The organism is Paenibacillus sp. YAF4_2, from assembly GCF_052113225.1.
Classification (GTDB): domain Bacteria; phylum Bacillota; class Bacilli; order Paenibacillales; family Paenibacillaceae; genus Pristimantibacillus.
Window position 1 is genome coordinate 1 of sequence record NZ_JBFRCT010000006.1, and the last position, 57,671, is coordinate 57,671.

44 protein-coding genes, 16 tRNA genes, 1 rRNA gene and 1 pseudogene (1 of these 62 running past the window's edge) are annotated in these 57,671 nt (G+C 47.3%); 59 read left to right on the plus strand and 3 right to left on the minus strand.

What is annotated here, in order from left to right:
* The 28 genes and pseudogenes from AB4Y93_RS15170 to AB4Y93_RS15305 all read left to right on the plus strand — a co-directional run.
* Positions 1–107, plus strand: a 23S ribosomal RNA gene (locus AB4Y93_RS15170); the annotation flags it as partial.
* Between the two features lie 84 nt (positions 108–191).
* A tRNA-Asn gene (locus AB4Y93_RS15175) sits at positions 192–267 on the plus strand.
* 4 nt (positions 268–271) lie between these two features.
* A tRNA-Ser gene (locus AB4Y93_RS15180) sits at positions 272–362 on the plus strand.
* Positions 363–405: 43 nt separating this feature from the next.
* A tRNA-Glu gene (locus tag AB4Y93_RS15185) sits at positions 406–480 on the plus strand.
* An 80-nt stretch (positions 481–560) separates the two neighbouring features.
* A tRNA-Val gene (locus AB4Y93_RS15190) sits at positions 561–636 on the plus strand.
* A gap of 16 nt (positions 637–652) precedes the next feature.
* Positions 653–729 (plus strand) — tRNA-Met (locus tag AB4Y93_RS15195).
* A 36-nt stretch (positions 730–765) separates the two neighbouring features.
* Positions 766–842, plus strand: a tRNA-Asp gene (locus AB4Y93_RS15200).
* A 15-nt stretch (positions 843–857) separates the two neighbouring features.
* Positions 858–933: transfer RNA gene (locus AB4Y93_RS15205), tRNA-Phe, on the plus strand.
* 27 nt (positions 934–960) lie between these two features.
* Positions 961–1,036, plus strand: a tRNA-Thr gene (locus AB4Y93_RS15210).
* Positions 1,037–1,044: 8 nt separating this feature from the next.
* Positions 1,045–1,128, plus strand: a tRNA-Tyr gene (locus tag AB4Y93_RS15215).
* A 3-nt stretch (positions 1,129–1,131) separates the two neighbouring features.
* Positions 1,132–1,205 (plus strand) — tRNA-Trp (locus AB4Y93_RS15220).
* Positions 1,206–1,229: 24 nt separating this feature from the next.
* Positions 1,230–1,305: transfer RNA gene (locus tag AB4Y93_RS15225), tRNA-His, on the plus strand.
* Positions 1,306–1,338: 33 nt separating this feature from the next.
* Positions 1,339–1,414, plus strand: a tRNA-Gln gene (locus AB4Y93_RS15230).
* 5 nt (positions 1,415–1,419) lie between these two features.
* Positions 1,420–1,494: transfer RNA gene (locus AB4Y93_RS15235), tRNA-Gly, on the plus strand.
* Positions 1,495–1,508: 14 nt separating this feature from the next.
* Positions 1,509–1,582 (plus strand) — tRNA-Cys (locus AB4Y93_RS15240).
* Positions 1,583–1,600: 18 nt separating this feature from the next.
* Positions 1,601–1,677: transfer RNA gene (locus AB4Y93_RS15245), tRNA-Arg, on the plus strand.
* Between the two features lie 12 nt (positions 1,678–1,689).
* Positions 1,690–1,771: transfer RNA gene (locus tag AB4Y93_RS15250), tRNA-Leu, on the plus strand.
* A 160-nt stretch (positions 1,772–1,931) separates the two neighbouring features.
* On the plus strand, positions 1,932–3,398 hold the full coding sequence (locus AB4Y93_RS15255) for a spore germination protein (RefSeq protein WP_441893339.1): 1,467 nt from the start codon (positions 1,932–1,934) through the stop codon (positions 3,396–3,398).
* Between the two features lie 11 nt (positions 3,399–3,409).
* Positions 3,410–3,748: a Ger(x)C family spore germination protein gene (locus AB4Y93_RS15260; protein WP_441893341.1), complete on the plus strand. Its 339-nt coding sequence runs from the start codon at positions 3,410–3,412 to the stop codon at positions 3,746–3,748.
* The gene (locus tag AB4Y93_RS15265) at positions 3,673–4,611 is read left to right on the plus strand and encodes a Ger(x)C family spore germination protein (RefSeq protein ID WP_441893343.1); all 939 of its coding nucleotides are present in this window, start codon (positions 3,673–3,675) and stop codon (positions 4,609–4,611) included. The genes AB4Y93_RS15260 and AB4Y93_RS15265 overlap by 76 nt, the downstream gene beginning before the upstream one ends.
* Before the next feature lie 2 nt (positions 4,612–4,613).
* Positions 4,614–4,847, plus strand: coding sequence for a hypothetical protein (locus AB4Y93_RS15270; RefSeq protein WP_441893345.1), 234 nt, complete (start codon positions 4,614–4,616; stop codon positions 4,845–4,847).
* Between the two features lie 69 nt (positions 4,848–4,916).
* Positions 4,917–5,764 (plus strand): annotated as a pseudogene (locus tag AB4Y93_RS15275) (GerAB/ArcD/ProY family transporter).
* A gap of 388 nt (positions 5,765–6,152) precedes the next feature.
* Positions 6,153–6,452, plus strand: coding sequence for a LiaF transmembrane domain-containing protein (locus tag AB4Y93_RS15280; protein ID WP_167281750.1), 300 nt, complete (start codon positions 6,153–6,155; stop codon positions 6,450–6,452).
* Positions 6,453–6,475: 23 nt separating this feature from the next.
* On the plus strand, positions 6,476–7,162 hold the full coding sequence (locus AB4Y93_RS15285; protein ID WP_441893347.1) for a PspA/IM30 family protein: 687 nt from the start codon (positions 6,476–6,478) through the stop codon (positions 7,160–7,162).
* A complete protein-coding gene (locus AB4Y93_RS15290) occupies positions 7,150–7,626 on the plus strand; it encodes a PspC domain-containing protein (protein ID WP_441893349.1) in 477 nt (158 codons plus the stop codon). Before AB4Y93_RS15285 ends, AB4Y93_RS15290 begins: the two co-directional genes overlap by 13 nt.
* A 2-nt stretch (positions 7,627–7,628) precedes the next feature.
* The gene (locus tag AB4Y93_RS15295) at positions 7,629–8,324 is read left to right on the plus strand and encodes a PspA/IM30 family protein (protein WP_441893351.1); all 696 of its coding nucleotides are present in this window, start codon (positions 7,629–7,631) and stop codon (positions 8,322–8,324) included.
* Between the two features lie 88 nt (positions 8,325–8,412).
* On the plus strand, positions 8,413–9,420 hold the full coding sequence (locus AB4Y93_RS15300; protein WP_441893353.1) for a sensor histidine kinase: 1,008 nt from the start codon (positions 8,413–8,415) through the stop codon (positions 9,418–9,420).
* A 25-nt stretch (positions 9,421–9,445) separates the two neighbouring features.
* The gene (locus AB4Y93_RS15305) at positions 9,446–10,114 is read left to right on the plus strand and encodes a response regulator (protein WP_441893355.1); all 669 of its coding nucleotides are present in this window, start codon (positions 9,446–9,448) and stop codon (positions 10,112–10,114) included.
* Positions 10,115–10,188: 74 nt separating this feature from the next.
* Here the strand turns inward: AB4Y93_RS15305 and AB4Y93_RS15310 are convergent, their stop codons facing one another.
* Entirely contained in the window at positions 10,189–10,854 is a 666-nt protein-coding gene (locus AB4Y93_RS15310; protein WP_441893357.1) for a hypothetical protein, read from the minus strand.
* Between the two features lie 81 nt (positions 10,855–10,935).
* Positions 10,936–11,319 (minus strand): hypothetical protein, encoded by a 384-nt coding sequence (locus tag AB4Y93_RS15315; RefSeq protein WP_441893359.1) that lies wholly within the window; start codon positions 11,317–11,319, stop codon positions 10,936–10,938.
* Between the two features lie 115 nt (positions 11,320–11,434).
* Here AB4Y93_RS15315 and AB4Y93_RS15320 point away from each other — a divergent pair, with 115 nt between their 5' ends.
* From AB4Y93_RS15320 to AB4Y93_RS15360, 9 genes are all read left to right on the plus strand, one after another.
* Positions 11,435–12,184, plus strand: a complete 750-nt coding sequence (locus tag AB4Y93_RS15320) for a YwmB family TATA-box binding protein (protein WP_441893361.1) — start codon at positions 11,435–11,437, stop codon at positions 12,182–12,184.
* 123 nt (positions 12,185–12,307) lie between these two features.
* Positions 12,308–13,852: a glucose-6-phosphate dehydrogenase gene (zwf, locus tag AB4Y93_RS15325; RefSeq protein ID WP_441893363.1), complete on the plus strand. Its 1,545-nt coding sequence runs from the start codon at positions 12,308–12,310 to the stop codon at positions 13,850–13,852.
* Positions 13,853–13,882: 30 nt separating this feature from the next.
* Positions 13,883–14,506 carry a cyclase family protein gene (locus AB4Y93_RS15330; protein WP_441893365.1) on the plus strand — a complete coding sequence of 208 codons (624 nt, stop codon included), beginning with the start codon at positions 13,883–13,885 and terminating at the stop codon, positions 14,504–14,506.
* Between the two features lie 39 nt (positions 14,507–14,545).
* Positions 14,546–16,132 (plus strand): peptide chain release factor 3, encoded by a 1,587-nt coding sequence (locus AB4Y93_RS15335; protein WP_441893367.1) that lies wholly within the window; start codon positions 14,546–14,548, stop codon positions 16,130–16,132.
* A gap of 216 nt (positions 16,133–16,348) precedes the next feature.
* On the plus strand, positions 16,349–17,350 hold the full coding sequence (locus tag AB4Y93_RS15340) for a LacI family DNA-binding transcriptional regulator (RefSeq protein WP_441893923.1): 1,002 nt from the start codon (positions 16,349–16,351) through the stop codon (positions 17,348–17,350).
* Positions 17,351–17,378: 28 nt separating this feature from the next.
* Complete coding sequence (locus tag AB4Y93_RS15345) at positions 17,379–18,548, plus strand: Gfo/Idh/MocA family protein (protein WP_441893369.1); 1,170 nt, start codon at positions 17,379–17,381, stop codon at positions 18,546–18,548.
* Between the two features lie 30 nt (positions 18,549–18,578).
* Positions 18,579–19,274: a ThuA domain-containing protein gene (locus AB4Y93_RS15350; RefSeq protein ID WP_441893371.1), complete on the plus strand. Its 696-nt coding sequence runs from the start codon at positions 18,579–18,581 to the stop codon at positions 19,272–19,274.
* On the plus strand, positions 19,267–20,367 hold the full coding sequence (locus tag AB4Y93_RS15355) for a Gfo/Idh/MocA family protein (protein WP_441893373.1): 1,101 nt from the start codon (positions 19,267–19,269) through the stop codon (positions 20,365–20,367). Before AB4Y93_RS15350 ends, AB4Y93_RS15355 begins: the two co-directional genes overlap by 8 nt.
* 145 nt (positions 20,368–20,512) lie before the next feature.
* Complete coding sequence (locus AB4Y93_RS15360) at positions 20,513–21,715, plus strand: alpha-D-ribose 1-methylphosphonate 5-triphosphate diphosphatase (RefSeq protein ID WP_441893375.1); 1,203 nt, start codon at positions 20,513–20,515, stop codon at positions 21,713–21,715.
* Between the two features lie 3 nt (positions 21,716–21,718).
* Here AB4Y93_RS15360 and sspI read toward each other — a convergent pair whose 3' ends face one another.
* Positions 21,719–21,946: a small acid-soluble spore protein SspI gene (gene sspI / locus AB4Y93_RS15365; protein ID WP_441893377.1), complete on the minus strand. Its 228-nt coding sequence runs from the start codon at positions 21,944–21,946 to the stop codon at positions 21,719–21,721.
* A gap of 163 nt (positions 21,947–22,109) precedes the next feature.
* Here sspI and AB4Y93_RS15370 point away from each other — a divergent pair, with 163 nt between their 5' ends.
* The 22 genes from AB4Y93_RS15370 to AB4Y93_RS15475 form a co-directional block, all read left to right on the plus strand.
* Positions 22,110–22,775 (plus strand): potassium channel family protein, encoded by a 666-nt coding sequence (locus tag AB4Y93_RS15370; RefSeq protein ID WP_167281785.1) that lies wholly within the window; start codon positions 22,110–22,112, stop codon positions 22,773–22,775.
* A gap of 8 nt (positions 22,776–22,783) precedes the next feature.
* Entirely contained in the window at positions 22,784–23,578 is a 795-nt protein-coding gene (locus AB4Y93_RS15375; protein WP_441893379.1) for a TrmH family RNA methyltransferase, read from the plus strand.
* 293 nt (positions 23,579–23,871) lie between these two features.
* Positions 23,872–24,846 carry a LacI family DNA-binding transcriptional regulator gene (locus tag AB4Y93_RS15380; RefSeq protein ID WP_441893381.1) on the plus strand — a complete coding sequence of 325 codons (975 nt, stop codon included), beginning with the start codon at positions 23,872–23,874 and terminating at the stop codon, positions 24,844–24,846.
* Positions 24,847–25,043: 197 nt separating this feature from the next.
* Positions 25,044–25,952 (plus strand): ABC transporter permease, encoded by a 909-nt coding sequence (locus AB4Y93_RS15385; protein ID WP_441893383.1) that lies wholly within the window; start codon positions 25,044–25,046, stop codon positions 25,950–25,952.
* 12 nt (positions 25,953–25,964) lie between these two features.
* Positions 25,965–26,870 carry a carbohydrate ABC transporter permease gene (locus tag AB4Y93_RS15390; RefSeq protein WP_441893385.1) on the plus strand — a complete coding sequence of 302 codons (906 nt, stop codon included), beginning with the start codon at positions 25,965–25,967 and terminating at the stop codon, positions 26,868–26,870.
* A gap of 122 nt (positions 26,871–26,992) precedes the next feature.
* On the plus strand, positions 26,993–28,612 hold the full coding sequence (locus AB4Y93_RS15395) for an ABC transporter substrate-binding protein (RefSeq protein WP_441893387.1): 1,620 nt from the start codon (positions 26,993–26,995) through the stop codon (positions 28,610–28,612).
* 113 nt (positions 28,613–28,725) lie between these two features.
* Positions 28,726–30,228, plus strand: a complete 1,503-nt coding sequence (locus AB4Y93_RS15400; protein ID WP_441893389.1) for a glycoside hydrolase family 32 protein — start codon at positions 28,726–28,728, stop codon at positions 30,226–30,228.
* A gap of 13 nt (positions 30,229–30,241) precedes the next feature.
* Positions 30,242–31,117, plus strand: coding sequence for an ROK family protein (locus AB4Y93_RS15405; RefSeq protein ID WP_441893391.1), 876 nt, complete (start codon positions 30,242–30,244; stop codon positions 31,115–31,117).
* Positions 31,118–31,268: 151 nt separating this feature from the next.
* Positions 31,269–37,409 (plus strand): GH32 C-terminal domain-containing protein, encoded by a 6,141-nt coding sequence (locus AB4Y93_RS15410; protein ID WP_441893925.1) that lies wholly within the window; start codon positions 31,269–31,271, stop codon positions 37,407–37,409.
* Positions 37,410–38,002: 593 nt separating this feature from the next.
* Positions 38,003–38,854, plus strand: coding sequence for an AraC family transcriptional regulator (locus AB4Y93_RS15415; RefSeq protein WP_441893393.1), 852 nt, complete (start codon positions 38,003–38,005; stop codon positions 38,852–38,854).
* Positions 38,855–38,917: 63 nt separating this feature from the next.
* Positions 38,918–40,729 carry a cache domain-containing sensor histidine kinase gene (locus AB4Y93_RS15420; RefSeq protein WP_441893395.1) on the plus strand — a complete coding sequence of 604 codons (1,812 nt, stop codon included), beginning with the start codon at positions 38,918–38,920 and terminating at the stop codon, positions 40,727–40,729.
* Between the two features lie 2 nt (positions 40,730–40,731).
* Entirely contained in the window at positions 40,732–42,381 is a 1,650-nt protein-coding gene (locus AB4Y93_RS15425; protein ID WP_441893927.1) for a response regulator, read from the plus strand.
* Positions 42,382–42,491: 110 nt separating this feature from the next.
* The gene (locus tag AB4Y93_RS15430; RefSeq protein WP_441893397.1) at positions 42,492–44,090 is read left to right on the plus strand and encodes an extracellular solute-binding protein; all 1,599 of its coding nucleotides are present in this window, start codon (positions 42,492–42,494) and stop codon (positions 44,088–44,090) included.
* A gap of 33 nt (positions 44,091–44,123) precedes the next feature.
* On the plus strand, positions 44,124–45,086 hold the full coding sequence (locus AB4Y93_RS15435; protein WP_441893399.1) for an ABC transporter permease: 963 nt from the start codon (positions 44,124–44,126) through the stop codon (positions 45,084–45,086).
* Between the two features lie 14 nt (positions 45,087–45,100).
* The gene (locus tag AB4Y93_RS15440) at positions 45,101–45,988 is read left to right on the plus strand and encodes a carbohydrate ABC transporter permease (RefSeq protein ID WP_441893401.1); all 888 of its coding nucleotides are present in this window, start codon (positions 45,101–45,103) and stop codon (positions 45,986–45,988) included.
* A gap of 35 nt (positions 45,989–46,023) precedes the next feature.
* Complete coding sequence (locus AB4Y93_RS15445) at positions 46,024–48,039, plus strand: alpha-L-arabinofuranosidase C-terminal domain-containing protein (RefSeq protein ID WP_441893403.1); 2,016 nt, start codon at positions 46,024–46,026, stop codon at positions 48,037–48,039.
* 10 nt (positions 48,040–48,049) lie between these two features.
* Positions 48,050–49,813: a glycoside hydrolase family 2 protein gene (locus AB4Y93_RS15450; protein ID WP_441893405.1), complete on the plus strand. Its 1,764-nt coding sequence runs from the start codon at positions 48,050–48,052 to the stop codon at positions 49,811–49,813.
* A gap of 375 nt (positions 49,814–50,188) precedes the next feature.
* Complete coding sequence (locus AB4Y93_RS15455) at positions 50,189–51,871, plus strand: extracellular solute-binding protein (protein WP_441893407.1); 1,683 nt, start codon at positions 50,189–50,191, stop codon at positions 51,869–51,871.
* Positions 51,872–51,995: 124 nt separating this feature from the next.
* Positions 51,996–52,853, plus strand: coding sequence for an ABC transporter permease (locus tag AB4Y93_RS15460; protein WP_441893929.1), 858 nt, complete (start codon positions 51,996–51,998; stop codon positions 52,851–52,853).
* A 15-nt stretch (positions 52,854–52,868) separates the two neighbouring features.
* Positions 52,869–53,753, plus strand: a complete 885-nt coding sequence (locus tag AB4Y93_RS15465) for a carbohydrate ABC transporter permease (protein ID WP_441893409.1) — start codon at positions 52,869–52,871, stop codon at positions 53,751–53,753.
* Between the two features lie 6 nt (positions 53,754–53,759).
* Positions 53,760–56,852 (plus strand): glycosyl hydrolase, encoded by a 3,093-nt coding sequence (locus tag AB4Y93_RS15470; RefSeq protein ID WP_441893411.1) that lies wholly within the window; start codon positions 53,760–53,762, stop codon positions 56,850–56,852.
* A gap of 169 nt (positions 56,853–57,021) precedes the next feature.
* A protein-coding gene (locus tag AB4Y93_RS15475) for a sensor histidine kinase (protein ID WP_441893413.1) crosses the window boundary here: on the plus strand, positions 57,022–57,671 show its beginning. Its footprint extends 1,090 nt past the window's final position; 650 of the gene's 1,740 nt are visible here — the first part of the coding sequence; it begins with the start codon at positions 57,022–57,024; the stop codon falls past the right edge of the window.

The window sequence follows — 57,671 nt, forward strand, 5'->3', positions numbered from 1 at the left end:
TTAGTAATTAGTAAGACCCCTTGAAGACGACGAGGTTGATAGGTTCGGGGTGGAAGCACAGCAATGTGTGGAGCTGACGAATACTAATCGGTCGAGGGCTTATCCTAAAAACGTTTATGATTCATTCATAAACATCGCTTAAGAATTTTCACTTTCGCATCCAGTTTTCAAGGCGCAAGCTTTGATTATATTCCCTGATAGCTCAGTTGGTAGAGCACTCGACTGTTAATCGAGTTGTCACAGGTTCGAGTCCTGTTCGGGGAGCCAATATAGAGAGGTGTCCGAGTGGTCGAAGGAGCACGATTGGAAATCGTGTAGGCTCTAACCGGGTCTCGAGGGTTCGAATCCCTTCCTCTCTGCCATATAACTTTTCTTACGGAGTAGATCTTACTTCGCAGATCGCAAGGCCCGTTGGTCAAGGGGTTAAGACACCTCCCTTTCACGGAGGTAACAGGGGTTCGAATCCCCTACGGGTCACCATCTTTACAAAAAAAAGATTAAAAAAATCTTGCAAAGCAGACTTCGATATGATATATTATAAAAGTCGCTCGAGAGAATATGGAGGCTTAGCTCAGCTGGGAGAGCATCTGCCTTACAAGCAGAGGGTCGGGGGTTCGATCCCCTCAGCCTCCACCATATAATATTTTGATGACGCGGGGTGGAGCAGCTCGGTAGCTCGTCGGGCTCATAACCCGAAGGCCGCAGGTTCAAATCCTGCCCCCGCAACCAAAACTTTATCTTCGGTTCTTACCGAGAACACGATGTGGAGCTGTGGTGTAGAGGCCTAACATGCCTGCCTGTCACGCAGGAGACCGCGGGTTCGAATCCCGTCAGCTCCGCCATTTCATCAAACATCAGGCTCGGTAGCTCAGTTGGTAGAGCAGAGGACTGAAAATCCTCGTGTCGGCGGTTCGATTCCGTCCCGAGCCACCATGTTAGATGGGTTAAAAATTTTAATATGCCGGTGTAGCTCAGTTGGTAGAGCAACTGACTTGTAATCAGTAGGTCGTGGGTTCGACTCCTATCGCCGGCACCATAGCTTGTGGAGGGCTAGTGAAGTGGCTAAACACGGCAGACTGTAAATCTGCTCCTTCGGGTTCGGTGGTTCGAATCCATCGCCCTCCACCATTTAGGGGCATAGTTTAAAGGTAGAACAAAGGTCTCCAAAACCTTTGGTGTGGGTTCAATTCCTGCTGCCCCTGCCAGATTTGAATAAAGTAGTGAGTATGGCGGTCGTGGCGAAGGGGTTAACGCACCGGTCTGTGGCTCCGGCATTCGTGGGTTCAAGTCCCATCGATCGCCCCATTTTCACTCTTTGCTCAAAAAAGATGTTTGTGTTGGGGATTAGCCAAGTGGTAAGGCAACGGACTTTGACTCCGTCATTCCAAAGGTTCGAATCCTTTATCCCCAGCCATTTATGCGGAAGTGGCTCAGCGGTAGAGCATCGCCTTGCCAAGGCGAGGGTCGCGGGTTCGATTCCCGTCTTCCGCTCCAAAAGTTTTTAGGATGGCGCCATAGCCAAGTGGTAAGGCAGAGCTCTGCAAAAGCTTTACCCCCAGTTCGAGTCTGGGTGGCGCCTCCACAATTATCTCGAAAAGATGTGCCCTTAGCTCAGCTGGATAGAGCGTTTGACTACGAATCAAAAGGTCAGGAGTTCGAATCTCTTAGGGCACGCCATATTTACCAAATGCCGGTGTGGCGGAATGGCAGACGCGCGCGACTCAAAATCGTGAGGGAAACCGTGGAGGTTCGAGTCCTCTCACCGGCACCATACTTTAAATTTACAACGCTGATTGCAGATTCTTGCAGTCAGCGTTTTTGCTTTGTATTGAAGTGCTTAAGATCTTAAGCACTTTTTTGTTTTGTTTATCGACTAGGTTCTTTGACCATACTGAAAGGTATCTGAAAATGCGAAGAGGTCGGTAGACAGCATGAAGCAGCCATTTGATATTCTGGCGATAAAAAAGATGCTTTCAAAAAGCGCGGATGTTGTTTGTCGTGAATTTAGGATAGGCAAAGATGGCGTAAACATAGATGCAATTTTGTTTTATACGGATGGACTAGTAGATACGAAGGCGATTCAAGATTTTATTCTTGAGACGCTGATGATTGAAGTTGATAAAACTGATTTAATCTCAAACAGGTTAAAAGACTATATAACTGCTGGAGATATCACAACTGTTGATGATACGGAGATGCTGTATCATCATCTATTTTCTGGACATGCGATTTTGCTGTTGAATCGTGGGTCATTATGTTACTCCATTGGTATGTATGCGGCTAAGGGAAGAGAAGTAGCAGATTCTATTGGAGAAACGGTTATCCGTGGACCTAAAGAAGCTTTTACAGAGACGATCCGGATAAATACGGCGCTAATAAGACGTAAAATCAAAAACCCCAATCTGTGGCTGGAGAACAGACAGATCGGGAATGTCACTAAAACAGATGTTTCAATTATGTATATCAATGGGATTGTAACAGATTCGATCGTGCAGGAAGTAAAGGACAGACTGGATCAAATCGATATTGATGGCATTTTGGAAAGCCAATATATCGAAGAATTGATTCAAGACGATATTTATACTCCTTTTCCTACGATGTACAACACGGAACGGCCGGATGTGATCGCAGCTGAACTGTTGGAAGGGAAGATTGCGATCCTGGTGGATGGGACTCCACATGTTCTTATCGTACCGGCCTTATTTATCTCATTCCTGCATTCGGCGGAGGATTACTATCAGCGTGCGGATATTAGTTCGCTGCTGCGGATCCTGCGATTTGTCGGCATATTCATCGCGCTGCTCGGACCTTCGCTATATATTGCGATTACTACGTTTCATCAGGAAATGCTTCCAACTCCCTTGCTCATTAGTCTAGCGGCTCAGAGAGAGGGGATTCCTTTTCCAGCTTTGATTGAAGCGCTAATGATGGAGATTACGTTCGAGGTGCTGCGTGAGGCCGGGATTCGTATGCCTAGGCCTATAGGACAAGCCATCTCGATTGTAGGGACACTCGTTATTGGCCAAGCTGCTGTTGAGGCGGGGATTGTATCAGCAGCGATGGTTATCGTTGTGTCGATTACAGCCATTTCCAGTTTTGTTGTGCCTTCCATCAATATGTCGATTTCAATACGAATGATTCGTTTCATCATTATGGGACTAGCTGCCTCATTTGGACTTTACGGAATTGTGATCGGTATTCTTGCTCTTATTTTGCATTTGTGCAGCTTGCGATCGTTTGGAATTCCTTACATGACTCCATTAGGTCCCTATAATGCAGATAGCAAGAGGGATACGATATTCCGTTTACCGTTTTGGGTAATGAAAACACGTCCACGATTAATTAGCCAGAAGAATATAACGCGTAACAAAACCAAGCCTCCGGGCCCAAATCGGTAGGTGAAGGAATAATGAAACAGAGAACATTAGCAGTTCTGCTTCTATTGCCTTTACTTCTGGCTATAACAGGTTGTTGGAATCGGAGAGAACTGAATGACCTGGCCATCGCGGTGGGTCTTGGCTTCGATAAGGTTGGTGATCAGTACCTGGTATCTGTGCAGGTTGTAGATCCGGGAGAAGTCGCTTCAAATAAAACCTCTGGTGCAAGGACACCAGTAACGTTGTATCAGGCAAAAGGACAAACCATCTTCGAGGCGATGCGTAAGATTACAACGTGTCACCCAGGAAAATTTATAATTCCCATCTTCGTATTCTTGTCATTCAAGAAGATCTGGCAAGAGAGGGAGTAAATGATGTTCTTGATTATGTTTCACGTAATCATGAGCATCGTACAGACTTTTATATTGTCGTTGCAAGGAAGACGAGTGCGGCCAGCACACTCAAAGTTCTCACTCATCTGGAGGCCATTCCGGCGAACCAAATGTATTATTCTTTAAGTGCTTCGCAAAAAGCTTGGGGGCATACATCTACCATGACGCTTGATATGCTTATTAGAGACATTGTCAGCGAAGGTAAGAGTCCTGTTTTGACCGGTATTCGATATAGGGGGCCACAAGAAGTAGGCAAGAGCAAGCAAAATGTTGAAGAAATCTCATCACCTGCAATACTTGTATACACAGGGCTTGGAGTTTTCAGGAAAGATAAGCTGATTGGATGGCTGTCAGAGGAAGACAGCAGAAACTATTCGTTTATCCACGATGATATTGACAGCACAGTTCTTGTTATTCCTTGTCCATCGGGAGGGAAATTATCTCTTGAGGTGATCCGGTTTAAAACGAAGATAAAGTCAAGCTTAACTGGTGATAATCCAGCTATTAAGCTGACTTCTCGAACAGAGGTCAATATCGGGGAAGTGAAATGTCGGATTGATTTGACGAAGCTGGATACGATTAATGAGCTTCAAACCATTGCCAGTGAGCAGCTTCAGACAAATATGGAGAAGACGATAAAAAAGGTACAGCAGACATATGGAGTCGATATTTTTGGTTTTGGAGATGCGTTCCATCGTTCGTACCCAAAATATTGGCATAAGGTTACCGAGCAATGGGAGACTTTTTTTCCAAGCCTTCCTGTAACCGTGAAGGTAGATCTTCAAATCCGAGAAATAGGTACGTTGAATAACTCATTTATGGAGCAGAAGCAAAGGGAGTAACTATGTGGAGCATTATTGGTATTCTCATCGTCACCGCAGCTATTATTGCCTATGAGATTCCGAAGCTGATCAAGAGAAGGTCAATCCGTGATGGAGTTGTATTCGGAATCCTGATTGTAATGGGCTGTACAGCTGCCGTACTCGGAAGCTTGCATGTGGATTTGCCGAATCCTATAACAGGTATTAATGCTGTGTTTAAACCGCTTGGCAGTATGATTTATGAATCATTCAAATGAGGGATGCCGGACATGCTGGAAAAAGGAAAAATAAGTGCACGCCAATTTACCATATTGGTATTTCTCTTTATGATTGGCACGTCCATCCTAATCGTTCCCTCAATGGTTGTTAGTCTTGCTAAGCAGGATGGCTGGATTTCAGTATTAATTGGGATTGTCATAAGCTTGCTTTCCATATTATTGTATTATGCTCTAGCAGCTCGATACCCGGATAAAACTCTAGCGGAGTATTGTGAGCTTATATTAGGAAAATGGCTGGGAAAGCTGGTTTCTCTCTTTCTTATGTCGTATATCTTTATATTAACGGCTCTCTTGCTCCGCGTTGTGGGCAACTTTATGACGATGGAGATTATGCCGGAGACGCCTATTGAAGTTATTCACATTCTTATTGTAGCTGTGGTAATCTATGCGGTCAGGCAGGGACTTGAAACCTTTAGCCGCACTTCTGAGATTATGCTGCCGGTCATCCTAGTCCTGTTTCTTTTATTCGCCGTTTTACTGCTGAAAGAAATAGATGTGGAACGGATTCAACCTGTTATGGAGTGGGCATGAAGCCAGTACTCCTTGCCTCTTTTTATTTTTTTAGTCTGCAGGAGCTTATGGTCTTCCTGATGCTTGTTCCCTATGTGAATCGTAAGGACAGGGTTAAACAAAGCTGGATGATGGGGTCTCTGCTGGGGGGAATGGTTCTGTTAGTTTCTATTCTCCTGTGTATTCTAGTTTTGGGCAGTGATTTTACTGCACGTAACATGTATCCGACCTATACCCTGGCGAAGCAGATCAATGTCGCAAATTTTTTGCAAAAGGTGGAGTCCGTCATTGCTGTTATATGGTTGATTACGATTTTTTTCAAAATTACAATCAGCTATTATGCAGCTATTCTAGGTACTGCACAATCGCTTGGCTTAAAGGATTAGCGCACGCTGACGCTGCCACTTGGAATCATTCTGGTGGTGCTGTCGATTGTTGTGTACAAAAATATTGTAGACTATATCGAATTTACGCCGAGGGTATGGTCGGTTTATGCAATGGTTTCAATGGTTGTTATTCCTTTGCTACTTCTGCTTGTTGATCTTATTCGGTCCAAGTTGAAAGCAAGCACTTAGCGCGGGTTCCCTCGATGGAATCGGCGCTTTTTTTGTCTAATTGGCCTTGGGGCGGAAGCGCGACTCGACTAAGGTCTAGCATAGATACCGTCGGTAGTCCGTTTTAGAAAGTGTGAATTCGATCTACAATAGGTACATAAGCAAGAAGCGCTTCACAGTAACGTAAAGGAAGCGATTCGGAGAGGCGGTGGAAGAAGCAATGGATGGGAAAAAGGCGTTAGGCTTAGTGCTTGCTGTTGCAGGCGGTATCATGGTACTTAAATTCTTTGGGATTCACCTTGGGTTTTTATTCGGTACCCTGTTCGCGATTGTATTAATTGGACTTGGGGTAGTTGCTTGGAGAAGCAATAGAAAAATAATCGGTGGAATCGTTGGTGCTATCGGTATTATCATGCTCCTGCCAGCATTGTCCAAATTGATTATGCTTGGAATCGCGGTTGTACTGATTCTGTTCGGTATCTCCATGGTAAAGAAAAATAACAATCATCGAAATTTCTAATATAAAAGTTGGGAGGGCCATACATGAGCATTATGCGGCGAGTGCGCGACATAACGGTCGCCACCTTAAATGAAAGATTAGAGAAAGCAGAAGATCCTGTTCGCTTGATTGATCAGTTCCTCTGGTCAACACGTGAAGATATTATTCAAGCGGAGAAGCTGCATCAGCAGTACTTAGGACATAGCAATCATCTGAAAGCGCAATGGCTGCAAGCTGAACACCAAAAGGAAAAGCGAGAGCAGCAAGCACTTACAGCACTAAAGGCTGGTGAAGAGCAGCTTGCACGAATGGCGCTTCATGAGAAAGCAACCAGTGAGGAACGTTCCGTGCAATACCGCGATCTGTATGAGCAAAGTCGGCAAAATACGATGGAGCTGGAAGATCAGCTTCGCGAAATGCGAAGTGAGTACCAACTGGTATATGACAAACGCGAGTATTACGCAGCGAGAATGGAGTCACTTAGACTTCAGCAGCGTATGAATGCAAGGTTCACAGAAGGTAGCCAGGCGGGCGGCATACAGCCAGGTACGATGTTCAGAAGGCTGGAAGATCGTATCGGTGATATGGAGATGGAAGCGAAGAGCCTGCATGATCTGCGCAGAATGGGCAAAGAGTTCATTACTGAAGCAGGTAACCAGGTGCAATCCATTATTGACCGCGAGCTGCAGCAATTAAAGAAGAAGCTTGAGAAGGAAGGATGGTCGTCTTGAAAAAACTGTACCGATCCCGCCGCGACAAGAAGCTGTTTGGCCTCTGCGGTGGACTAGCGGAAATGATCAACGTAGACGTGACGCTTATCCGTATCCTGCTTATCGTTGTAACGATCTTTACGAGCGGCTTCGCTATTCCGGTCTACCTCATTGCAGGCTTTATCGTACCGAAGGAACCTGGCTTCTATAACGGAGGTTTCGGACCTGGACCTGGATTTGGCGGCGGGTATGGCAGCAGTAATGGCAATAACTATGGCGGCAACAATTACGATTCATCCTACGGTGGTCCATACAAAAACCCTCCGCAAGGACAATGGGACAGCTATTCACAGTCCAGCAACAGCCAGCAATCTTCTTCATCGCAATTCGATAGCATGATGGACGATCTCGAAAAAAAAGCACTACGTAAAGAAATCGAAGAATTACGTGCCAAATTGGCCAAACATGAGAAGGGAGAGATTTAACAATGGGAATTTTTAAAAGAATGAAAGACATGACGAAGGCTTCTGTAAACGAGGTATTGGATAAAATGGAAGATCCGGTTGTTATGCTTAATCAATACTTGCGTGACATGGAATCGGAAATTCATCAAGCAGAAGTAACGGTAGCGAAACAAATGGCGAACGAACGCCGTCTGAAACAACGTCTGGAAGAAGCAGTTCGCGCTATTTCCGATCGCGAATCCAAAGCAGAAGCAGCGCTTCGTGCCGATCAAGAAGATTTCGCCCGCAAGCTGCTGGAGGAGAAGCTTTACTTCGAACAAAAAGTAGGTGAGTACACAGAGCTTCACGCTCAAGCAAAAGTACAGGCGGAAGAGCTGATGCAGCAACTGCACGGTATGAAAGAGGAGTTCTACCAGCTTCGCAATAAGCGTAATGAGCTGGCTTCCCGTGCTCAAATCGCTAAAGCTCAGAAGCAAATGGCACAGATTTCCTCGAACCATTCAATTGACAGTGGTACAGCATCTAGAGGCTTCCACCGTATGGAAGAGAAAATTATGCAGCTTGAAGCTGAAGCGGATGTTCTTCGCACCCCTTATGCTTACAATGGCAATGGCAGCACGACAGGTACATTTAACGCCATCGATATGGAGAAAAAGCTGAAGGTTGATGAACAGCTTGAGGCGTTAAAAAATAAGATGAGTAAACCGGTAGAACAATAATTAAGCTAACAGCATGACAAAGCGGAAGAGCGGACCGGGTAGCCGGTCTGCTCTTCCATGCGTGCGTACTTAAAAGGAGTGGACTTAGGTGGCCCAAGGGCAGTCAAATGAGCCCCATCATACGGATAGACCGAATCAAGAGGCAAGGCGCAAACATGTGACGGAGACGATTCTCTGGCTCATTATTATTGTCAGTCTCGTCATCATTGTGCTGCAGGCAATCGGTTATGTACAGCTCTATACCTTTAGAGGGAAATGGGCCATTCTAGGGCTCACCGTTATTGGTGCAGCAATAGCAGCTGCGGCTGTAGTCGGTTTTCTGCAAAATTCAAAGCTGAAGCAGGCTGTAGAGCGTTTAAGTGAGCAGCAGCGCAGGCGCAGCTACCGGGTAACGCTGAATTCTGCAGAAGAATCCGAAGGAAATCATGCGAACGAGCAAACGGAAAGCGAAGCTATATGGACGGAGAAGGTCAAGTTCTCAGCAGTCATTGAAGAGCGGCAGCGGCTAGCCAGAGAGCTACATGATGCCGTAAGTCAGCAGTTATTCGCCATATCCATGACAGCAACAGCTGTCAGCCGTACGATCGAGCGTGACTGGGAGAGAGCCCGCAGGCAGGTTCAACTGATTGAAGAGATGGCCTCCGTTGCCCAATCTGAGATGAGGGCCTTGCTGCTTCATTTACGGCCTGTTCATTTGGATGGCAAGAATCTGGCGGCAGCTCTAACCGCACTTGTGGACGAGCTTAAGCAGAAGGTTCCCATGACGATTGATCTGGATGTCGACGATACGATTACGCTCAAGCCAGAGGCGGAAGACCATTTGTTCAGGATTGCACAGGAGGCTTTATCCAACACGCTGCGGCATTCCAAGGCTGATCGGATGCAAATTAATTTGCATCGGAAAGGCCATGAAGTACGTATGTTAATTAAAGACAGCGGGATTGGATTTGATCTGGAAGCGAAAAAACAGACCTCTTATGGATTACTCACGATGGAAGAGCGTGTAAATGAGCTTGGCGGCTATTTACATATGGTTTCTAAGCCAGGGGAAGGAACAGCTATCGATATTAGTGTTCCGATCGAAGGTGGCAAGTGAATGCAAAAGAAAGCGGTGAATATAGGTGGAACCGATCGAGCAGCTAAATGAACAAATTAAAGTTTTATTAGTGGATGATCATGAAATGGTACGAATCGGTCTTGCTGCCGTGCTTGATACGGAGGAAGGCATTGAGGTTGTAGGAGAAGCCAGCAACGGTTATGACGGCATTCGGCTGGCACAGGCCTATAAGCCTGACATCGTACTCATGGACCTTGTAATGGACGGTATGGATGGTGTGGAGACGACACAAAAACTGCTTGAGCTTTATCCTGAGTGCAAAGTCATAGTATTAACGAGTTTTATTGATGACAGCAAGCTATATCCGGTTATTGAAGCCGGGGCATTCAGCTACTTGCTGAAGACAGCTAGGGCAACGGAGATTGCTGATGCCATCCGTGCAGCAGCAAGGGGGCAATCCGTGCTGGAGTCTCAGGTTGCAGCTAAGATGATGAATCGACTTCGCAAACCGAAGCAGCCTGTACAAGCTGCACTCCATGATGATTTGACGGAGCGGGAGATGGACGTATTAAAGCGGGTCGCCCAAGGTATGTCTAATCAGGAGATAGCGGACGAGTTATATATTGGTGTGAAGACAGTGAAATTTCACATTACGAATATTTTCAATAAGCTTGACGTTGACGACCGTACGCAAGCAGCGATCTACGCGCATAAGCAGGGGATTGCAGAGTAATGACATTTATTCATTTCGATGAGGGGCTGCCTGAAGTTTATCTTTAGGAGAGCCCCTTTTTTTGCTAAAATAAGTTAAAGAAGGCGATTTAACAACATACCGCTTGTTGGAAAAGGCCAGTATATTTTCATGGAGCTATAATAACAACTGTACGGCTGCAGAAGTGGGATATCCCCGCGCAGCAAGTCCAGCGCCTTGACTGACAGCGGCTCTTCCAATGCTTTATGGAGACCGGTCATCCAGCCTCTTGGACCAATTAACAATGGAATAGAGGATTCAACTGGAAAGGAATTTGGAAAATCAATATGCCAGTTCTCTGATTCTTTCGTTAGACCAAACTGTTTTGCATCAGAATGCTGCATGGCCTCCTCGATAGCTGACCACAGCTCAGGTTTTAGATAAGCTTCGAGGTCCTTATAACGGATGTGCAGTCCGTTAATTGTAGCGACTACGCGCTGCAGCAGCTCTTCCAAGACAACCAGAGAAGGATTATGTTTGATCAAACGAGAAGAAGTTCTTATGGTGAGCTGGGCTTGTCTACTATGCAGCAGCCACTCTGCCGCACTTTCAGCAGCTTTACGATAAGGCAGGTTCCAGTCGAAGCTGTCATAGAAACCAGGTTCAGGAGGCAGTCGTGTCGGCTCCTCTTCACGGAATGGGGCGCTGCCGTAAGATCGAATTGGAGAAACGATGGATAATCGTTCTGTGCGTTTGGCGTACGACAACGGTGTAATGTACATTTTGGCTGCCTCCTTTATCTATAATGCTGATCATCTCCAGCATATTACGTCTTGTCTGCAAAGGCTGGCGAATGATGTCTATTAGAAGATAAGAAATAAAAAGGCGATAAGCGCCAAATCAATGGCAATCACATCACGGAACGGAAAGTACGGACGTGGTTCATAATAGTAAGGATCGAACGGGTAAGATTGCGTCTGAACCGGCTGCTCAGACGGCTTACTGGATTTGGACGGTGATTTTGATTTCCCGCTTTTTTTATTCTTTTTCGAAGATTTTGGCGGTTCGGCTTCCGCTTCTGATTCAACAACAGCTGATTTATTAGGATCCTCATTGAGTGTCAGCTTCCCTTTGCTGCATTTGCTCAGTATACCGATATGCCTCGATCCATCCTTCATCACGACATAAACAGGCATCCCGCAATATTGCGAGATCAGGTCCTCCTCTAAGGGATAGATTTGATCCATGATTCATTCCTCCTTGTCTATAACTGAAGTAGGCTTTGCAACCAGTGTATTCACCTACAGGCGAATAGGTATGGTTATATACCTAGCGGTAATAAATGGTTGAGAGGAGAGCTTCATGATGTCAACAAATCGATTCGTTCGTAAGACAGCTGATCAGGCAGCATCACGCAGAGCACGGTTTGGCGTTATTATTGCTGCTGTTGTGCTATTATCCGGGGTTATATGGGCGGCGGTGAACAAGGATCAAATTCGTGTCCAGAAGAACGATAGTATTCTGACCCATGATATTGCTTTGCTCTGGCAATGGACGGACAAGCTGTATAACAAGGGGGCAGCAAATACGGAATGGACGCTCAGATGGGATCTTGAAGGAGATGGAGCGGCTTTGACGCAGGCAGATCAAAAGCTGAAAGCGGATGAAATAGGTCAAGAACAGGGCACACTGTCCATATTCCCGTTATCCTCAGAAAATCAGGCTATGGTCGTCTATGTAACGAAGCAAGGGACAACAAAGAAGCAGCTGTTAGCTATTGTTAACGAGGTGGAGGCTGACTTAAAGGAATCAGGTTTAACTTATTCCGGAGGAATGACGGTCCGGGGCGATACGGAATATAATAACGCAGCAGAGCGGCTGGCTCATGCAGCCGGCGGGAAACGGATCGATCGGTATAAGGATAACAGCGGAACAATAAGTGAGGCATACTACTCAGAGAAATTGTTCTCAGCCGTAGAAGCAGGAGCGGGGAAAAAGGCGAATCTTCAGATCGCAGCGCATCGTGAAACAGAGTCAAAGCAGCTTTCCCTGATCATTGGAATTCCACTTATAACAGGCGATTACACCGTGTCTCAGCAAGGAAACGATTAGAAGAAATTTGAAGGCTAATCAGTTTTTTTTATGATGGGATGAATAGCAGTTTAAGGATTAATATGCTAAACTACATAAATAAAAATAAAAAAATTATCGGAAAGAATGAGGGAACTTACTGAAATGAACGTTGAATCATCAAATGCGCAAGGCGCTATTTATTATATTTTTGGAGCGACAGGCGATTTGGCGAAACGCAAGTTGTTTCCTGCCCTTTTTAGCCTATATAAAGAAGGAAAACTGTCTGAAAATTTCGCTGTTGTAGGCCTCGCCCGCAGAGAGCGTACGAACGAGCAGTTCCGCGCTGATCTTTACGATTCGATCGTAGAGTTCTGCCGTTATAAAGCAGATGACGTTGAGCTCTGGAACCGTTTCGCAGAGCATTTCGAATATATGCCGCTTGATATTAACAATGTAGAAGCGTTCCGTGGTCTGGCTACTCTGTCGGATCAACTGGATGCCAAATTCAATATTCCGGGTAACCGTTTGTTCTACCTGGCACTTGCTCCATCCCTGTTCGGACCTGTATCGTTCAGCCTGCGTGATGGCGGACTGCTGGAGTCGAAGGGCTGGCACCGCGTTGTTATCGAGAAACCGTTTGGTTATGACCTCGAGTCGGCTCAAAAGCTTAACGATCAAATTACGCAAGTATTTAAAGAAGAAGAGATCTACCGTATTGACCACTACCTCGGCAAAGAGATGGTTCAGAACATTCAAGTTATCCGTTTTGCTAACGCATTTTTCGAGCCGCTGTGGAATAATAACCATATCGCTAACGTGCAAGTTACATTGTCGGAAACGGTTGGTGTAGAAGAACGCGGTGGTTATTATGATAAATCCGGCGCTCTTCGCGACATGGGCCAAAACCATATGCTGCAAATGCTTACGATGATTGCAATGGAGCCGCCTAGCCGTCTGCATGGCGAAGATATTCGCGATGAGAAGGTAAAAGTACTTCGTTCCCTTCGTCCATACAGCTCGAGCGACGTCGTTCGCAGCAACGTTGTGCGTGGTCAATACAGCGAAGGCTCCCATAAAGGGAAGGACCTTCCTGGCTACCGCCAAGAGGACTCCGTAGGCGAGAACTCGACAACGGAAACTTATTTTGCAGCAAAGCTGGCTGTTGATAACTTCCGCTGGGCGGGCGTACCGTTCTATATCCGTACAGGCAAACGCCTGCCGGTTAAAACAACTGAAGTTGTTATCGAGTTCAAATCGATGCCGCAAAATGTACTATTTGCTCAACGTCATGACCTGCAGCCGAACCTGCTTGTTATCCGCGTTAACCCGATGGAAGGCATCTATATTAAAGTAAATGCTAAAACACCGGGCGAAGATAATTCTGTACAGCCGGTAAACATGGAGTTCTGCCAAAGCTGCCAAATCGGCATCAACACGCCGGAGGCTTATGAGCGCCTGATCCATGATGCGGTCCGCGGCGATTCGACTTACTTTACACGTTGGGATGAAGTAGCTCAAGCATGGGAGTTTGTTGACCGTATTGCAGCTGCATGGCGTGAAGATTCGAATGATCTGCAGCATTATCCAGCTGGATCTTGGGGTCCTGAAAAAGCTGATCAATTGCTTGCACAAGATGGCTTCAAATGGTGGCCGGTTAACGGGCAAGAAGAAGACAATGTCATTTGGGTTTCAAATAGCGGCAAATAAAGTACACCGCTCACGGAGGGATTTACCTTTATGTTTAAGGTTTATGATATTTCGATGACAATCGAAGAGGGCATGCAAGTATGGGGAAACTCTGAAAGCAAGCAGCCTCAAATGAACTCCCAACCTACCTCTCCAGACGGCGTTAATGAATCGCGCATCGATATGGATGTCCATTGCGGCACCCATGTCGATGCGCCTCTGCATATGCTGGAGGATGGCGCAACTATTGAGACGATTGGTCTTGAAGAGCTGGTTGGTAATGCCCGCGTTCTTGATCTTACCCATGTGGTAGACAGTATCACAAGAGAAGATCTCGAGAAGCACGGATTGCAGAAGGGCGAATGGATCCTTGTAAAAACAAAAAATTCCTATTCGAATACGTTCGAATCTGATTTTGTATTTTTACGGGAAGACGGCGCTCGGTATTTGGTTGAGGTTGGGGTGCGAGGAATAGGAACGGACGGTCTTGGAATTGAACGATCTCAAGAAGCGTATCCTACACATCGGACGTTATTCCGCAACAATGTTATTATTGTAGAAGGTCTTCGCCTGAAGGAAGTGCCACCGGGCACTTATTTCATGGTGATCGCACCTTTGAAATTGACCGGTATTGAAGCAGCGCCGGCGCGCGCACTGCTTATCGGGAATGGATAAAGGGGCGTTGCATCGCGACGCCATGAAGGGAAGGCAAGCATGAGCCAAACATTAAGTAATGAAATTTCGCAGGAAGTAGATAAGCGTCGTACGTTCGCGATTATCTCTCACCCTGACGCCGGTAAAACGACATTAACAGAGAAGCTCCTCTTATTCGGGGGAGCTATTCGTCTTGCAGGGTCGGTAAAGGCTCGTAAAGCCAGCCGCCATGCCACATCCGACTGGATGGAGATCGAGAAGCAGCGTGGTATCTCGGTTACGTCCAGTGTTATGCAATTTGATTACTTGGGACATCGGGTCAACATTCTGGATACCCCTGGTCACCAAGATTTCAGTGAAGATACTTACCGTACGCTAACAGCAGCGGACAGTGCAGTTATGTTGATCGACGTTGCAAAAGGCGTCGAGGCGCAGACGATTAAGCTGTTCCAAGTCTGCCGCAAGCGGGGGATTCCGATCTTCACGTTCATTAACAAGCTGGACCGTGAAGGTCAAAGCCCATTCGAGCTGATGGAAGAGCTGGAGCGGGTACTTGGGATTCGTTCGGTTCCGATGAACTGGCCAATTGGTATGGGCCGCGAATTATGTGGTGTGTACGACCGAATGAAAAACCAAGTTGAGCTGTTCCAGGGGAATGATCACGACGTAATTGAGGTTCGCAAAGTCGATGACTATAACGATCCCATTATTCGTGAGATGGCAGGCGACTACTTAACTGATCAGCTCGTGAATGATTTGGAGCTGCTTGATGTAGCGGGCGATCCGTTTGATTTTGAAAAGGTTCAAGCTGGCGAACTAACGCCAGTCTTCTTCGGAAGCGCGGTTAACAACTTTGGTGTTCAAACCTTCCTTGAGAACTTCCTGCAGCTGGCACCAAAGCCAACCTCACGGAAGAGTACGGCAGGAGAGATCGAGCCTACGAACGAGAAGTTCTCCGGCTACGTCTTCAAGATTCAAGCGAACATGAACCCGGCGCATCGCGACCGTATTGCGTTCCTGCGGATTTGCTCCGGACGGTTCGAACGTGGCATGAGCGTGCGACATGTACGCGCTGGCAAAGATATTAAGCTGTCCCAGCCGCAGCAGTTCCTGGCACAAGACCGTGATATCGTCGAGACGGCTTATCCGGGCGATATTATTGGTTTGTTTGATCCAGGTATCTTCCGAATTGGCGATTCCTTGTCGCAAGGCTCCGAGATTGTGTTCGACGAGCTGCCGACGTTCTCGCCTGAGATCTTCGCCAAAGTAACAGTTAAGAATGCGCTTAAGCACAAGCAATATCAGAAGGGTATTGATCAGCTGACAGAGGAAGGTACGATTCAAGTGTTCCACTCTGCAAGCGGCTTTGAGGAAACGATTCTTGGCGTTGTTGGTCATCTGCAGTTCGAGGTATTCGAATACCGGATGAAGGGTGAATATGGCGTAGATATTCAATTGCACCGTATGCAATTCCAATTCGCTCGCTGGATCGTTGACGATAAGATTGATCCTTCGAAATTCCGTATCAACTCGACACTCGTGAAGGACAAGAAAGGCAATTATGTTGTCTTGTTCGAGAACGAGTATGCGATGCGTACAGCAATGGATAAGAATCCAACGATGAAATTCCTAGAGACAGCTCCATAAGCTGAATATATAGTGAATAATAAAAATCCCCTGACGGCTGGCACACTGTGCTCCGTCAGGGGATTTTTGCTTTTAGACAAAATGAGGTAAAGTTTCTCAATCTATCAGGTTGACGGAAGAGCGCTTTCATGACATAATGTACGCGTGTACATTACTTACAAGAATGACAGCGGCAAGTTGTCTTTTGATTAGCGAGCATACAGGAGGCTGTCGATTATTAGCAGGAAAGAAGTAGCGAAGCTGGCGGGTGTATCGGAAGCGACGGTATCGCGGGTCCTGAACAATGTAGGTCCTATCAAGGAAGAGACACGTATCCGAGTCCTCGAGGCTGCGAAAGAGATAGGTTATGTGCCTAATGCGCTTGCACAGCGGTTTGCTCGCAGGAAAAGCGGGAATGTTGGCGTTATATTGCCTTTTGTTCCAAAGGTGCATCTGTTCTCTACCTATTATTTTGCAGAGATCTTAAGCGGGATTGGCGAAGCGGCGAAGGCTTGCAACTATGATCTGCTTCTCATCTTCCGGGAACCGGATAGTCCCCGAGATTATGCCAAGCTGTACCGTACACAAAAAGTGGATGCCTGCATCGTACTGGGCGCACAAGATGTGACGGAAGAGCGTGCAGCACTTAAGGAGCTTCAGGCGGAGGGTTTCCCGTTTTGTCTCGTGAATCAGCGGTTTGACGAGGAAGAGTATTTAACGGTTGATGCAGATCATGAGTCGGGCAGCTTTGCGGCTGTACAGCATCTAATTGCGAAGGGCTTTAAGCGCATTGCATTCCTGAATGGGCCTAATGCGTTCTCGAGCAGCGGTGATCGGCTTGCGGGTTATGAGCGGGCGCTGACAGAAGCCGGTATTCCACTTCTGGAAGACAGGATCTTCACTGGCAACTATAGCAGGAAGAGCGGGTTTGAAGCCGCAGCTAAGATCTTTGAAGGTATAGAGAAGAAGGAGATCGATGCTGTATTTGCCGCGAATGACCGGATGGCGATCGGGCTGATGGATGGCCTAAGAGAACGTGGTATTGAAGCGGGCAAAGATATTGGGCTTATCGGCTATGATGACTCGGACAGTTCAAGAATTGTGAGTCCCAAACTGACAACGGTCTCGGTTCCCTTTTATGAAATGGGCCGAAGGGCAGCGATGAAGCTGCTTGCTGAGGAGTCCGAAGAGGGGAATACGATTCTTCCCGTTCAGCTAGTAGAGCGTGAAACGACTTAAATACTTATTCGAGAGGCGGTAGTTAGGAATGAGCAAACTTCGTGTCGGGATGGTTGGATATAAATTTATGGGGAAGGCGCATAGCAACGCTTATCGCGCAGTGCCGATGTTTTTCCCGGAAACGGCAGTATTGCCGGAGATGACAGCTATTTGCGGACGTGATCCCGAAGGGCTCGAGAAAGCGCGCGCACAGTTCGGCTGGCAAAGTGCCGAGACGGATTGGCGTAAGCTGATCGCACGTGATGATATCGATCTTATCGATATTAATGCGCCAAGCGATGCTCATAAGGAGATTACGATTGCCGCAGCTGAGGCGGGTAAACATTTGTTCTGTGAGAAGCCGCTGGCTCTGACTTTAGAGGATGCGAATGAAATGCTAGTTGCTGCTGAAAAAGCGGGTGTAAAGCATATGGTTGGCTTTAACTACCGCTTTGCTCCTGCCGTTCAGCTGGCGAAGAAGCTGATCTCCGAAGGTCGTATCGGTAAAATCCATCATTTCCGCGCTGTGTTCCTGCAGGACTGGATTCTTGATCCCGAATTCCCGCTCGTATGGCGTCTGCAGAAAGAAATTGCTGGATCTGGTTCTCATGGCGACCTGGGAGCGCATCTGATTGATATGGCTCGTTTCCTTGTTGGTGAATTCCAGGAAGTGATCGGTATGGAAGAGACGTTCGTAAAAGAGCGTCCGGTCTCCTCCGGCATGACGGGACTTAGCGGTACAAAGAGTGGTGCCGATGCGCCGCGTGGCGAAGTAACGGTTGATGATGCAACCCTGTTCATGACTCGTTTCGAGAATGGGGCGCTTGGAAGCTTCGAGGCTACACGTTTTGCCGCTGGTCATCGTTGTACAAATGCTTTCGAAATAAATGGCAGTAAGGGCAGCATCAAGTTCGATTTCGAACGGATGAATGAGCTTCAAGTTTACTTCACAGATGATGCAGAGGATGTACAAGGCTTCCGCCGTGTACTCGCAACAGATGCCTCGCATGCTTACATGGATGCTTGGTGGCCGGCTGGTCATACGATTGGTTACGAGCATACCTTCACCCATGAGGTTCATGAGCTGATGACCGCCATTGCGGAAGACCGTCAGCCCGTTCCAAACTTCTATGACGGTGTGAGATGCCAAGAGGTGCTTGTTGCGGTTGAACGCTCGATCGCAGAGCGGCGCTGGGTTGCTTTGAAAGAGTTTCAATAGATTCCACGAGCAGAGGAGATTAATTGGATCATGAGAAAAGCATTAATCGTATGGGGCGGCTGGGATGGTCATCAGCCGAAGGAAGTTGCGGGTCTTTTTCAAGAGGTACTGGTGAAGGAAGGCTTTGAGGTTGAGGTGTCGGATACGCTGGATGCCTTCGCAGATGGTGAGAAACTGAAAGCATTGGATCTGATCGTGCCGATCTGGACGATGGATAAAATCAAACCAGAGTATGTTGAGAACGTATCCTTAGCCGTACAAAGCGGTGTAGGACTTGCAGGCTGCCATGGCGGTATGTGCGATGCCTTCCGCGAGAATGTAGACTGGCAGTTTATGACCGGCGGCCAATGGGTTGCTCATCCAGGCAATGACGGTACGAACTATGTCGTTAATATCAAACACAGCTCCAGCCCGCTTACGCAAGACATCGAAGATTTCGAAGTAAGCTCGGAGCAATATTACTTACATGTTGACCCTGCGGTTGAAGTGCTTGCAACTACTCGTTTCCCGGTTGTAGAAGGTCCGCACTCCCTGAACAAAGCAGTGGATATGCCTGTTGCTTGGACGAAGCGTTGGGGCGTTGGACGCGTTTATTACAACTCTCTTGGCCATCAAGCTAACATAATTGATATTCCAGTCGTGAAGGAAATGATGCGCCGGGGCTTCCTCTGGTGCGCGGAAGGTAAAACTGCAGCGGTAAACGGAGGGACTCATACTCATGCATAAGTTAAAAGTCGGCGTAATCGGAACAGGTAATATTAGCAGCGCTTATTTGAACAATGGCAAGAAGTTTGACTCGATGGAAATTGTTGCTTGCGCGGATCTCGACGTAGAGCGGGCTAAAGCGAAAGCGGAGGAATTTGGCATTCGCGGCTGCTCCGTAGAAGATCTTCTGGCTGATCCAGAGATCGGGATGGTTATTAACTTAACCATTCCGCAAGCTCACGCAGCTGTTTGTCTGCAAGCACTGGAAGCTGGTAAGCATGTGTATGTTGAGAAGCCTTTCGCGGTCACTCGTGAAGAAGCTCAGGAAGTCCTTGAGCTGGCTGAAAAGAAAGGTCTGCTTGTTGGCAGTGCACCGGACACCTTCCTTGGCGGCGGTATTCAGACAAGTATTAAGCTGATTGAAGACGGCTGGATCGGTACTCCGATTGGTGCGACTGCATTCATGATGTCAGGCGGCCATGAAACTTGGCATCCAGCTCCGGAATTCTATTATCAAAAGGGCGGCGGCCCAATGTTCGATATGGGGCCATACTACTTGACAGCGCTGGTTGCGATGCTTGGACCAATCAGCCGTGTAACGGGCATGGCACGTGCTTCGTTCCCAGAGCGTACGATCACTAGCCAGCCGAAGTTTGGACAAAAAGTTCAGGTTGAGGTTCCTACTCATGTAGCTGGTGTGATCGAATTCGCTGCTGGCCCAATTGGTACTTTGGTGACAAGCTTTGATGTGAAAGGCGGTTCGACTTTACCTTGGATCGAAGTATACGGTACTGCTGGAAGTATGCTTGTGCCAGATCCAAATAATTTCGGCGGCACTATTAAGATCAGACGCAGTGGTTCGACCGAATGGACAAGTATTCCGCTTGCCTTCCAAAACACGGAGAATGCAAGGGGACTTGGTGCAGCCGATCTAGCCAAGGCTGTATTGACTGGACGCAAGCATCGCCCTAGCGGTGAACTTGCCTATCATGTATTGGAAGCGATGCATGGCTTCTTCGACGCAGCAGAGCAGGGTGCTCATTACACGATGAAGAGCACATGCAATAAGCCAGCTCCATTCACACTTGGCCTTGCAGCCTATTGCTTGGATTAATAGCACTTATAAATAAGGAAATAGAAGCAGGCTGGCGGGCATCCCGCTGGCCTGTTTTTTTCCTCTGCAGCATCTTAATATCAGTGTAAAAATATGGTATGGTTTGGAGTGTGAAGAACAACAGCGAGAAAGGGGAACTCGGCTGATGACCACTCCTGCGCGTAAACGAAATATGATTATTCGAAATGGAAAGGTAGTCCTAGAAGACAGGATCGTGCATGCAGCGATAGCTGTTAAGGACGGAATCATTGATGAGGTGCTGATCGACGAGGCTTCGCTGCAAGAGTATGAGAATCGCTATAGTGAGGGTGATCTAGCTAGAATTGATGCAGCAGGGCGATATATTCTCCCCGGACTTATTGATATTCACAATGATGCCATTGAGAAGGAAGTACAGCCTAGGCCCGGGACGTTATTTCCGCTTAAGATGTCTTTCCTGGAATTCGAACGCAAAATGCCGATTCACGGTATTACAACGATGTATCATTCGTTATCGCTTGGTGTTGGGCTTAGCTTGCGAGGCGATCATCTGCTGACTGAACTGGTTGAGCTTATCCATAACTATCGTGGGTCCAGGTCCATTATCCGCAATCGTATCCATTTACGTTATGAAGTCTCTTATCTGACAGGTTACCCAATTGCTCAGCAATACATCGAGAATCAAATGATTGACTATCTGTCCTTTATGGATCATTCACCGGGGCAGGGGCAGTACCGGGCACCTGGTTCTTTTGAGCGGTATGTGATGAAGAATCAAGGTGTGGGGATAGATGAAGTTCACACGATTGTAGAAGAGCTGCTTATGCGGCGCCGTCAGATTGATTGGGAGAAGCTTCGTCAGCTTGGGAAGCTGGCGGGAGAGCAAGGTATTGCGCTTGCCTCTCATGACGATGATTCGATTGAGCAGGTGGAACTATCAAGAGAGTTTGGGGTATCGGTAACGGAATTCCCCATTAACATGGAGACTGCTAAACACGCATCAAAGTCAGGCTTATTTGTATGTGTTGGAGCACCTAATCTTGTCAGGGGAGAGTCCCATGACCATAACTTACGCGCCATTGATGTGATTACGGAAGGGGCAGCTTCCATTATTTGCTCGGATTATCATCCGTCAGCTTTATTAACGGCTATTTTCATCCTAGTGGAAAAAGGAATCGTGGAGTTGCCGGAGGCTGTTCGTATGGCTACCCTTTATCCGGCACAAGCGCTTGGTATTGCAGATCATTACGGAGCGATTGCGCCGGGCAAAGCGGCAGATCTGATCATCGTTGACCAATATGATGGTCATCCATGGGTGACGCAAACGATTGTAGGAGGCAAGACAGTCTACATGGCGGATGTGTTTTAACTGCTAAGTAACTGCTTGCTTGGTTCCCTGAAGTTTGTTATGCAAGGCATCAACAAGACGGTTTTGCTCCTCGGCACTTAGCTCTTTCCAGATCAGCTCGAACAATACGCCTAGCCCGGGGAGCGTTTTTTCATCATTGCCAATGGAGTCATTAATGACTTCTTTCATTTCTTCCTTTGAATTGTTCTTAACGTTGTTGATAATGGCTTGACGTAAATCCAGATTGATCAATTGGATTCCCTCCAAGTCTTCATAATGGTCACTTATTTACTGTTTCCGTGTGAGGCGATTTTCATCCGAGTGTGGTGGATATGCTATAATAATCAGGATTAGGTAATGGATTTGTAGGCTCATCTTGTAAGTTTTGAGCTTGAAGGGAGTAGGATGAAACGAAATGCCCAAAAAACAATTTGCGGTTATCGGAATGGGGCGGTTTGGCTCCAGTATTGCCACTTCACTCACGAATATGGGGTATGAGGTGCTCGCGATTGATTCGAGTGAGCAGCGCATTCAAGAAGCAATTAATATGGTGACCCATGCGGTATCTGCTGATTCCACGGATGAGGAAGCATTACGCTCCCTTGGCGTACGTAACTTCGACGTAGTTGTTGTAGCGATTGGAGAAGATATTCAAGCGAGTATTCTGACGACGCTCATCTTGAAGGATCTTGGTGTGAAAATGATTGTTGTGAAAGCGCAGAATGAATTACATGGTAAAGTGTTAACGAAGATCGGTGCGGACAAGGTTGTATATCCGGAGCGGGATATGGGACAACGTGTTGCTCACCATTTAATATCTCCTAACATTTTGGACTATATCGAGATTTCTGAGGATTACAGCATTATTGAAGTGAAAGCGCCGGAAGCGATGATCGGGAAGAGCTTGAAGATGCTGGACATTCGGGCGAAATTTAAATGCAATGTGATGGCGATTAAAACCAATGGCAAGATGAATATTGCTCCTTATGCCGAAGACTTGATCCGGCCAGAGGACATTCTTGTTATTGTGGGTAAGAACTCGGATTTATCCAATTTGGAAATAGCTTATTCGGAAGGCTGATCGGATTAATGAATCATTTATTATTAACCTCCATTCAAAATGAACGAGTGAAGCAGTGGGCTTCCTTGCTAGATAAAAAATACCGTGACCGGACAGGCCTGTTTATTATTGAAGGCGTTCACCTTGTACAGGAAGCCTTTCGTGCCTCTGCCGCTGTGAACTGCGTCGTCTATAATGGAGAGCGCGGTATTCCGCAGGAGCTGGAACAGCTTGCTGGGGAAGGCGGCACGGAATGGATCCAGGCTACGCCGCAAGTGATGGCAAAATGTACGGGAACGGATACGCCACCGCCGGTCTTTGCCGTGCTGGAGAAGCTGAAGCGGGATGAAACGGCATTGTTCCGTGACAAAAGTCTTGTTGTTATCCTCGATGGTGTTCGTGACCCCGGCAATGTAGGTACTATTATCCGGAGCGCGGATGCCGTTGGCGCCGATGCGGTCGTGCTGGGCAAAGGCTGCGTAGATCTGTACAATCCGAAGACAGTGAGATCGACGATGGGCTCGCTGTTCCATCTGCCGATTCTTGAGGCTGATCTAGCGGAGCTGCTGCCTGAGGCGAAAGCCAAAGGGATTAAGCTGGTAGGGACAAGCCTGCAGGCGAGTCATACTTGTTATTCCTATGATTGGACAGCTGGCACTTGGCTCCTGATGGGCAATGAATCAGAAGGGTTGTCCGAAGCTGTTCGGGAGACCGTGGATGAGTCGATTATTATCCCGATGCAGGGCGATGCGGAGTCATTGAATGTGGCTATGGCTTCGACTGTGTTGTTGTATGAGGCTTTGCGGCAACGGAAGTATAGATAAAGAACTTTTTTTGGACTGTGAGTTGTAATTCAGTTTGTCACTAGTTGGAACGTATTTTGTCATAGATATGGAACGTGTTTTTGTCACAAGAATGGCATGTTATTATCAATAAAAACTCCTTAGTTTATAAGGAGTTTTTATTATATCCGGAGAGTATCGTATAGGTGTATGGAGTGATGCGAAAGACGACTTAAGCTTTTATAAAGTAGATCTAAAAATAATTATTGAAACGTTTCCAAAATGGTGATAATATATGGTTAGTAAAGAGGCAATAGGCATCAGGAGGTATCAGATTGTCAAATTTGAAAGATGTAGCCGAATTAGCTGGTGTTGGGGTTGGTACCGTATCGCGGGTTATCAACAATCAGGCATCGGTTAAACCGAAGACTCGGGAAAAGGTCATAGCAGCGATAAAGCAGTTAAATTATGTGCCTAATGAAATCGCCAGAAACTTTAAAATGCAAAAATCAAATTTAATCGCACTATTGCTTCCGAGTATATGGAATCCGTTTTTCTCCGAACTTGCTTACTATATTGAAGATGAACTGGATCGCGAAGGTTACAAATTAATTCTGTGTAATAGCGGTGGCAAGCCCGCGAAAGAATTATATTACTTCGATATGCTTAGTCAAAATAAGGTTGCGGGGATTCTGGGTATTACTTATAACGATATTGAAAGCAGTCTGGATACAGAGATTCCTATTGTTAGTATTGACCGTCACTTCTCTAAATCGGTTCCATGTGTAACGTCGGATAATTATACTGGGGGCCGGATTGCAATGCGGGAGTTGTACAAGGCTGGTGTTCGTAAGCCTGCATTCCTGGGAGTCGTAACATCCGTGTTTAGTGAGACAATGCTTCGAAAAAAAGGGTTTATCGACGAAGCAGAGTCATTAGGTCTAGACTATGTTATCTATGAAGAGCCTGATCCGGTAATGGACGATTTGAAATACTTTGGAAACTTCTTTAAGGTTAGGGAGCATCGCGAGGTTGATGGCGTATTTGCCATTACAGATATTTTTGCTGCCAAATATATTGATCAAGCACAAAAGTATGGAATTCAAGTTCCTAAGGACGTAAAAGTAATTGGTTTTGATGGCATTCAGGATAGTACGCTATTTCATCCGATACTTTCGACAATTCGTCAACCGGTAGAGGAGATGGCACGTACTTCCGTGCAGCTTCTTTTAAACCAAATCGCTGGACATGCGATTCCGCTGGATACGATTCGGATTCCCGTACAGTTCAGGCCTGGAGAGACGACGTAGAACTTTTTACGCTAGGCCTGATTTTTTCTCGCTAATTTGGAAACGTTTCAAAAAAGTAAATCATCAAGGTGTAATTGATTTATAATTTGGAAACGTTTCAAATATAAATAATGTAACCGTTTCCTATTGATGAAAAGGGGGCTAAACCAACATTAAAATGGAAACGTTTCAAATTAATCGAAAGTGAGGCAAATCCATTGAAGTCTAGACGTTTAAAATCGATTCTGAACAATTATCAGCTTTACCTTTTTTTGCTGCCCACTCTTTTGTACTTTGCAATTTTCGCTTACTGGCCAATGTATGGGGTCATTATCGCTTTTAAAGATTTCTCTGTTACGAAGGGGATCTTGGGAAGTCCATGGGTAGGGTTTGAGCATTTTGAGCGATTCTTTACTTCCTATAACTTTAAAGAGTTGATTGCCAATACGCTCGGACTCAGCGTACTTGGGCTTATTGTAACTTTCCCGCTGCCTATTATCCTTGCCTTAATGTTGAATCAAGTGTCGAATTTCCGATTTAAGAAGTTCGTTCAGACAACGGTTTACGCTCCATTCTTTATTTCAACTGTTGTTTTGTCAGGGATGATTCTGGTGTTCCTCTCACAGACGGGGATTATCAATCAGGCCATCGTACATTTGACCGGTAATGACCCCATTTTGTTTATGACTCAACCGGAGTATTTTAAAGCCATTTACATTTTATCTGATGTCTGGCAAGGAACGGGATTCAGTGCCATTGTTTATCTAGCAGCTCTGGCAGGGGTGAATCCAGAAATTCATGAAGCAGCCATCGTGGATGGCGCTACGAAGTGGCAGCGCATCTTGAATGTCGATTTACCTTCGATTATGCCTACGGCAATTATTTTGTTGATTCTCGCAGTAGGAAATGTAATGGGTGTTGGTTTCGAGAAGGCTTATCTATTGCAGACACCGACTAATTTACCGAGCTCTGAAATCATATCGACCTATGTTTACAAGGTGGGTCTGAAGCAATCTCAGTATAGCTTCTCCGCTGCTGTAGGTTTATTTAACTCGGTTATTAATCTTGTTCTACTCTTAACCGTTAACAAAGCCGCCAAAAAAATGTCAAATACAAGTTTATTCTAGGAGGGACGAACCGTGTCCGTCGGTCAGACAAAATCATTAAGGTCTCGAAACGATCTAATATTCGACATCTTGAACTATTTCGTTTTATCGGTAATTGCGTTAATTGTGTTGTACCCTTTGTATTTCGTCTTTATCGCTTCTATAAGTAATCCCACAACGGTCCTAAATGGTGAGATGTGGATTTGGCCAAAAGGCATTACGATGGAAGGTTACTTGCGCATTTTTAAAGAGGAAAGCATCTGGAGAGGGTATGAGAATACCATTTTGTATACGAGCGTGGGGACCATTATTAATGTTACGTTCACAGTCCTTGCAGGATATGCGTTATCGCGCAGAGATTTATATGGGCGTAATACCATTATGATTTACCTGCTTATCACGATGTTCTTTTCTGGTGGGTTGATTCCCACTTATCTGGTTGTAAAGAAGTTGCACTTGATTAATACGATGTGGGCACTGATTCTACCTAAGGCAGTTTCCCTCTTTAATGTCATCATAGCACGGTCTTTTTTCCAAGATACGATTCCGAATGAACTTCTAGAGCAGGCTAAGATTGATGGGTGTTCGGATATTACGTTTTTTGCCAGAATCGTATTTCCGCTTTCTAAGGCTATTATTGCTGTGTTGGCGTTGTTCTACGCCGTCGGTTACTGGAATTCGTTCTTCGATGCGCTTATTTATCTGGGAGACGAGAAAAAGTACCCGCTGCAGCTGGTACTGCGCAACATTCTTGTCATTCAAAATGAGCTGGCAAGCCAATTTGTTACTGATGTTGAATCGGCGGAAGTCCAGCAGCGCGTAGCTAGTTTGCTAAAGTATGGCGTAATCGTTATTGCTTCACTGCCGTTGCTGGTCGTATATCCGTTTATACAGCGTTATTTTGTCAAAGGCGTTATGATCGGCAGCGTGAAAGGATAATTAAAGCAAAGCCGACATTAATGAAGATCATCATGCTAAGGAGGTGGTCAATGTAAGAATAACTTTGGTGAGCGAATTTTAAGGGCGGTTGTTCTAAAAAAGAAAAAACGGGAGGAATTGAAATGAAAAGAAGGTATGCTTCAACCTTATTTCTGTTAGTTTCTGCAAGCCTGGTATTTACAGCATGTGGCAAGTCTTCAAATGATCCGAAATCTTCTTCGTCCAAAAATGGCAATGCAACCACGGTAAACGATATCAACTTGACAGGGTATCCAATTGTGCAGGATAAAGTTTCGCTTACATTTGTATCTCCTAAAAATCCGTTAGCCCCGAGCTTCGAAGACATGACCATTTTCAAGAACCTTGAAACGCAATCGAATGTTCATATCGAATGGAATAATATTGCGAGCGACGGTTATCAAGAAAAGAAGAATCTTCTCTTGGCTACAGATGATCTTCCAGATGCTTTCTATAATGCACAATTCTCTGACTACGACTTAATTAAATATGGCAGCGAGGGAACCATTATTCCTCTGGAAAACTTGATCGACAAGTACATGCCTAACCTGAAGAAGCTGTTCGAGACTCGCCCTGATTTGAAAGCTGTGGTAACGGCGCCTGACGGGCATATTTACTCCTTGCCATATGCGGAAGAAATGAACCTGATCAGCATGCCTAATCAGATGTTCATTAATAAGAAATGGTTGGATCAGTTAGGTCTGCCGGTACCTACTACGCTGCAAGAGTATCATGATGCATTAAAAGCATTCAAAGATAACAATGTAAACGGAAAGGGAACCGTAATCCCTCTCTCTTGGTGGTTCCAAGGCTGGTGTGGGAATGAAGGAGACCTGCTGGGCATGTTTGGAGCGCCAGACGTGACAACGGACGATCACCGTATTGTAAAAGACGGAAAGGTTCAGTATTCGCTGGCTCTTCCAGAATATAAGGAAGCTATTGCTTACTACCATGAATGGTATAAAGAAGGATTAATCGATCCGGAGATCGCTAGTATGGATGCCGAGAAGTTGAAAGCCAAAGGTAAAACCGCTGATGAGACGCTTGGTTCTTTCATTTGGTGGGAAGGTCCAGAGGTTGTTGGGGAAGATCGAATGAAAGATTACGTGTTGATGCCGCCTCTTAAAAACAACGAAGGCGAAGTCGTCATTGGCAAAACGAACTATTCCGAGTATTCCCGCGATTCTTTCGTTATTACAAAAGCAAACAAGCAACCGGAAATCACCGCACGTTGGGTTGACCAGTTGTATGATCCAAAAACGGCTATCCAAGCACATTGGGGACCGATTGGAGAAGTATACAAGGAAGAGAACGGCAAACTCGTAAACCTGCCGGTTCCAGCTGGTACGACAGCTGGCGAATACCGCATTAAAGTGGCACCAGGCGGACCGACTGTGATTACGAACGATGAATTTGGCACACTCGTCGATATGGAGCCGCGCGCTAAGCAACGGCTGGACGAACTGAAACAGTATTACTTCCCATATCAAGTGAAAGAAAATTATCCTTTCGTATTCTTCTCCGCAGAAGATCTGGACAAGATCAACCAAATCGAGACACAACTCAAAGAATATACAAAACAAATGAAAGCAAAATGGCTCATGGATGGCGGCGTTGAGAAAGAATGGGATGGTTACTTGAAGAAGCTAGACCAAATCGGATTGCAAGAGCTGCTCCAAATTTATCAAAAGGGCTATGACGATTTCAAGAAAAACAATACTTAAAGCAAGCCGGATAAAATAACGCACAGAACAAACCGGAGCAATGCACTGTTGTTCCGGTTTGTTCTTCCTGCAAGAGCAAGGCTTTTGCTTTCAAATGGAAGGATGAACACGAATTGACAACTCATATCATGGATCAAAGATACCGACCGCAATTTCACTTTACACCGCAGGCAAATTGGATGAATGATCCAAACGGAATGGTTTTCTTTGAAGGAGAGTATCATCTCTTTTATCAATATCACCCGAATGGGACCACCTGGGGACCGATGCACTGGGGACACGCCATCAGTTCGGATCTTGTACATTGGGAGCACATGCCGATCGCAATGAAGCCAGATCATAACGGTTTTATCTTCTCCGGAAGCATTATTGTAGATTGGAAGGACAGCAGCGGTCTCTTCGGTGGCCAACCGGGTCTCGTTGCCCTTTTCACTCAAGCAGACCAGTATCCGGACTCTGATCGTCCAAGACAGCGGCAAAGTTTGGCGTACAGTTCGGATAAAGGAAGAAGCTGGTCGATGTACGAGAACAACCCTGTATTAGCGAACGAGGAGCATACTGACTTCCGCGATCCAAAAGTATTCTGGTATGAGCAGAAGCAGCATTGGGTAATGATCCTGGCTGCTGGCGATCGTGTTCAATTCTATACCTCTTATGACTTAAAGAGCTGGACGTTTGCAAGTGAATTTGGCTTGGAGGAAGGTTCTCATGATGGAGTCTGGGAATGCCCAGATCTGATCGAGCTGCCAATTGAGGGTTCAGATGGCCAGTGCAAGTGGGTGCTTATTCTCAGCATCGGAGATCATCCTGATTATACAGAGGGCTCCAGAACGCAGTATTTCATTGGGGAGTTCGATGGCAAAAGCTTTATAAACGACAACAATTCCGACAGTATTATATGGCTTGATCACGGCCGTGATAATTATGCCGGTGTTACATGGTCGGATGTGCAACGTCCAGATCGTGCGAAGTTGTTTATTGGATGGATGAGCAACTGGAAGTATGCCAATTTGACGCCGACACAGGAATGGCGTAGTGCCATGACGCTTCCTAGAGAACTACGTTTGCGCCGCACGCCTTATGGCATACGAGTTGTGCAGCAACCTGTTCCGGAACTCCTGTTATTGAGAGAACAGAGTCAGGGGCTGCAATGGTCGGGTATTACCATTCGTCCCGGAGATAATCTGCTGGCAGGACTCAAAGGGGAAAAATACGAGCTGATTTGCGAAATCGAAGTTGGCTCTGCGGAGGAAATCGGGTTTAATCTTCGAACCTCTGATACTGAAAAGACTGTAGTTGGCTATCGTGGAGCTGAGAAAAGACTATTTGTTAATCGCTGCGAATCAGGTGAAAATGGATTTCATCATCAATTTGCATGCAGGCATGAGGTTCAGCTCGAACCTATTGAAGGTCGTATTCATCTTCACTTATTTATCGATCATTCTTCCGTTGAGGTTTTTGCTAATGATGGGGAGATTGTCATTACGGATCAGATTTTCCCGGATCCTTCAAGCGTAGGCTTGGAGTTGTATACCTGCGGCGGTGAAGCAACCATTCATCGACTTGATTTTTATCCGCTCCAATCCATCTATGCCTGTGAGCCGGTATCTAGTTAGGAGGTGAAGTGAGATGTTGCTGGGAGCTATTGAAGGCGGAGGAACTAAATTTGTTTGTGGAATCGGTACTATGGATGGTGAAATCTTAGAACGAATATCCATTCCAACCACGACACCTGAAGTGACTTTGGATGAGGCCATGTCCTTCTTTTCTAACAAAGGAATCGAGGCATTAGGAGTCGGCACTTTCGGTCCTATCGATATAAACCCTCAAAGTCCTGCATATGGTTCGGTCACGAGCACACCGAAACCGTACTGGAGCGGATATCGCATTCTGGATCATATAAAGCAAAGAATGGATATTCCGCTTGGATTTGATACCGATGTAAACGCGGCTGCCTTAGGCGAGTCCGTATGGGGGGCGGCAGCTGGACTTCGTAACTGTTTATATATGACGGTTGGAACGGGAATTGGCGTGGGCGCGATTGTTGAAGGGAATCTGGTGCACGGCTTGATGCACCCGGAGATGGGGCATATCATCGTGAATCGTCATCCGATGGACAGTTATGCTGGAAACTGTCCCTATCATGGCGATTGTCTGGAGGGAATGGCATCCGGGCCAGCGGTAGAGAAGAGGTGGGACAGCAAAGCCATACAATTGGAAGCCTCTCATAATGCTTGGGAATTGGAGAGCTTCTATATTGGTCAGGCATTAGCAAACTACATTCTCGTTCTCTCGCCAGAGAGAATCATCTTGGGCGGCGGCATTATGAATCAAAAGCATCTGTTCCCGCTGATAAGGGAACAAGTGAAAAAGCGTTTAAACGGTTATGTTGATCATCCTGTATTTGCTTCCGATTTAGAAACCTATATTGTTCCGCCTTTTCTGGAAGGTCGTGCAGGTTTGTGCGGCGCATTGGCTTTGGCAAAGAAAGCATTAATGAAATAAGCAGCGGTTGTTCTCTCCAACTATACATTGACAAGAGTCCGTATAGATGGGGGGAATTTACCCTTCTAAAATGTAAGCGCTATATTAGGAAAAAATGGGGGGTAGACTCGTGTTAAGAAAAAAAGCTCGTTCAAGGCTAATCCATTTGTTGATGTGCTCCTTCCTTTTATCGACAGGTCTTGGAAGCGGTGTTGGCAACGTCTATGCTGAAGAAATCACACCTGCGGATACTAGCGATGCGGTATCGACTTCTTCGGTATATGCAAATACCATCGAGAATGCCGGCTTTGAAACCGGAGATATGACGGGGTGGACTATTATCGAGGGAAGCGCATTCGGGTCAGACAGCGTATCTAATGAAACTATGTATTGGGCTGAAAACATCCCTTATCAACAAGAAGGGACGTATCATTTAAATGGTTGGAAGGCCGAAGAAGCAGCAACGGGAAGGGTGAGATCTTCAACTTTCACCTTGGACGGATCTGGTTGGATTACGTTTATGCTCGGCGGAGGCAGACATACGGATCAGGAGTATATTGAGATCCATAATGCGGACACGGGCGAAGTGATTGCTCGTTACGGAAATACGGAGTGGAATGCCGACAACTTTCCTAATGTAGACCTTGGCTTGCGTTTAGCTAACCTGGTGAAGTATAAAGCCGATTTAAGCTCTTATATTGGTCAAAATCTGTATATCGATATCGTAGATAACGGAACTACCGATTGGGGACTGCTGTTTGCTGATTCCTTCAATACCTACTATGAGACAAAACCAAATGAGGGCGTTAGAGCCGATAATTGGTACGATTCCAGTGTGAAGGAAATTGAAAACCCTGGATTTGAATCCGGAGATATGAGCGGGTGGACCGTTGTTGAAGGAGAGGCTTTCGGTCCAGACAGCGTATCGAATGAAACGACCTACTGGGATGAGAAGATCCCTTATAACCAGGAAGGTCAATATCATCTGAACGGTTGGAAATATTCGGAGGATAAGACGGGGAAACTGCGATCGACGACGTTCAAACTAAGTGGAAGCGGATGGATTTCCTTTAAATTAGGCGGCGGTAAGAATACGGATTCGGTACATATCGATGTTTATGATGCCAATACCAGTGAGCTAGTAGCGCGTTATGGGAACACCGAATTTGCTGATATTAATTTCCCTAATGTTGACAAGGGTCTTCGACTGGCTAATATGGTGCAGTATAAAGCGGATTTGCGATCGTATTTAGGCGAAAATCTATATTTTGAAATGGTTGATGAGGCAACAGCGGACTGGGGAGTTATTTTTGCAGACGATTTTAAGACCTATCTTACGAATACACCGACTGAAGGCGTGTTGGCCAAAAATCTGTATACTCCTGTTCGATACGAGTTACGCAATCCTGGCTTCGAATCGGGTAGTTTGTTAGGCTGGACGGTTGTCTCTGGCGACGCATTTGGACCGAGCAGTGTCTCGAGTGATACGACCTGGTGGGCAGAAAAGATCCCATTTAACCAAGAAGGCAGCTACCATCTTGACGGTTGGATGTATGACGAGCAGAAGACAGGAGTCCTTCGTTCCTCTACATTCACTCTGGGCGGCTCAGGCTGGATGACGTTTAAGCTTGGAGGAGGCAAAAACACTGACCTTGTACATATTGACGTATACAATGCGGATACGGATGAGTTGATCGCCCGGTATGGAAATACGGAATTTAAGGATGTCAATTTCCCGGATATTGATCAAGGCATGCGGCTTGCCAACATGGTTCAATACAAAGCAGATCTGTCTAAGCACCTTGATGAGAACCTCTATCTTGAAATTGTTGATAATGCCACTTCAGATTGGGGCATGATTTTTGCCGATGCTTTCTTTACCTATCATGAATCCGTTCCGACTGAGGGCGTATTAGCGACAAACTTAAACTCATCGACACCTGATATCATTGAAAATCCAGGCTTCGAAACTGGTGACTTAAGTGGCTGGACAGTGGAAGGAGATGCATTTATAGATGCAGTGACGAATGAAGCTGGTTTTGATGATGATTTAAAGCCATTCGGTCAAGAAGGCACCTATCATGTATCTGGCTATGGCAGAGCAGACGAGCAGACCGGCACGTTAACTTCTAATCCCTTCAGGTTGGCAGGAACCGGCTTTATCCATTTTCTTTTGGGCGGCGGAGCTAATAAAAACCAACTCTACGTGGCTCTAGTACGTGCTTCCGATCATTCTGTACTGATGAAAGTGACTGGAAGTCAGTCAGAAGCGTATACCCGAGTTAATTGGGATGCAACGCCGTATCTTGGCCAGGAGCTATATATTCAAGTTGTGGATCAGGATCCGGCTGGACATATCAATGTCGATGATTTTCAGGTGAAAGGATCAGGATTAGTTGGCTACTGGTCCTTCAATGAAGGACAGGGTACAACCGCTAACGATGAGGTTCGCAAGCAGAATGACGCGGTTCATTATGTATTCAATGATGCCAAGTATAAACCGAACAGCGAACCTTTATGGAGAGACAGTATCGCCGGCAAGGGATTGCTTTTCGATGGATACTCGACTTGGATCGATAGACCTGCGAATGAAATCGCTAAACCCGCGGATGAAATCACCATAGAATCTTGGGTTGCACCAAGGTCTTATGAGTGGGGTGACCAAGGAAAACTTTCTGCGATTGTCAATCAATATGACAGTGATAACCGCACCGGTTACATTTTGGGGATGGGCCGTCATGGAGAATGGTCGTTCCAGGTAGGAATTAACGGCAAATGGGCGGAAGTATGGGCAGCAGATGATAAGCCTCTCAAAAAATCCGAGTGGTCCCACATCGCTGCTACCTACAGCCGCACTGACGGGAAGTTAAAGCTGTACTTGAATGGTGAAGTGGTGGGTACAGCGACCGCTGAGAAGAAGTTGCCCATTTCCCCGGCGAACAAAGATTTTATGATCGGTAAAAATAACTCAGGCGTTTTGATTAACGGGGTCTTCACCGCCAATATGTTTAACGGCATGATTGACGAAGTGAAAGTGTATAATCGATCTCTCTCCCAAGGAGAAATTCAAAGCGACTACCAGGCCGTAACCTCCCGTTATGAAGGAGGCATCCTCCCAAAACCTTCTTTGGATTTTGAGCGCACAGATTATGATGGGGACCGTTATCGGCCACAGTATCATTTGATCGCGCCGGGCCATTGGATGAACGAACCGCACGCTCCGCTATACTTTGATGGAAAGTATCACATCTTCTATCAGTTTAATCCGCAAGGCCCTTATTGGCACCAAATTCATTGGGGACATGCAGTGAGCGATGATATGGTGCACTGGAAAGACATGCCGGTTGCCCTAGCTCCGGACGCTAATTCAGAAACACCTGACGGGGTGTGGTCTGGCAGTGCTGTCGTCGACGACAATGGTAATCCAGCGTTATTCTTTACGGCTGGGGATGATAAAGCTACGCCCAATCAGGCGACAGGACTTGCGAGAAGCACCTTTAAGGATGACGGCGATGTCAACCTGAAGAATTGGGTTTATAACGGATCTCCGGTAACTACCCAAGCGTCTAACTTGCAAGCGGAGGAAGGCGAAGTATGGTACGGCAATTTCCGTGACCCATACGTATGGAAGGACGGCGATACCTGGTACCAATTGGTTGGATCCGGAATCAAAAACGTAGGTGGTACTGCATTACTGTATACATCAGATGACATGATTCACTGGACTTATCAACATCCGTTCTTTGTAGGTGATTATGAGAAATACCATCAAACCGGCCAAGTATGGGAGCTTCCTGTATTGCTTCCACTGGGCAAAGATAGCAATGGAACGATGAAATATGCTTTCTTCATTAATCCGTGGTTTGACCACTACGATGCGGATAATGTGAAGTACGTCTTTCATTGGATTGGTACTTGGGATAAAGTGACTAACAAATTCATTCCCGACCACGAGGAGCCTCGCTTATTCGATTTTGGTGAACATTTTACAGGACCGAGCGGTATGGTGGATGGACAAGGACGTTCGATATTATTCAGCATCACGCAGGACCGTCGTACAGAACAGCAGCATTATGATGCTGGTTGGGCGCATAATGGCGGATTGCCGCTTGTGTTATCCTTGCGCAGCGACGATACGCTTGGCGTAGAGCCGATTCCCGAATTGCAATCGCTGCGAGGTCAAAAGTTGGCAGATCTTTCTCAGACTACGGTCGGAGCGGCTAATGCTAAGCTCAATAAGGTGCAAGGAGATATGCTAGAGGTTGTACTGGAAGCTAAGATGAATAACGCGAAAAAGCTGGGTCTGTCACTGCGGAAGACCGCTGATGGCAGTGAGGAGACCAAGCTCTTCTACGATGCAGAAAAACAACTTCTAAGCTTGGATAGATGGAAATCTTCTCTGGATCCTGACATGCAGAAAGGCATACAATCTGGAAAAATGGAACTCGATGGGGATCTATTGAAGCTGCATGTCTATCTTGATCGTTCGATGCTTGAGGCCTATGCCAACGGTAAGAATAGCATCACCTCCCGGATTTATCCAACACGCGGTGATGCGATCGGTCTTGCATTATGGAGCGAAGGCGGGGCAGTCTCCATTCAGAAATTACAGGTTTGGGAAATGAACTCCGCTTATGGCAGCTCGGTGCCAGCTGGTTGGCCGGCTCCTCAAGCTCAAACCGCGGCAGTTGGCGAGCTGCCAAATGCCGATTTCGAAAAGGGTGATTTGTCCGGTTGGACGGTAGAGGGCCAATCATTTTCGAATCAGAATGTCGTAAAGGTTAACGATTGGGGATGGGGCGGACCATTTAATCAGGCCTCAGTTGCAAAAGACCCTGATCGCTATCATTTGTGGGGATTTACGCCAGAACTCGGAGATTCAGCAACAGGAGCACTTAAATCTCAAACGTTTAAATTAGGAGGAGACGGCAAAATCAGCTTCCTGGTTGGCGGTGGAGCGGATATCGATAAGCTTTATGTTGCACTTGTTCGAGCATCCGATAATCATATTCTGATGAAAGCAACCGGAAACAACAACGAAGCCTACAGTCGAGTTTCTTGGGACGCCTCTGCATATAAAGGAGAGCGCCTGTATATTCAGGTCGTTGATCAAGGGACAGGCGGCTTTGGACATATCAATTTCGACAATCTGAGTGTTCCAGTAGCGTTAAATGCTAATAACAATCCAGGTGCTGGAGAGATAAGTAATCCGAAACCGAGTGTTATTACGCTCCCAAAAGCCAATCTTGATGGTAAAATCTCTGTCAAAATTGACAATGATGCGAAGCAAGTGCTTCTTCCTGCAAATGCAACAATCGACAAGAAGAACGTAATCGAGCTGTCAAATGATAATGTAACCATCCTTATTCCAGGCAGTGTGTTACTCAAACTGCAAAGTCTCTTATCGGAAGATCAACTGAAGGATGCGATGATTTCCCTAAAAATGGAGCCTGTATCCGTTGCAGATCGCACAGAGCTGTTGAAAAAAGCGGAAGCCAAAGTAAATGCGAATCTGACTGTTGCAGGGCGTATGTTCGAATTTTCGCTTTCGATCATAAACAAGGATGGAATGGAGAAAAAATTATCTCAATTTGACGAAAGCATTTCGATTGGACTCCAAGTATTAGATCAATCCATGAAAGAACTGAACGGCATTTATTATATGGCGAGTGACGGTTCCTTGGCGTATGTTGGCGGGAAGATAGTCGATGACAAACTGTTTGCGCAAATTAGTCACTTTAGCACATACGCAGTTCTTAGCTATGATAAATCCTTCACAGATGTGAGTGATTCGTTCTGGGCAGCGGGAGTGATTAAGGAAATGGCCGCCAAACACATTATTGAAGGGATTAATCCAACTCAGTTTGCACCGAATAAGGCTGTGACGCGAGCGGAATTCACAACGTTGATCGTGCGCTCCCTTGGTCTTAGAGCACAAGGAGTGACGACCTTCAAAGATGTGGCGCTAAAGAGCTGGTATAGCAGTGAAGTGGCGGCAGCTACGGAGGCGGGGATAGTGACCGGGCTTTCTGAGACTGTATTCGCACCGGATGCAGCCATTTCTCGGGAAGAAATGGCCGTTATGCTCGTACGTGCTTATGAGTACCTTAAAGGCACGAAGGCAGCTCCTGTTTATGTAAAAGGCTTTGCTGATGAAGGAACCGTTAACAGCTGGGCACAGGATGCGGTAAGAAAGGCGCAAGCGTTGGAACTTATAAAAGGACGTGGCAACAATCTATTCGTGCCAAAAGATAGGGTGACCCGGGCGGAGAGTGCGCAGGTTATTGCTAACTTGAACTTCTATGTACATTAAAGTCGTAGATGAACGTTCAGATGCATGGGGCTTATCAATTTGGGTGACTTCCTCGTTCCCGTTCAAAGCAACACGACGGATACGCAATCACCGACCGCACCGGTTAATTTGCAATCGCCGTCCAAGACATCGAATTCGTGACACTGAGTTGGGGGGGCTTCTACCGACAATGTCGGAATTACAGGGTATACCATTGTCCGAAACGGGACCCAACTAGGTACCAGTACAACTACCGGTTACACGGATACTGGATTAACGGCAAACACAGCTTATGTCTATACGGTAAAAGCGTCTGAAGAAGCCGGGAACCAATCGGCCGTAAGTAACAGCTTGTCGGTAACGACTAATGCTACTTCGAGCGCAGGATTACCTAAAAAATAAAATATGTATCTTATTTCTTAAAGGTTGTTCTGATACTCAGAGCAGCCTTTTTTAATTTGTAGGAATAGACATAGCAACTGCAGCCAAAAAATATCATTATGTTAGGTTTACGAAATGGAGATATCATATTATGCTTAATGGGATTCCAAGTTTATTGAAATAGGAAATATTATATTTATTGTCATTTTGTTAGCTGTGAGGGAGATAATGACATGAGGGAATACGATTACGAATATGCGGACTTTATCTACTACACGCCGGGCGAGCTGGACAAGGCAGGCCGGCTGTGGCCTGTAAGGGCGGGAAGATGTCTGGCTAAGCCCCATTATAAGGTTGGACCAAAACGGATCGAGTGCTACAGCATACATTTCGTGCGGGAAGGAAGACTGCGTCTCGAATATGAGGGCAGGCAGGTGGAGCTTGCAAAGGGAGACCTCTTCGTCCTATTCCCGGACCGAACGTATTATTACGACATGCTCCCGGCTGAAAGGCTGCTCGAGATGCACTGGCTGGCTATCGACGGAGATAGAGTAGAAGTGCTGCTTCAACTAGCTGGGCTTACGGAGCCAGAACCATTTCGTAGAGGTAACATCTCTTCCCGGATTGAAGTTGCTGTAGACCGGGCTATCGATGCACTGGAGCGGGTTCAGCGCTGGCGGCCGGCGGCAGCCTTGGAGCTGCAAGGACATCTGTACGGTCTGCTCTCGTCCCTGATGCTGGAAGAGGTCGGGCAGGGACAGGAGCTTGCGAGCTGGATCCACGAATGCGCGGAGTATATGGAGCTCCATGCAACTGAAGGTATTACCGTCCAGCAGGTGGCTGAATTTGCGGGCGTACATCGTTCTTATTTTACTCAAGTATTTACGGAAGAGATGGGGATGCCCCCGATGAAATATATGCAGAAGGTTCGGATGGAGAAGGCTAGACGCCTCTTAATCGATACCAATGCTTCGGTGACGGAGATCGGGCTGTCGCTTGGTTATCCGAATCTGTATACCTTCACAAGGGCCTTCAAAATGTACTTTAAGGAATCTCCGCTGGCGTTAAGAAAGGCAGAGGCTTAGCCGATTCCGTCCTGTTATTCATGTAAGCGATTGCATTTTATCTCCGCAAAGGAGTTGTCCGAAATGAAGCTATCCACCCTTAGGCGATGGGTATCGCCAAGCCTAAGCATTCAAGGCAAAATTTTTCTGGCGTTCAGCCTTGTCGCTCTTCTCTCTATCGTCTCTATCTCCGTCATTGTCTACCTCAACATGCGGGAAACGATCAAGTCCAACGCCGTAACCTCGGTGTCGGACAGTATACGCCAAGCCGACGAGTCGCTCAACATTATGCTAGAGGAGATTGACCGGCTCAATACGGTTGTCGTCACGAACAAAAACACCGTGATTGATACGGTACTTAGCCCATCGGAGGAGATTAGCTACGAATGGTTTCAGGAGCAGAAGCGAATCGAGGAATTTCTGTCATCCCTGGTTGCAAATAAGCCGTATATTGCGAGGATTGCCGTTGTTGGTTTAAACGGAAAGGTGTTTTTCACTGGAGGACCTTGGCTGGATAAAAGCATTCTCGAAACTCCGATGATGGATTACATGCTGCGCAACGGCTCGCGTCACGCCTATTTGAAGCAGTCGGGCGTCACGGAGACGATTACGGTAGGCCGCGAAATCCGGTACGACCGCCAGACGATTGGCGTGGTTATGGTCGATCTAAACTACGATTTTATCCGCAAGACATACGGCGTGAGGCCAACCGCAGACAGTATGCTGTATGTGCTTGATCAGCAGAATGAATTTGTGTATCGGTCGGACCACACGCCAAGTTTTGCGCCCTCCGATCAGAAAATCGTAGACATGAAGCATAAATTTGCGAAGCTTGGCAAGATTGAAGGCGACGTGAAGGAGAAGGTCATCAACGGCAGGTCCTATATCGTGGTAAGCCGGCAATCGGACCATACGGGCTGGACGACGCTGGCGCTAATTCCGACGGATTCGCTGTTTAGCGAATCGGCTCGACTGCTGAAATTGATTATCGAAGCTTCGGCGATCGTCCTGCTGGTTGTCCTCATTGGCTCGCTGCAGGTGTCGTCACGCATCACGATTAATATTCGGCGTTTGAAGTCCATGATGATGCTGGTGAAGGACGGCAATTTGACGTTCCCGAAGAAGGAGATAAGAACGAAGGACGAGGTGGGACAGCTGTATCACGTGTTTATTGGTATGGTGGAGGAGCTGAAGCGGTCATTCGAAGGGATACGCATCAGTGAACAGGAGAAACGGGAGGCCGAGCTGACCGCCCTCCAGGCACAAATACGCCCCCATTTTTTATACAACTCTCTTAATACGATCAAATATTTGGCCAAGCTGAACGGAACTCCCAACATAGAAGAGGTATCCGGCTCATTAATCGATTTGATGAGGGGCGTGCTGGGTAATTCCAACGAGTATTTGACGGTAAGGGAAGAGCTGGATTACGTGCGAAGCTATATCTCTATTATCAAATACAAATACATGGAGCCAATCATCGTTCACGAAGAGATTGAAGATCCGTCGTTATTAGATAGCCGTGTGCTGAAGCTTACGCTGCAGCCGATTGTGGAAAACGCGGTTCTGCACGGAATCGGTTCGAGGGACCAGGGAGGCTTTGTCACGATACGAGTATACGAGGACAATCGCGATCTGATGATCGAGGTGACGGACAACGGCAAAGGAATGACGCCGGAGCAGATGGAGCAATTGCTGGGCGGACCGGCGGGTACAAAGCCGACCTCTTCCCGGTTCAGCGGAATGGGCGTGCGCAATGTGCACGAGAGAATCGTTCGTTCGTTTGAAGCTCCATACGGTATCAGGCTGTATAGCGAGCCTGGCTTGTATACGAAAGTCGAAATTCGTTTTCCCAATTTGCGGGGCCAGATGGGCGCCGGACAAGAGGTGAGCTAATGATGTATCGCGTGTTATTGGTAGACGACGAGCCGCTCGTTCGCAACGATCTGCGGTCTTTATTGGATTTTCGCACACATGGCTTCGAGATCTGCGGTGAGGCCCAAAACGCGGAGATGGCATTGGCCATGATTGGGGAACAGCGTCCCGACGTGGCTATCCTTGACGTCAACATGCCGGGAATGAATGGCGTGGATTTGAACAGATTGATCAAGCAGCGTTATCCCGCCGTCCAGACGATTATGCTCAGCAGCTATGATGATTACGACTACGTCCGGGACTGTCTGAAGAACGGCTCGGTCGATTATTTGCTGAAGCATCGGCTGGACAAGGAGACACTGCTTGCGATGCTTGAAAAAGCAGTTCAGGCTGGAAAATCATCCGAAGCCGCGGGTGAGGCCGACGAATCGTCCCTCTTCCGTTCCGAGTTGGTCCGGAGCCAAATCGCTGACCTAGCAAGAGGCAATGCGGAAGCCGTAAGGGAGCTGGAAGGAAGCATAAGGCGATACGGCATGTACCCGCAGGCGGATTTGTATGCGGCAGCGGTTCTGCAGATCGTTCCTTTCCTGCTGCTGACGGAATCGAATACCGACGTGCAAACGAACAGACTGGTTCAGCAGGTTGTTGAGCTTATGCAGCAAAGCTTGGGAGACGCACGCGAGCGTACGGCCGCTTATGTGGAGGATGGGCGAATCGCCGTCGTGTTCGCCATTCGGGAGCGAAGCGAGCATGCAGCCGCTAGCGAAGCGGCCAGAAGCATGAGCAAGCTCTGCCACGCGCTCGAGATGTACTTGAATTTAAAAGCGATCTATGCCGTTGGGCATGTATGCAACAGCCTGTCGCAGCTTGGAGCAAGCTACAGCTCCGCGGAGCGGGCGCTTGACCCAAACGCTCAGGCCGCTCATCCGAATCCAGAGCAACGCGGAAAAGGCATGCGTGAGAGCCGCGTCGCGCTTACGATCGAAGAGCAGAAGCAGCTGCTTCTTGCTATCGAGAGGCTGGACGGGCAAGGCGCGCAGCGTCTGATTGCTTCGGTATTCGAACCGCTTCGCGGGCTTCCTTTGCATTCGCACGCGGTGCAGATGACGGTCAGCGAGCTGCTTCATATCGGCGATAAGGCGTTGAAAAAAGGGAACCGTTCCCCGCTTGGGACAACGAAGGATGTGGACCGCCTGCCATTACGCGGCGAGCTTAACCGCCTTGGAAGCGTCAGCGAGCTGGAGAAGTGGCTTCAGTCGTTCTATGGCGTCTTGCTGGTCTTGCTTAAGGAGCATCACGCGACGGGCAGTTATTCCCGCCATGTATCGCAGGCAGTCGGCTTTATTCTGGAGCGGTATTCAGGTGTCTTGACGCTGGAGCTAGCCGCAGGCTTCATCGGCTTAAACGCGTCATACCTGAGCCGGATCTTCAAGGAGGAGACGCAGTCGACGTTCTCCGAATACGTGAACCGGGTACGGGTCGACGCTGCGCGCAGGCTGCTGGAAAGTGGTCAATATACCATCAAGCAGGTCAGCGACCAGGTGGGCTTTTCCACGCACAACTATTTCTTCAAGGTGTTCAAGGAAGTGACGGGCATGACGCCTCAGGCGTATTGGAACAGTCTCGGAGACGGTAAGGCAGCAGCAAAGGAAGTCGTAAAATATGTGGAGTAAATAGTCATATAAGTGTAGCTCGGAGTGACTGGCTGTATTTTATAATCGAGTAACACCGGTGGTAAACGCTTACAAGATCCGGTGAATTGAAAGTTGGAGGGTATATACACATGCGAAAAACATGGGGGAGATATGCTTTCGCCACGATGCTTGTTAGCGGATTAATCGTATCCGGCTGCAGCAACGGCGGCAACGGCAACAGCAATGATAAAGGCAGCAATACGGGGGGGGCCAAATCATCGGGTTCTGCCGAAAATACGGTAAAAACGGAAGGGTTTCCGATCGTCGATACACCAATCAAGCTGAAGATGTTCACCCGCGTCGCGCCCGTAAACGGTCCGTTCAAGGACATGCCTGTCTTCCAGGATTACGAGAAGATGAGCAACATCAAGGTCGATTTTATTGAGGCGCCGACCGATGGCTTTGCGGAGAAGAAAAACCTCTTGTTCGCATCCAATGAGCTTCCCGATGCTTTGTACCGTTCGGGTCTGACGCAGCTGGAGACGGTCCGCTACGGATCTTCGGGACAACTGATCCCGCTGGAAAAATTAATCGATCAATACGCGCCTAACCTGAAGAGCCTAATGGAGCAATATCCGGAGATACGCGCAGGCATCACGACACCGGAGGGACATATTTATGCGATCCCGGGCATTGTCACGCTAGGCTCCGCACGGACCGACAAGAGATGGATCAACAAGGCATGGCTGGATAAGCTGGGCCTGAAGGTGCCTGAGACGACCGACGAATTGTATGAAGTGCTGAAGGCTTTCCGTGATGGCGACCCTAACGGCAACGGGAAAGCGGATGAAATTCCGATGACCGCTCGTATCGGCTTGCCAATCGTCTATCAAATGGCGGGAGCATTTGGACTTGATTCCCAGCTTGGCTACAACATTAATGTCGAGAACGACAAGGTGCATATCTGGAGTGGCGATGAGCAGTACAAAGAGCTGCTCATGTATTTGAACAAACTCTACAAGGAAAAGCTGATCGACCAGGAGATTTTCTCCCACACGGAAGCGCAATACCTTGCCAAGCAAGGAACAGGCAATACGGGCTACTTCTTCGATCAGACGAACAATAACTTCCTGACCATTCAGGATCAGTATGTAGGCATAGCCCCGCAGGCAGGTCCTAATGGCGACCGCCTGCATAGCCAGATTGCTCCGGTGCCACGCGACTACGGTGCATTCGCCATCACGTCCGTCAACAAATATCCGGAAGCGACCATGCGCTGGATCGACTACTTCTACAGCGATGAAGGCTCAACTCTGCTGCGTTTCGGCCGGGAAGGCGAGCACTATGATCTGAAAGACGGCATCCCGTACTACAAAGAGGAGCTTCTGTCCGTAGCGGGCGCCCAAGCGAAAATTACACCGTACGCCGGCGGCGGCGCGCCTCATATTATCAGTGATAAAGTAGCTTCGTTCATCAACCCGCCTCAAGTACAAGAGGCTTACGAGCAGCTCGAGCCGTATTTGCCGAAAATCCGCTATGCGCCGCCTTTATTTGACGAAGAAACTGCCCAGAAGGTTAACGTGCTGCGCAATGACATCGACAAATATTTCGAAGAGCAAAGCACGAAGTTTATCGTTGGGGCGCTCAGCTTCGACAAGTGGGACGAATTCCAGTCCACGCTGAAGAAAATGAACATTGCCGATCTTGAGAAGCTTTACCAGGATGCTTATGACAAAATGGCCAAATAAATGTGATGCCGCGAAGAGAGGGAGGGGTTGCTCATGGACAGCATGATAGAGAACGCGGGGGCCGCCCCCGTTCCCGGCCGCAAGAAGCGGAGCGACGGGCTGCTGAAAAGAATGGCGAAGCGGTATGATTTATATCTCATGCTGCTGCCGCCGCTTGCCTTCTATTTAATCTTCCATTACGGGCCGCTGTACGGTCTGCAGATCGCTTTTAAAAACTTCAATCCGGCCAAAGGCATTATCGGCAGCCCATGGGAAGGCTTTGGTCATTTCGAACGGTTTTTTAACTCGTATTACTTCTGGCGGCTGCTGTGGAATACCGTATCCATCAACTTGTTCTCGCTCCTGATCGCATTCCCGGTTCCAATTCTGCTGGCGCTGCTCGTGAACGAAATCAAGAGCCGGGCTTACAGTAAATGGCTGCAAAACATTACGTACATTCCGCATTTTATCTCGGTCGTGGTTATCGTCGGCATTCTAAACGTGTTTCTGTCGCCGAAGACGGGACCAATTAATCAACTAATCGAGGCGTTTGGCGGCACGCCAATTAATTTCCTGCAGGAAGCCGCCTGGTTCAAACCGATCTTCATCGGCTCGAACATCTGGCAGAGCATGGGATGGCAGTCCATTATCTATATCGCAGCGCTCAGTGGGGTTAATCCCCAGCTGTACGAAGCGGCCAAGATGGACGGGGCTTCGCGGCTCCGCCGCATCTGGCACGTATCGCTGCCTGGCATTATGCCAGTCATTGTTATCTTGCTCATTCTCGATATCGGCCACTTTATGAACATCGGCTTCGAGAAAATTTTGCTCATGCAGAACAACCTGAATCTGGAATCCAGCGACGTCATCTCCACGTTCGTCTATACGACGGGAATCTTGAAGGGCGAGTACAGCTACACGGCGGCCATCGGCCTGTTCAACTCAGTGATCAATCTCATGCTGCTGCTGCTCGTAAACCGTTTTGCCCGCAAGACGTCGGAGACGAGCTTATGGTAAGGAGGTAATCGCTTATGGAAAAGAGCATTAGACCGTCGAATGAACGTTTGTTCGACGCAATTGTATATATCATAGCCGCCATTATTATGGTCATCGTTTTGTATCCGCTGCTGTTCATTGTCAGTGCATCGATCAGCGACCCGGCCAAAGTATTAAACGGCGATGTATGGCTGCTGCCGCAAGGAATCAACGCCGATGCCTATGTCAATATTCTACAGAACGACAAGATCTGGACCGGCTACGGCAACTCGATTTTGTACACCGTCATCGGAACTGTCATCAACATCATCATGACGATCCTCGCGGCGTATCCGCTGTCGAGGCCCGACCTGCCCTTGCGCAACGGAATCATGGTCATGATTACGATGACGATGTTTTTCAGCGGAGGTCTTATCCCGAGTTATTTGCTGGTCAAAGACCTCGGCATGATCGACACGATGTGGGCGCTGATCGTACCTGGCGCTATCGCGACGTACAATCTTATTGTTATGCGGACGTATTTTCAGAACAGTATCCCTTGGGAGCTGCAGGAGGCGGCCCATATGGACGGCTGCTCCAACTGGAGACTGCTCGTTAGCATCATCCTGCCGCTCTCAAAACCAATTCTGGCCGTTATGGTGCTGTTCTACGCAGTTGGCCACTGGAACTCGTTCTTCAATGCGCTTATCTATATCCGCGATGAAGGCAAATATCCGCTTCAGCTTGTGCTTCGCGAAATATTGCTGATCAGTCAATCCGCCCAAACGGACGGCGGAAGCGTTGGCCTGGAGAAGCAGATTCTGCTGTCCGAAAGCATTAAATTCGCGGTTATCATCGTGTCCAGCCTGCCCGTGCTGATCATGTATCCCCTTGTGCAGCGGCATTTCGTCAAAGGCGTCATGATTGGTTCCGTTAAAGGATAAGGCGACTATACCTAACGATTCATTGGAGGTTCATTTTGACTAATAACGCTAATATTACTGTCGATTGTGCCGGAGCAAGCCGGCATGTGGTCAACCCGTATTTGTTCGGACATTTCGTCGAGGACATCCGGGACCATATGGAAGCTATGCTTGCCTTCCCGCTCAAGGATATGGATTTCGAGAGCGAGTCCGAAACCAAGAAGGAAATATCAGGGAGCTGGTACGCATATACGAACGGCCGCAATACCAAATACGCGCTGGAGGCGCCTGCACCAAAGCATTCGGGGCGAGCACAGCGCATCCGCTTGTTGAGCGACGATGAGGCATTTGCCGGAATCGCGCAGAAGGCTGCTCTCAAAGGTCCGGTCGAATATAAGGTGAAGGTGGTTGCACGTGCGTCCATTGAGCTGAAGCGGCTGGTGGTGGAAGCGGTGGATCGGCATACGGAGGAAACGCTTGGTTCATTGGTAATCGAGCTTGCTGGCCATAACTGGCGGGAATATGAAGCGGACTTGTCCGTCTCCCGCGCCTGCGCCGACGCCGAGCTTCGCGTCTACATTCCGGAGGATCATCCGCGCTGGACGGATCACGTGTCGACCGGCATGCTATGGATCGATCATGTTTCCCTGCTGGCGGCCGACAGCGTTGCCTTGGTGAAGCGCGAGGTCGTCGAAATGACGAGGGAGCTGAACGCCGGCATGATGAGGCTGGCGGGCAATTACATCAGCGCCTACCATTGGGAGCATGGCGTTGGTCCCGTGCTGGAGAGGCCGGTCATGTACAACGAGGCATGGGGCGGCTGGACGAGTAAATATTTTGGCACGGACGAATTTATCGCCTTCTGCCGGGAGCTGCGGGTGGAACCCCTCATTTGTGTGAACGACGGATCCGGAACGCCCGAAGAGGCAGCGGCATGGATCGAGTATTGCAATGGCGCCGCGGACACTCCGATGGGTGCCTTGCGCGCCGCGAACGGATATCCCGAGCCGTATGGCGTGAAATATTGGGAGATTGGCAACGAGGTATGGGGAGGGTGGCAGGTAGGAACCTGCTCTGCTGGGGAATTCGCGGCGCGTACGGTATCGTTTGCCGAAGCGATGAAAGCAACGGACCCGACCATCGTGCTGTTGGCCTGCGGCCATTACGACCAGGCATGGAACAAGCCGGTGCTGGAGCAGGCCGGTGAGCTAATTGATTATTTGACGCTGCATATCTATCACGGCTACGGACCTTTCGGTATGAACCGGAACACGCCTGCCGAGGACCGGTATAAGGCGATTGCGGCCTATCCCGAGTTTACGCGGCATTACTTGCAGGAGACTACGGAGAGCATCAAGGCTAACCCGAAGCATGCTCATGTGAAAATCGCCATTACAGAATACAACACGATGTATTACCCGAATACCATTCGCAAGGGGCTGCCGAACGAGCATACGCTTGGAGCGGCGGTTGCCAATGCTGCCAATCTTAACGAAATGCTTCGTTCAAGCGACATGGTGCATATCGGCAGCTTCTCCGACTTGGTCAACGGCTGGCTTGGCGGCTGCATCCGGGTAGGCGATTATTATGCCGACCAATATTGCGGCAAGCAGTCCGGCTGGAGCAATCGGCCTCTCGACGTATACGGGACACCTACCTATGAGGTCATGAAGCTATATGCGAACCAGGATCTGCAGCATATGCTTCCTGTGCAAGCGGACTGTTCTACGTTTACCGTGCCGGCACTTAAGGAGACGTCGGTCAACCTGAACGGGCTGCCGGAGCTGGACATCGCGGCGGGCATTAACGGAGCAGGCAATACCGTTACGGTATTCATCGTGAACCGCGGGCTGAATGAAGTAAATGCCGTGCTGGATCTGGCTGCTTTCGACACGGCTGGAGAGACGGTGCTGTACGAAATAACCGGCGAAGGCTACGACGAGATCAACAGTGTCTCGGAGCCGGAGAACATGATGTGCAAGAGCCGGGCCATTCCGACGGTCGAATGGCAGCGCGGCGTTCCGCTTCGCCCGTCTTCCATCTATGCAGCGGTATTCCAGGGCAAGGTATAGGAGGCACAGCATGGCGACGAAATCATATAGCAAGGACTATCCCAGACCTCAACTTGTACGCGGCGATTGGCATAATCTGAACGGCGAATGGGACTTCCGCTTTGACGACGCAAACGCCGGCGAGCGCGAGAAGTGGCAGGAGGCGTTCGAGGCCACTCACCGAATTACCGTACCGTTCACCTACGAAACAAAAGCCAGCGGTATTGGCGAGGAAAGCTTTCATCCTTGTGTGTGGTACAGCAGAGTGATATCCATTCCGGCGGAAGCAGCGGGCAAGCAGGCTATCCTGCATTTTCAGGCCGTGGACTACGAAGCCAAAGTATGGATTAATGGCGAGCTGGCAGGGGGTCATCAAGGGGGCTATGCGGCTTTCTCCATCGACATGACGCCGTATCTCAAGTTCGGAGCTGATAACCGGATAACGGTTAAGGTGACGGACAGCAATAGCTGCTACCAACCAAGAGGCAAGCAGCGCTGGGTGCCGGATAACTTCGAATGCTTCTACGTCCAGACGACGGGCATCTGGCAGACGGTATGGATGGAATATGTAGAAGGGCAGAGGCTGGAATCGGTCAAAATAACGCCGGATCTCGACCGCCATATTGTTCGTTTCGATTACGAGGTGAACGGTGTCGAGGCTGGTAGCGATCTGCTGCTCGAAGCTATCGTGACATTCAAGGGCCAGCCCGTGAAGCGGGTTGTGCTGGGGATTGACCGTCCGTGCCTCTCGGTTGAGGTTGATCTTCACCACGAGGCGAACGGACCGTGGAAGCGGGCGTATTGGACCCCGGCCCGTCCGAATCTGTACGACGTGGAGTTCATCCTGACCTCGGGCGGACGTGTCGTCGACCGGACGCTCTCTTATTTTGGCATGCGGAAAATATCTATCCAGAACGGAAAGGTGCTGCTCAACAACGCGCCAATCTATCAACGGCTTATTTTGGACCAAGGCTACTGGACAGACAGCCATCTGACGCCTCCGAGTGAAGAAGCGTTGACCCAAGATATCGACCTGATCCTGGCAATGGGCTACAACGGCGTGCGTAAGCATATGAAGATCGAGGATGCCCGTTTCCTATACTGGTGCGACGTGAAGGGACTGCTCGTCTGGTCGGAAATGGCGGCGACCTTTGAATTCCATGACCGCGCAGTTGAGGCTTTCACAAGGGAATGGCTGGAGATTATCAAGCAGCAGCATAATCATCCGAGCATCATTACGTGGGTACCGTTCAACGAATCGTGGGGCATTGGCAACATCCTTCGAGACAAACGGCAGCAGAAGTTCACGGAGGGCATCTACCATCTCACGAAGTCGTTCGATCCGCATCGCCCCGTTATCGTGAACGACGGCTGGGAGCACACCGTATCGGATATCGTGACACTGCATGATTATGTCCAGACAGGAGACGGTTTCTTGAAGCGTTATCTCGATAACAAGGATGCTATCATGTCGGGAGAAACGACCTGCAACCATTGGAAATATGCCTTTGCCGAAGGCTACAGCTACCGTGGACAACCGATTATCATCAGCGAGTTTGGGGRCATTGCGTTCCAGTCAGACAAGGGCTGGGGCTACGGGGAGCAGGTGGCCTCAGTGGAAGCATTTACGGAGCGCTTCAAGGGAATTACGCAGGCGATCAAGTCTGTCGATTATATTTGCGGCTATTGCTATACGCAGGTGACTGACGTGCAGCAGGAGATTAATGGTCTGCTCACGGAGGACCGCAAGCCGAAAATTCCGCTGGAGGAAATTCGGGCTATTAACTTGGGGTGATCGCCTATGCCTCTGAAATACGAGGCATCAAGAAACCCCTTGATATATGGGTAACTAACCAAGATAAGGTGAGAGACAGTAGGGGCATTTCAAAGTCATCATAGATGACCTTGGAATGCCCCTTTAATGTCTTTTTTTCATCTTTGTGTTAATTTAGCGGGAAGGTAGCACCTCTCTATGAAAAATGATGAATAACTGGTGAGCAGAGAGCTGATGATACCAAATAAATACAACGCCCCTTTTTCTAATCATCCTATTGAACAAAAGATGTCAACATAGTGAAAGCGATGTCAAGCTTTTGATATCGCTTTCAAAACGTGTGGGTATTAATATTAATTCATGTAAACACACAAAAAAATGGGGGGCACGGACAAGATGAAGAAGGCGCTTTCGATTATTTGTTTATTAGCATTAGGTACAAGCTTGCTAGCTGGATGCGGTAATAACGGAAATAACAACACAGCAGCAAATAAAAATGCCACAGAGACAACTCAGAACACCACGAATCAGCATGAAACGGTTGACCCGAATGCAAAGTATGATCCTCAGCTAAACATTTCAATTGATTTTCAAATTAGTGATGCCATTGCTAAAGATTTCAGTGAAGCAGATTGGCCTAATAACTTATGGAATCAAACTTATCGTGACAAGTATGGTATTAATCTTAATGCTTCCTGGTTCTGTAAAGGAAATGACCTATGCAGCCAGAAGAAAAGCGTTGCGATTGCGTCCGCTAATATTCCAGATATCATGACTGTTAACATAGCTCAATTGGCTGTTCTTTCGAAGACCAATATGATCCGGACTGATCTTAAAGATGTATATGACAAATACGCTTCCGAATTAACAAAGAGTGTAGTTGCTGAAGCAGGAGAAGCTCCATGGGACTCGGCTACATTTGGCGGTAAAGTATTGGCTATCCCGCAAGTAGATTCTTCCATCGATACAGCTTCCTTCCTGTGGATTCGTCAGGATTGGCTTGATAAGCTCGGGCTGAAAGTTCCAACGACTATGGATGAATTGTATACGGTGATGAAAGCGTTTAAAGAACAGGATCCAGATGGAAACGGTAAAGCTGACACCTATGGCTTGATGCTGAACAAAGACTTCTTGAGCCCAGGACTTGCAGAGGCACTTGGTATATTCAATGGATTCCATGCTTCCCCTGATATTTGGGTAAGAGATAGTTCTGGTAAACTCGCCTTCGGCAGCGTGCAGCCGGAAATGAAAGATGCTCTTACCTACTTGAACAGGATGTATAAAGATGGACTGATCGAGACCGACTTCGGAGCAAAGGATTCGGCTAAAGCATCTGAGCTTGCGGCAAGCGGCAAAGTCGGAATTGAATACGGGGCAATGTGGAACGGTATGTATCCGCTTCAACAAACGAAAGACAACTTCAAGGATTCGAATTGGATGGCCTTTGCACTTGCTTCCAATGATGATCAGCCTGCTAGACCTCAAATCAAGCTGAACGTGCGCGGTTATTATGTGGTTAAAAAAGATTTCGATCATCCGGAAGCCCTCATCAAAATGCTGAATCTCTTTACCGAAGCGAATCGTGGTCCGGACAAAGAAATGTATGACAAATTCTTTGGTCCTAATGGTCCTGGCCAGCACCCGACGGCATTCCAGGAATGGGCAGCTAAGAAAAATTTAACCGCACATTTGAATGTGACAGAAGCACTCAAATCCGGAGATACTTCTAAACTGAACAGTGAAGAACAAGGCTACTACGATAACATCAAGAAATACCAAGCCGGCGATAATACACAAGCCCAGTTTGAAAAGGTATTTGGCGAAACGGGCTCGTTCAGCACTATGAACGAATATGAACAGAAGAATCTGTTCCAGCTTGACCAGTTCTACGGTGCTCCAACCGATACCATGAAAAGCCGAATGGACACCATCAAGAAAACGGAAATTGAATATTTCACTAAAGTAATCATGGGTGCAGATTCGATCGATAACTTTGACAAATTTGTTTCGAATTTGAATGGCATGGGTCTTACTCAAATTACGAAAGAAGTAAATGAATGGGATGCTGCAAAGAAATAAGAGATCCATGTAGCGGGAGGGAGCAATCGCTCCTTCCCCTTCTTTCTCAACACAGACAGGAGTGGATAGTGTGGAAGCATTAAAAAGAAAAAAACGCGGTGTATCACAAACCGCTTTTCATATCATGCTGTTGCCTGCCGTCATTATCGTGATCATCTATAGTTATGGACCAATTGTAGGACTTGCTATTGCCTTTCAAGATTTTCTTCCTGCTAATGGTTGGTTTGGCTCCAAATGGATCGGTTTTGGGAATTTTGAATATTTGTGGCATATGCCAGGCGTCCTGCAAGTTCTTAAAAACACGTTTTTGATCGCGATTATGAAATTGATCGTCGGGATGGTTTTCCCGATATTGATGGCATTGTTATTAAATGAAGTGAAGTCGATGGTATTTAAGAGATCCGTGCAAACGATCGTTTACCTTCCTTATTTTCTTTCCTGGGTTATTTTATCCGGCATATTAATCGATATATTGTCGCCATCCGGCGGTATCATTAATGTCATGCTCGGCCATCTACACATAAAGCCCATTTATTTTCTTGGCAATGAACATTGGTTTCGGTTTATCTTGATCGCATCGCATATTTGGAAAGAAGTTGGCTTTGATACGATTGTTTATTTGGCAGCCATTTTAAGTATTGATAAATCGCTTTATGAAGCGGCATCGCTTGACGGGGCTGGTCATTTGAAAAAAGTATGGCATGTGACCCTTCCAGGCATGCGCCCGATTATCGTTTTGCTGAGCGTRCTTGCTCTTGGCAATATTCTTAACGCAGGGTTTGATCAGATTTTCAATTTGTATAGTCCACAGGTTTATAGCAGTTCGGATATTCTGGATACCTTTGTGTATCGGATGGGTATGGAGCAGATGCAGTACGGTGTAGCGACGGCAGTAGGGCTCTTTAAATCGGTTGTATCCTTGATTCTTATATCAGTCTCTTACTTCATGGCGTACAAAATTGCAGATTATCGAATTTTCTAGAGGAGGCTGACAGTAGTGATTGAAAGACGATCATTCGGGCGAGTATCCTTTCTCGCGCTTAACTATATCGTTCTTGCCGTATTTGCATTAACCTGTTTATTTCCAATCTTGCATATGCTCGCGATGTCGTTCAGCTCCAATTCGGCTGTTACGGCCGGCTGGGTTACCATCTGGCCTCGTGGGTTTAACTTAAGTTCCTATCAGTATATATTGGATAATCCTGCATTCAAATCAGCATTCCTAGTTTCGGTGGAGCGAGTGGTCCTTGGCGTGGCGATAAATATGCTCCTGACCATACTTGCGGCTTATCCTTTGTCCAAATCAAACAACCGCTTTCGTTATCGTACCGCTTATTCTTGGTTCTTTGTCGTCACGATGATCTTTAACGGCGGTCTGATTCCTACATTTATGATGGTAAAACAAACGGGCTTGATGGATTCGATCTGGGCGCTTATTATTCCATCGGCCGTCAACGTATTTAATATCATCCTCATGTTGAACTTTTTCCGGACGCTTCCACATGAGTTGGATGAGTCGGCTATGATCGACGGCGCTGGAAACTGGAGAACGTTATGGAGTATTTATTTGCCTATATCGAAGCCATCTATTGCAACAATCCTGCTATTCTCTGTCATTATGCATTGGAACTCGTGGTTTGATGGTCTTATTTATATGAATTCACCAAGCCATTATCCATTGCAAACCTACCTGCAAACGGTAATCGTATCGCATTCACTGGATAATATGAGTACAAGCGATTTGTCTGTCCTAAATTCCATTTCAGATCGGACGGTAATGTCTGCGCAGCTATTTATCTCCATACTGCCGATTCTTTGTATTTACCCGTTCCTTCAGCGATATTTCGTACAAGGATTAACACTTGGAAGTGTGAAAGGATAATAGGGCATGAACTATAAGAGTATAAAAAAACAATTTGATCAGCCGGGAATGGAATATCGTACCGTTCCGTTCTGGTCATGGAATGACGATCTGAAGCAAGATGAGCTTGATCGTCAAGTGAAGGGCTTTAAGGAACAAGGGATGGGCGGTTTCATGATGCATGTGAGGGAAGGGCTGGAAACCCCTTATCTGCAAGCCGAGTTCATGGAGCGCATCAAGGAAACCGTTGAGACTGCGAAACAAGAAGGGGTATTTGCCTGGCTATATGACGAAGACCGTTATTCTTCTGGCATGGGCGGCGGACTGGTGCCTAAGCTTGGCGGGGATGATGTTCGTGCTAAAGCCCTTACGATCGAAGTGACAACTGCGGCAACAGTGGATGCAAAGGTTCTGGCGGTTTATGAAGCGTCTATTTATAACGATTTGATTCAAAGCTTCAGGTTGTTGGAAAAGGGAACGATTAATGGAGGAATTCAGGCGAAAGACGGATGTGTCTATCTTGTATTTCGTCGTGAAATTGCCCCAGCTAATGAATGGTGCCACGGTGATACGTATACAGATAATCTGAATCCCCGTTCTGCAGAATTATTTATTCAGTCAACTTATGAAGCCTACAAGAAAGCGGTAGGTGAAGAATTCGGCAAGACTGTGCCAGGTATATTTACGGACGAACCAAGCATTCGTGGATTTGCTGAAGTTAATCATACCGATCGGGCTTGGATGTCTTGGACGGATACCTTCCCCGCCTATTACAAAGAAAAAAACGGATATGAGATTTGGGATGTATTGCCTTACTTTTTCTTTAAAGGCGATGGGGCAGAAAAAGCGAGATTCGACTATTGGAAGACGATTACCGAATTGTTCTGCGAAGCGTATACGAAACAAATTGGGGAATGGTGCAGCGCAAATGGCTTGCAGTTTACCGGTCACTTCCATTCGGAAAGCAGCATGCTGGGTTCCATTCAGACAACGGGTGCGGTAATGCCACACTATCGTTATCTGGATATCCCCGGTATCGATACATTGTGTGAGCAGACGGATGAGAGTTTAACGATCAAGCAGGCAGCAAGCGTCGCCAGACAATACGGGAAGAAACGTGTCATCACTGAGACCTATGGGGTAACGGGATGGGAATTTACGTTTGAAGGACGCAGGTGGCTTGGTGATTGGCAGTTTGTCCTTGGCGTTAACTTCCTAACGCATCATCTTGCCCTTTATTCGTTGAAAGGCTGCCGTAAAAGGGATTATCCGCCTTCCTTCAATTACAATACGAACTGGTGGGAGCATAACCACGTGCTGGAGGACTACTATGCACGGCTAGGGGCTGTACTTAGTGAAGGTGAGGCTGTTCGTGACGTACTCGTGCTCCACCCCGTTACTAGTGCATGGACAATGCTTGGTGTTGACGTGAAGGGTGAATGGGCAAATCAAGCTGGCAGAATAACAGAGGTTCAAGATTATGATGCCTCTTTCAGCCAATTTATTGATTTGTTATTAGCCTCTCATTACGACTACGACTTAGGTGATGAACTGATCTTAGAGGAATGTGGCAGTGCAGAGAAAGGGAAATTGAATGTTAATTTGGTGTCTTACTCTGTCGTTGTTATGCCTGCTATGAAAAATTTGCTCCGCTCTACGTTTGACTTGCTTCAAGCATTCTTGAGAACCGGCGGAAAAGTGATTGCATTCGGAGAATTGCCCACTTTTATTAATGGCCTGCCTTCTGGGGATGTAAAGCTGCTTGAGGAGCTGGAAGGATTTATTCAAGTGGAAGATCAGGGTGATGTTCCGACTGTACTGGAGCAAATTTTTCCTCGTGAGGTAAGCATTAAGAACAGTCATAGACGTGAAGCGGAAACGTTCCTCTATATGCTGAGAGAATTAGAAGATAGTCGGACTTTGTTTGTCGTAAACAAGGATCGGAATGGTGCTTACGACGTTGAGCTCGAGCTCAGCGGCTGCGGGAATGTCGAAGAATGGGATGTTCTAAACGGTACCGTTAAGCCAGTAAACGCTTGTTATAGAGATGGGAAAATGAAGTTCCGTGCTGCGTTTGGTCATGCGGATTCGAAGCTCTATATACTTCGCAAGACTGCGGAAGAAGGCATTTTCGTAGAACCGGAAATGGATTATTCGAACAGCAAACAATTTGTAACAGCATTAGGTCCTGCTGCTCGTTTTTCGAGAACAGCGCCAAATGTTCTAACACTTGATAGATGCCGCTACCGGATATCTGATGATGACTGGTCCGAGGTGATGGATGTATGGATGGCCCAGCGTGATATTCGAGCGAAGCTTAAGATGAGACAGGTATATGCTAATGGCGGGTTACAACGGCATTTGTGGATCCATGAAGCTCATGAATGCGATGGAACGCCTGTATCGCTTGAATTTGTCTTCGATGTTATTGACGTTCCTGATTCAGAGGTGCGGATTGGCATTGAAGAGGCTGAGCGTTTCAATGTGATTCTGAACGGAGCTGCTGTACCAAGCGAGTCAACGGGTTGGTATCTCGACCGCAGTATCGGAACGATTCCGCTGCCTAGACTAGCTGTTGGTCGAAATAGTCTAATCTTAAACTGCACATATTCGCATGATATGGAGATCGAGGATTCTTTTCTCCTTGGTGATTTCGCTGTTATGTCAGACCGCACCATAAGCAAGGAGATGGATAAGCTCCGTTTCGGCGACTGGGGGCTTCAAGGATATCTTCATTATTGCGGCAGCATCGTCTATCACTTGGAGTATGACTATGTACCAGAAGAAGCTGAAGGTGCAATCATTCTGGAATTAGGGGACTACAAGGCAGTTACCGTCGATATTAAGGTGAATGGTAAACATGCTGGACATATTCCTTGGTCAGCTGCGAAGAAATTGGATATCAGCGGACTACTCCTGAATGGTGTAAATCATATCGATATTGAAGTCGCGGGAAGCCCTCGCAATGTGTTGGGGCCGCTGCATCAAGCAGGTACCCATTACACTTGGAAAGAATGGTGGGATTATCGTCGCACTGGAGACGAATATACACCGGACTATATAACCGTTCCCTATGGATTGATGAGTCAAATTCATATCTACAAACGAGCGGCATTATAAAGCAGCTTCATTACCGGGTTTTGCGCTAAAGCGCCCGGTTCTTTCTTTTTCATTCTGATTTGAATACCGCTCACTTGGAAGTGTAAGCTAGGAATTGATACGTTATTAGTGTCAAATTGTCTTCACTCCCAGATGGGAGCGGGGGAAATTGGGAGTGAACCTCGTATTCATGCGACTCATAAAAATGCGACCTAGAAGCACATCGATATATACCAAAATGATTATTGCATTCATCATAGCGACGCTGCCAATCTATCTATTGGCTGCCTTTCTCTATAATTGGAGTACAACGATTATAAAGAAAGACATTACGGATTCAGCCCAGATTCAATCGACCAATTATATGAAGGACTTAGATGATGAGATAAAAAGATTAGCGATGATGCAGAATCAACTATTCAATAACGATTTTCTTGAGGAACTGGTTAACACAGCTGATACTGTGCGCGGTTACCGGAAAATTGAATTAATTCTAAACATTAGGGCGCAGCTGCTTACGGTGAAAAACAGCAATGACGATATTAGCGATGTTCGCATTTATCTGCCGAAGATGAAGGCAGAAATCTCTGCTGTAACGGGATACGGCGAATTAAACCCGGATATGATCACACCGGATAAATTAGCCTCAAACTATCAACTGCGTGCAAATAATGGTCTGCTGCTTATGGATGCGTATCCCGAATATAGGGTGGTAAATGGGATGCCTGATCTGATTGTTGAAATAGAATTAGCCCCTGACGTATTGAAAAAAACGATGGTAAGCTCCATACAGCGCGATTACACGGGAGCGATTCAACTGCGGCTTAATGGTGAGCCGCT

Bases quoted from the DNA above. Each gene is read 5' to 3' on its own strand.
- AB4Y93_RS15255 (WP_441893339.1), top strand. From the start codon at position 1,932: ATGAAGCAGCCATTTGATATTCTGGCGATAAAAAAGATGCTTTCAAAA.
- AB4Y93_RS15260 (WP_441893341.1), top strand. From the start codon at position 3,410: ATGAAACAGAGAACATTAGCAGTTCTGCTTCTATTGCCTTTACTTCTG.
- AB4Y93_RS15270 (WP_441893345.1), top strand. From the start codon at position 4,614: ATGTGGAGCATTATTGGTATTCTCATCGTCACCGCAGCTATTATTGCC.
- AB4Y93_RS15280 (WP_167281750.1), top strand. From the start codon at position 6,153: ATGGATGGGAAAAAGGCGTTAGGCTTAGTGCTTGCTGTTGCAGGCGGT.
- AB4Y93_RS15285 (WP_441893347.1), top strand. From the start codon at position 6,476: ATGAGCATTATGCGGCGAGTGCGCGACATAACGGTCGCCACCTTAAAT.
- AB4Y93_RS15290 (WP_441893349.1), top strand. From the start codon at position 7,150: ATGGTCGTCTTGAAAAAACTGTACCGATCCCGCCGCGACAAGAAGCTG.
- AB4Y93_RS15295 (WP_441893351.1), top strand. From the start codon at position 7,629: ATGGGAATTTTTAAAAGAATGAAAGACATGACGAAGGCTTCTGTAAAC.
- AB4Y93_RS15310 (WP_441893357.1), bottom strand. From the start codon at position 10,854: ATGTACATTACACCGTTGTCGTACGCCAAACGCACAGAACGATTATCC.
- AB4Y93_RS15315 (WP_441893359.1), bottom strand. From the start codon at position 11,319: ATGGATCAAATCTATCCCTTAGAGGAGGACCTGATCTCGCAATATTGC.
- AB4Y93_RS15320 (WP_441893361.1), top strand. From the start codon at position 11,435: ATGATGTCAACAAATCGATTCGTTCGTAAGACAGCTGATCAGGCAGCA.
- zwf (WP_441893363.1), top strand. From the start codon at position 12,308: ATGAACGTTGAATCATCAAATGCGCAAGGCGCTATTTATTATATTTTT.
- AB4Y93_RS15330 (WP_441893365.1), top strand. From the start codon at position 13,883: ATGTTTAAGGTTTATGATATTTCGATGACAATCGAAGAGGGCATGCAA.
- AB4Y93_RS15335 (WP_441893367.1), top strand. From the start codon at position 14,546: ATGAGCCAAACATTAAGTAATGAAATTTCGCAGGAAGTAGATAAGCGT.
- AB4Y93_RS15345 (WP_441893369.1), top strand. From the start codon at position 17,379: ATGAGCAAACTTCGTGTCGGGATGGTTGGATATAAATTTATGGGGAAG.
- AB4Y93_RS15350 (WP_441893371.1), top strand. From the start codon at position 18,579: ATGAGAAAAGCATTAATCGTATGGGGCGGCTGGGATGGTCATCAGCCG.
- AB4Y93_RS15355 (WP_441893373.1), top strand. From the start codon at position 19,267: ATGCATAAGTTAAAAGTCGGCGTAATCGGAACAGGTAATATTAGCAGC.
- AB4Y93_RS15360 (WP_441893375.1), top strand. From the start codon at position 20,513: ATGACCACTCCTGCGCGTAAACGAAATATGATTATTCGAAATGGAAAG.
- AB4Y93_RS15370 (WP_167281785.1), top strand. From the start codon at position 22,110: ATGCCCAAAAAACAATTTGCGGTTATCGGAATGGGGCGGTTTGGCTCC.
- AB4Y93_RS15375 (WP_441893379.1), top strand. From the start codon at position 22,784: ATGAATCATTTATTATTAACCTCCATTCAAAATGAACGAGTGAAGCAG.
- AB4Y93_RS15395 (WP_441893387.1), top strand. From the start codon at position 26,993: ATGAAAAGAAGGTATGCTTCAACCTTATTTCTGTTAGTTTCTGCAAGC.
- AB4Y93_RS15405 (WP_441893391.1), top strand. From the start codon at position 30,242: ATGTTGCTGGGAGCTATTGAAGGCGGAGGAACTAAATTTGTTTGTGGA.
- AB4Y93_RS15410 (WP_441893925.1), top strand. From the start codon at position 31,269: ATGTGCTCCTTCCTTTTATCGACAGGTCTTGGAAGCGGTGTTGGCAAC.
- AB4Y93_RS15415 (WP_441893393.1), top strand. From the start codon at position 38,003: ATGAGGGAATACGATTACGAATATGCGGACTTTATCTACTACACGCCG.
- AB4Y93_RS15420 (WP_441893395.1), top strand. From the start codon at position 38,918: ATGAAGCTATCCACCCTTAGGCGATGGGTATCGCCAAGCCTAAGCATT.
- AB4Y93_RS15425 (WP_441893927.1), top strand. From the start codon at position 40,732: ATGTATCGCGTGTTATTGGTAGACGACGAGCCGCTCGTTCGCAACGAT.
- AB4Y93_RS15430 (WP_441893397.1), top strand. From the start codon at position 42,492: ATGCGAAAAACATGGGGGAGATATGCTTTCGCCACGATGCTTGTTAGC.
- AB4Y93_RS15435 (WP_441893399.1), top strand. From the start codon at position 44,124: ATGGACAGCATGATAGAGAACGCGGGGGCCGCCCCCGTTCCCGGCCGC.
- AB4Y93_RS15440 (WP_441893401.1), top strand. From the start codon at position 45,101: ATGGAAAAGAGCATTAGACCGTCGAATGAACGTTTGTTCGACGCAATT.
- AB4Y93_RS15455 (WP_441893407.1), top strand. From the start codon at position 50,189: ATGAAGAAGGCGCTTTCGATTATTTGTTTATTAGCATTAGGTACAAGC.
- AB4Y93_RS15470 (WP_441893411.1), top strand. From the start codon at position 53,760: ATGAACTATAAGAGTATAAAAAAACAATTTGATCAGCCGGGAATGGAA.